The organism is Nonomuraea sp. NPDC050227, assembly GCF_044459705.1.
Taxonomy (GTDB): Bacteria; Actinomycetota; Actinomycetes; order Streptosporangiales; family Streptosporangiaceae; genus Nonomuraea.
In genome coordinates, this window is the sequence record NZ_JBITJF010000002.1 from 646,409 (window position 1) to 701,946 (window position 55,538).

The following is a 55,538-nucleotide window of genomic DNA, read 5'->3' on the forward strand; positions in this document are numbered from 1 at the left end:
GCCGCCCGCCTCGGTCATCTCGAAGATCGCCAGGCCCACGACGGCGCCGACGAGCGCCGACGCGAGCAGCCGCACCCACCGCACCTGCATGATCGCGACGACACGTGCCTTCATCCGGGGGGTTCCATTCCTCGGCCGACTGCGACGATCAGACTTTACGTGTGATCCCCCTCCGGCTGTAGGGGGTCGGCCGTGGTTTCAGCAGACCTTCTCGAAGGGGGTGCCGGACGGCAGGTAGCGGCCCCACTCCTGCTCGGTGAGCGAGCGACCGGCCGCCGCGCAGAGCGCGGGGAACGGATCCGCCGGGACGTCCACCTTCCATTGCAGGATCGTTCCCTTGTCGTAGGAGCCGGCCAGGGTCCGGCCGTCCGGACTGAAGGCCAGCGACGAGACAGCGCCTTCGCCGCTCTTGAACGGGTTCCCGATCGGCTTCGTCGTGGCCACGTCCCAGAGCTGGACGCCCGCGGCGGCGTCGGTGGCCAGGGTTCTGCCGTCCGGGCTGAACTCGACGGTGGAGATGGTGCCCGTGCGGTCCTTGAAGGCGCCCTTGGAGCGGCGGCCTGCCGTGTCCCAGATCCTGACCGTTCCCTGCTCGCCCACGGTGGCCAGGAGCTTGCCGTCCGGGCTCAACGCCAGCCAGGTGACGCTGGAGCCCCCGATCGGGGCGCCGATCGGCCGCCGGGTGGCGGTGTCCCAGAGCCTGGCCGTGCCGCCTCCCACGGTGGCCATGATCCTGCCGTCCCGGCTGAAGACGATCCGGTGGAGGACGTCGCTGTGGGCCTTGATCGGAGCGGTGACCGGACGGCGGGCGGCGGGGTCCCATAACTGGAGGATTCCCTCACCGGAGGCGATGGCCAGGGTCCTGCCGTCCGGACTGAACGACAGCACGGAGATGGTGCCGGCCGCGGCCTTGACGGGGGTGCCGATTCGCTGCCGGGTGGCCAGGTCCCACAGGTGGAGACCGCCGTCGTCGTCACCGACGGCCAGCGTCCTGTCGTCCGGGCTGATCGCCACCGGCCATGTGTACGGGTACCTGCCGCGGATCGGCGGGCCGAGTCGCCTGCCGGTCAGCCGGTCCCAGACGCGGATGGTTCCGTCAGCTCCGCTGCTGACCAGGATGTCGCCGTTGTTGCTGTACGCCAGCTGCGAGACCTCGTCCTCGTGGCCGATGAGCGGGTCGGTGACCGGCCGCCGGGCGGCGGCGCGCCAGAGCCGGGTGGTCCCGTCCCCGCTGACGGTGGCCAGGGTTCCGCTGTCCGGGCTGAGCGCCACGCCGTAGACGTAGCCGCTGTGGCCGGTGAACGCGTCGCCGGCCGGGCGCCGGGTCGCCAGGTTCCACAGCCGGGCGGTCCCGTCCCAGCTGCCGGAGGCCAGGGTCCGGCCGTCCTTGCTGAACGCGAGTCCGGTGACGACGTCGGTGTGACCTGTGAGAGGCCGTCCGACGGGTTTCCCGGTGGCGGGGTCCCACAGCCGGATGTCTCGGTCGTAGCCGCCGGTGGCCAGCGTCCGGCCGTCCGGGCTGAACGCGACGGCTCGGATGTCGTCGGTGTGGCCCTTGAGAGGCTCTCCGACGGGTCGTCCCGTGGCGGCGTTCCACAAGCGGGCGATCCTGTCACGGCCGGCGGTGGCCAGGATTGTGCCGTCCGGGCTGAAGGCCACCCCGCTGACCTCGCCGGTGTGGCCTTTGAGAGGTCGTCCGACGGGTTTCCCGGTGGCGGGGTCCCACAGCCGGGCGGTGTGATCCTGGCCCGCGCTGGCCAGGATCCGGCCGTCCGGGCTGAAGGCCAGGGCCCACACGACGGACCGATGACCCGTGAGCGGGACCGCTGTCCTGGTGGAGAGGTCCCACAGCCTGATCGTCCCGTCGGAGCCGGCGACGGCGAGGGTCCGGCCGTCCGGACTGAAGGCCAGGGCGAGGCCGCCGTCCTTGATCGGATCCCCGGCGGGCCGGCCGGTCGCCGGATCCCACAGGCGGGTGATGCCGTCCGTGCCGCCGGTGGCCAGGGTCCGGCCGTCCGGGCTGAAGGCCACCGCGCCGCCGTGGTAGGAACCGCTGTCCAGGATGGCGCGCACCGGGGAGGCCAGGGCGGCCACCATGCCGTAGCGGGCCTCGGGGGTCCTGGCGAAGTGCCAGGCGGTGGCCGACAACAGGCCGGAGACGACCGGATCACTCTCGCCGACCTGGATGCCGCGATCACTGGCCAGGTACGACAGGGCCTGGTCGCGCTCGGCGTCGGCTCTGACGCGTTGGGCCTCGGCGACGTCGGCCGCGTGGACGGCCACGGCGGCCGCGACGACCGCCGCCGTGGTGAGGACGGACAGCCCGGTCCACGAGAGCCGCCGGAAGCGCCGGACCAGCCGGTGCTGCCGGACGTCGTCGCCGACGAGCTCGTCCTTGGCCCGGCCGTGCAGGGTGGCGGCGAGCGTCGCGACGGCGTCGAGGAAGGCCGGGTTGCTGAGCGAGAGGTCGCTCTGGCTGCGGATCGAGCGCAGGTCCGCCCACAGGGGGACCTCGGTGAACGACGTGAGCAGCGACTCGGGCAGCGCCGTGGTCAAGGTCTGGTCGAAGTGCCCGGCCGCGTGGTCCCAGACGAGGTCGCCGCCGGTGAGCATGAGGAAGACGGGCCGTCCCGGTTCGAGCGAGCGCCAGTGCTCGATCTCCCGCCGCACCCACACCGAACGCGCCGACTCGGGGGAGGCCAGCAGGACGAAACAGCGCGAGGCGTCGAGCGCGGCCTCGATCGTCGTCCACAGTCCCGGGGACGCCGACAGGCTGCGCGTGTCGCAGAAGACCCGCAATGCCCGCAGTTTGTACCAGGGACGGGCGAACTGGTGCAGCCCATCACGCAGAGCGGGGCCGAGCAGCCCGTCGGCGGCCCGGCTGTAGGAGATGAAGGAGTCGTACGGAATCGGCGTCGAAGTCCCGCGGATGCCAGGCACGTTCACGATGATAGAGACGCGCGGCTTGAGTACCCCGTTACTCACGCGCCTTGTTTCACGCCTTCGCATACTGAGCGGGATACACAGTCTGGAGGGGACGCGGAATGAGGAGCATTCGTGCGTTAGCCGCATCGTTACTGGTGCTGGCCTGGTTGGCGTATCTCGGTCCGAGCCCGGCCCAGGCGGCGACCGTGGAGGTCACCGTCAGCCTGTACCGGGTGGTCGAGCTGTCGTGCGACGAGGGCGCGGGCGAGTCCTGCGGCAACGACTACTACCCCAAATTCAAGATCGGGAATGAGGACCTGTACGACGGCGAGGACGATTACTGCTGTGCCCACGGCCCCGACTTCCGGACCAACTGGGTCCACAAGGCCACGGTCGACACCAGCCAGAATCCCGTCGACATCCACCTGGAACTGTGGGACCAGGACGACCTGAGCCAGAACAACGTCATTCACTGGGCCAAGAACGGCGATTACCTGGATCTCAAGTTCGACCTGAACACGTGCGTCTTCACCGGCGGCGGCCTGACCGCCGAGCAGGGCGCCGGCGCCCTGACCCTGTCGGGGGAGAGCGAGACCACCGGCCCTGACTCGGCCCGCGGCTTCTTCACCATCACCACACCCGCCTGCATCACGCTGGCCAGGACCACGGGCGGCGCCGCCGACAGCGACGGCGACGGCATCATGAACGCCTGGGAGACGCCGGGCGTGGGCTACGACGTCAACAACGACAACCACGTCGACCTGGCCCTGGGCGACCCGCCGTACAACGCGCTGCCCTACCGCAAGGACCTGTTCGTCGAAGCGGACTACATGAAGGACAACGAGCCCGACTGGCTCGGGCTCGGCGACGTCGTGGACGCCTTCGCCGCAGCACCGGTCGACCCCTATCACCCCGACCCGACCCATCCGGCGGCGACCAAATACCTGGGCGTCACGCTCCACGTGCTGAAGGACGAGGAACTGCCGAAGACGTCCAACATCCGGTTCGAGAGGTCCGATCCCAAACTCGTGGACTTCAACGAGCTGAAGAACGGCGAACCGGCCGGCCCCTGCACAGGACACTTCGGCACCCGCGCCGACCGCAACGACGGGAACTGCGCGAACATCCTGACGGCCAAACGCGACGTGTACCGCTACATGATCTTCGCCGAGAGCTACCTCGAAGATCCCGACTCCTCGGGCAATTCCGAGTGGTACGCCGCCGGCCCCCAGGGCGGCAACGACTTCGTCGTGACGCTCGGCACATGGAGCACCCAGGCGATCAACGACGTCGGCGGACTGAGGGTCGCCCAGGCCTCGACCTTCATGCACGAGCTCGGGCACACGCTCAGCCTGGGCCACGGCGGCGACGAGGACGTCAACTGCAAACCCAACTACCTGAGCGTGATGAACTACGCGCTCCAGTTCCCCGACATCAACTTCACCCGGCCCATGGACTACAGCAGCACGGCCACCGGCACCGCGCTCGGCACCACCGAGCCCACCCGGCTCGTGGAGCAGCACCTCAACGAGAACCTCGGCGTGCGCGGAACGCCGCACCCCGACCGCTACACCGTGTACGGGATCAAGGGCAAACCCCACGTCGAGCCCGCCAACAGCGGCCCGATCGACTGGAACGGGGAAAAGGGCAACACAGAGGGCGACATCCCCGCCGACATCAACTACATCGAGTCCATCGGCGTCCCGGGCAAGGGATGCAACATCACCGATGACACCCAGACGCTGCACGGCTACGACGACTGGGCCCACCTGCAGTACAACCCCAGGCTCAACGCCGCCGGCTTCAACGACGGGGTGCCGCGGAGCACGCCCGACGAGATGACGGAGGAGATGGTCCTGGCCCTGTCGCAGCAGGCCGACCTGAAGGTCACCAAGTCCGCCGACCAGGCCGAAGCCGACGGCGGGGACACAGTGACCTACACCGTCGACGTCACCGACCTCGGGCCGGGCAAGGCCACCGCCGTCTCGCTCACCGACACGCTGCCCGACGGCACCACCCGGCAACGCCCGGTGCCCGACCTGAACAAGGGCGACGTGCACACCGTCACGCCGAAGTTCACCTACCAGGTGCCGTGCGACACGACCGACGGCACGGTGCTCACCAACACCGTCACGGTGACCGGGAAGGACACGAACGGCGTGCCCGACCCGTACACCAGCGACAACACCGCCCGCGCCACGACCACGGTGCGCGCCCCGGTGCTGACGGTGAACGAGACGGCGACCGCCACGGTCAACGCCGGTGAGGCGATCACGTACACCATCGCCTACGCGAACACCGGCGGTGGCGGGGCCTCCGACGCCGTCATCACCGGCACGCTGCCCGCCGGCGTCTACTACAGCAAGGCGCTCGACCTGGGCGCCGGGCCGAAGCCGGACTCGGTGACGCTCAACGCCGACGGCACCAGGACGCTGGTCTGGAACGTGGGCGCCCTGCCCGCCAGGTCCGGCGAACGGGACATCGTCTTCACCGCGCGGCCGACACTGCTGGCGACGGCGGGCACGGCGTACGCGAGCGAGGTGTCCGTGACCTACAGGAACACCGGCGGGGCGTGCACCTTCGACCCGGTCTCGGACTCGGCCACGACCACGGTCACGGCCGTTCCGCCCACCAGGGATCCGCTGTCCAAGGGCTACTGGAAGAACCATTCAGGACAGTGGACGGCCGAGTACCTGGCCCGCATCCAGGCCACCGACCAGCGCTACGACAGCGACCAGAGCGGCGCCCTGTCGGCGGCCGAGATCGACTCCGCCTTCCACGACACCAACGGGCCCAAGACCGTGCTCCGCGAGCACGCCCTGGGCACGTACTTCAACCTGGCGACCAGGCGCGTCAACGCCGCGACGGCGATCGACTCGGCGACGACCAGGCGGCTGGGCCTGGGCACCGTACGCGCCGCGATGATCTACGCCCAGGAGACGATGGCGCTGCCGATCGACTCCGGCACCTCGGCTCGCTACAGCGACATCATCGGGGTGCTCGACGACGTCAACGCCAACAAGATCGAGGTGTACTGACCCGACCCTGACGGCCACCACGCACGTCGCGTGGTGGCCGTCCTCCACGAGGGGCGGGTCGCCGTGTGGGACCGAGCCGCGGCCTTCGCCGCCGACCCCAGCATCGACGTCCTGTTGCCAGACTCAGGTGGCCACCGAGACGACGTGCCCCGCCGAGGCCGGGTCGGCGGCCAGTTTCAGCATGCACTCGGCCAGGTCGGCGCGGGTGGTGGAGCGGCCGCCGCGCAGGTTGAGGTCCAGGGCCGTGCGGTAGCGGCCGGTGGGCCCGCCGTCGAGCAGGCGGGAGGGGCGCACGATCGTCCAGTCCAGGCCCGAGGCGCGCAGCAGGCGCTCGGACTCGGCCAGGTCCGTGTAGGAGTTCCTGAGCAGCGGCCGCAGGACGAGGGGCTTGAGCACGTACCGGGTGAACGGGCCGTCGCCGGCGTCGGCGACCATGCCCGCGGCGCTCACCAGCAGCACCCGCCGGGCCGAGACCCGCGCCATCGCCTGGAGGATCGAGCGCATGGCGGTCGTGTGCACGGTCGTCGGGCCGCGCCCGCGCGGGCCGAGCGCGATCAGGACGGCGTCCCCGCCCTTGATCGCGGGGGCGACGGCCCGGGGGTCGGCCAGGTCGGCGGTCACGGTCTCGACGCGGTCGCGCAGCCCGGCCGGCAACCGGGCGGCGTCGCGGACGACGGCGGTGACCTCGTGCCCCAGGTCGAGCGCCTGCCGGACGAGCTCCAGCCCCGTGCGGCCGGTCGCGCCGAAGATGACGAGCCTCATGTCGTGCCCCTTCACGAGAGGGTGGGTAAACACTTACTCACCCTACTCGTCGCCCGGGGCGGCGCTCAGGCCAGGTTGAGCTGCCAGGAGACGCCGAACCGGTCGTTGACCCAGCCGAACCTGGTGCTGAAGCCGTACGAGCCGATCGGCATCAGCGGCTGGCCGCCCTCCGCCAGCGCCGCGTAGAGCCGGTCGATCTCCTCCTCGGTGTCGCACGCGACCCAGATCGACATCGAGGGGGTGAAGCCGAACGCGTGCCGCTCGCTGCTGTCGATGCACATGTACTCCTGGCCGGCCAGGGTGAACGTGGCGTGCATGACGGTTCCCTCGGGCCCGGGCCCCTCCGGGCCGTAGTGGGAGACGGCCACCACCTTGGAGTCCTCGAACAGCGAGACGTAGAAGTTCATCGCCTCCTCGGCGTCGCGGTTCTGGAACATCAGGAACGTGGTGGTCTTCTGGCTCATGACTGGTCCTCCGTCGGTAGGTAGAAAGCGGTGGTGGCGGCGACCGCAGCGGCGGCGGCCTCGGGCGGCGCCCCGGCCTCCTCGAAGGCCGCGCCCCACGCCCGGCTGCTGGCCGTGATGTAGCGGCGGCCGTCGGCGGTCAGCTCGAAGCCGGCCTTGTCGGGCATCGGCAGCCCGGACAGATGCAGCCGGAGGCCCAGGAGCCCGAGGTCCCAGCCCACGCCGACCGCCCCGGGCCCGAACCGGCCCCACATCTCCGGCGGCACCTCGGCGGTGTGGCGCAGCTCGAACCGGGTGCCCCCGCCCTCGGCCGACAGGCGCACCTCGACCTCGGAGAAGCCGGGGTCGGGCCCGAACAACCAGCTCACCCTGAGGTAGGAGGGCGGCTCGCAGGCCAGGATCTCCCCGCCCGCGTTGCCCTCCAGCTGGTACGTGCCCCCCAGCCGCAGGTCGCCGGAGACCGGCATGAACCAGCGGGCTATGCGCTCACCGTCGGTGCAGGCGTCCCAGACGTCCGCCACCTCCGCGTCGTAGTGCCGGGTCAGGGTCACGGACTTGCGCTCGCCGTCCGTGAGCTCGCGCCTGATCCGGGATATCTCGTCAAGGCTGTCCATCGTGCTTCTTTCTTCTGCCCCGCGCCAGCTCGGTGGCCAGCGCGTCGAGGCGCTGCTCCCAGAAGCCGCGGAAACGGTCGAGCCAGAGGTCGACCTCCCGCAGCGGCGCGGGCTCCACGGCGTAGAGCCGTCGCGTGCCCTCGGCCCGCACGCTGGCGAACCCGTTGTCGCGCAGCACCTTCAGGTGCTGGGAGACCGCCGGCTGTGAGACGCCGAACTCTCGCTGGATGACTGCGGTGACCTCGCCGGAGCTCTGCTCGCCGCCGGCCAGCAGCTCCAGGATCCGGCGGCGGACCGGATCCCCGAGGACGTCGAACGCGTGCACGACCTCAGTGTTTCAGGTGCGACTTATATAAGTCAAACCTGGGATAGGTGGTGGCGGATGAAGTCCAGCTCCAGCAGCAGCAGGTTCTCGGCCACGTCCTCCTGGGGGGCCATGTGCGTCACGCCGCTCAGCGGCAGCACCGTGTGCGGACGGCCGGCGGCCAGCAGCGCCGCCGACAGGCGCAGCGTGTGGGCGGCGAAGACGTTGTCGTCGGCCAGGCCGTGCACCAGCATCAGCGGACGGCTCAGGCCGGGCGCGTCGGCCAGCAGCGAGCAGCGGTCGTAGGCCTCGGGATGCTCGTCGGGATGGCCCAGGTAGCGTTCCTGCCAATGGGTGTCGTACAGGCGGGGATCGGTCACCGGGGCGCCCGCGACGGCCACGTGGAAGACGTCGGGATGACGCAGCACAGCCGCCGCCGACAGGTAACCGCCGTAGGACCAGCCGCGGATCGCCACCCGGCCCAGGTCCAGGTCGGGATGGCGGGCGGCGGCGGCCTGTAGCGCGTCGGCCTGGTCCTCCAGCGCGGCGCTCAGCTTGTCGAACCGGACCGCGCGCTCCCAGGCCGGCCCCCGGCCCGGCGTGCCCCGGCCGTCGGTCACCAGCACGGCGAAGCCCTGCTCGGCGAACCACTGCTCGATCGCGAAGCCGTCCAGGCCGCGCAGCACCCGCGCCGCCGTCGGCCCGGCGTACGGAGACAACAACACCGGCAACCGCCCCGACCCCGGCACGTGCCCGGACGGGAACAGGATCGCCGTACGCAGGTCGCGCTTGCCCAGCGACACCAGCTCCACCCGCGGCCGCAGCACCGGGACCGCGCCGTGGGAGGCGATCGTCCGGCCGCCCACGCTCACCCGCACCCCGTGCTCCTCCAGGGAGCGGCGCACCACGACCGTCGCCCCGCCCGCGCGCGTGCCGGTGTGCACGCCGGGCTCGGCGGTCACCCTGACCAGGCCCTCGGCCCTGGACCAGGTCCACAGGTGCCGTTCGGTGGGCTCCTCGCAGCAGTGGAGGAGCACGGTGTCGCCGTCGACGGACAGCACCGCCAGCACCTGCAGGCCGGGCGGGGTCACCACGTCCTGGCCGACCATCAGGCGGCGGGTGTCGTCGCGGTCGACCGTCCAGACCAGCTCGCCCGCGGCCGTGCGCGACGGCACGCCGGGCACCAGCTCCAGCCAGGCGTCGTCGGTGTCCTCGCGCACCGGCGTGGTCGCCCCGGTGGCCGGATCGACCTCCAGGACGCGGGTGGTGCGCTGGTCGCGGCTCTGCACCAGCACCAGCAGGCCCTGGCCGGTCCACGACACCGCCGCCACGTACTCGAAGGCCGCGCGGTCCCACACCACCCGGGTGCGCCGGCCCTCCAGCGTGACCAGCCACAACGACACGTCGGCGTTGGCCGTGCCGGCCGGCGGGTAGGCCATCGTCCGCGGCGGCCGGCCGGGCTCGGCCGGCTCGGCCAGGCACCACTTCTGCACCGCGGCGTTGTCCACCCGGGCGGCCAGCAGGCGGGTGCCGTCGGGCGCCCACCAGTAGCCGCGGTGACGGCCCATCGACTCGCCCGCCACGTGCTCGGGCAGCCCCCACGTCACGTCGGTGCCGTCGGGCACCAGCAGCGGCCGCTCCCCCACGTGCAGCGCGCCGCCGGAGACGAACGCGACGTGCTCGCCGGTGGGGTCCAGCCGCGGGTCGGAGCCGGTCAGGCCGAGCGCGGTCACCTCGCCGGTCAGCAGGTCGACGGTGTGCAGCGCGCCGTCGGCCGCGTAGACGGCCTTGGTGACGGCCGCGTCGGTGGCATAGGCGACGATGCCGGAGGCGTGTTCACGGGTGCGCTCCCGGCGGGCGCGCTCGGCCTCCGACAGCCGCGCGCCGGGCACGGGCGCGCCCGGCGCGGCCAGCAGGCGCTCCTCCCCCGTGGCCACGGTGAACGACCACAGCCGGTGCACCGGATCCTCGCCCGAGGACGACCGCAGGAAGATCACCCGCGCGCCGTCCGGGGAGATCGTGAAGTTCCGCGGGACGCCGTAGGTGAAGCGAGCCGTGCGGGCGTGCTGGCGGGGAAGCGTCAGGGGAGGCATGGCGCGATCATAGGCACGGCCCGTCGAGGCGGCGCAAGGCAGGCCACGGTGGCGGCGCGGGCACGCTCCCGCGCCGCCGCGCGAGGTCAGCGGTCCTCGAACCGCACGTCGTCGAACAGCGCCTCGTCGCCGGTCGGAGCGGTGCCCGCGCTGCTGAAGGCGTAGCCGTCCATCGAGGTGACGGCGGCCGTGCGGGGCAGCGTGGCGATCTGCCGGTCACCGGCGTACAGGGTGGCGGAGGAGGTGGTGGCCTCCAGGCGGATCCTGGTCCAGTCCTCGCCGACCGTCCCGGCGGGGGCCAGGGTCGTCCACTTCTTGGTGGCGGCGTCGTAGCGGCTGACCGCGCCGGCCCTGCTGATGCTCAGGTGGTAGGCCGACGTCGTCCCGCTGGTGACCGTGAACAGGAAGGAGTTGGTCACGCTGACCGGCTTGTAGCGGAACTCCAGGGTCTTGCGCGCGCTCGCGGTCGTGGTGCGGGCGGCCTTGGCCATGAGGGTGGTGGACTTGTCGGACAGGGTCAGCGCCCGGTCGGCGCCCACCTCGTACGGCGACACCCACGCCGCCGACAGGCTCTGGTAGCCGCGCGGGCGCAGCCAGATCGGGTCGTTGTCGAAGGTGTCGGTCGTGGAGTAGAGCTCGACCTCGTTGAGCATCGCGCAGCTCGGGCCGATCTCGGCGTCGCAGTCCGGCGTGGCCTCGACGACGACCTTGACGTGCCGGCCGGTGGCGTTCACCGGCTGGTGGCGCAGCGCGTAGTCGGTGCGCCCGGTGACCGTGGCCACCGGGCGGCCCCAGTCGGCGCCGTCCTTGGAGACGTAGACACTGGCCGAGGCCGGGTGTCCCGGGCGCAGGCTGAGGCCGATCCGGTTGAAGGTCTGCTCGCGGTCCAGGTGCAGGACGTACTCGCCGGGGCCCTGGGAGACGGCGCTGGACCAGTACGCGGTGCTGCCGTCGAAGGCGCCGTCGGGGCGCACCCGCGGCCGCCGGGCGTCGGCCCAGGTCATGTTCGTCTCGACGGTCAGCTCGCCGGCGCGCTGCTTGGCGGCCAGGTCGATCCGGCCCGCGCCGGGGGCCAGGATGTCCAGGTGGCGGCGCTTGACGGCGTACCAGCCGCCGTTCTCGAACCTGCCGCTCGCCGGGCAGGCGGTCTCGTTCAGCGTGCCGTCGGCCTTGACGCCGGGCAGCTTGCAGTTGTCGAAGAGCTGGACCAGCCGGTTGGCGCCGACGGCGGCCAGCGCCGTGTAGCCGGACGAGCCGTGCGTGTCGTAGACGCCGTCGCGGTTGTGGTAGGTCACGCGCTGCTGCCTCCAGGAGTCGCCGCGGCCGTCGGGGGAGATCGCCAGCCAGTCGTCCGGACGGCCCGCGCTGAGCACCAGCACGCCGTTGGGCATGAGCAGCAGGCGCGGGGCCACGCCGCGCACCGTGCAGCTCTGGCCGGACAGCTGTAGGTCGCGCACCGCCGACCAGGTGCGCCCCTCGTCGGTCGAACGGCTCCAGGCCAGCGTGGAGTAGGTGCCGCCGTCCTTGCGCATGACCGCCAGCAGGCTGCCGTCGGCGGTCTGCTCGACGGCCGTCTCGCTGTACGTCGCCTCGCCGGCCGGGCGGGCGATGACGCCGCGGCGGGCGAAGGTGCGGCCGCCGTCGGCGCTGGCGTACAGCTCGGCCTGGTTCTTCCCGCCGGTGGCGGTGTAGCGGGCGTAGACGGTCACCAGGACGGTCCCGTCGGCCAGCTGGATCGGCACGCCGTGCGCCACGCCACCGCCGACCAGCTCGTCCGGGCTGGTGAAGGTGGCCTTGGCGGTGTCCCAGGTCTGGCCGAGGTCGGTGGAGGTGTGCACGTCCAGCTCGTTGGTGTGGGCGTCGACCTTCGACAGGTAGTAGGCGGTGCCGAACAGGCGGCCGTCGTGCAACTGCACCGGCGCCTCGCGCAGCGGCGTGCTGCGCGCCGGGCCGAAGGTCAGGCCGCCGTCGGCTCCTTGGCCGCCGGGCGCGGGCTGGGGTAGACCCAGTCCACGAAGGCGTCGCTGCCCGATCCGGCCAGGTAGCCCTCACGCGGCCCCGACTCCTGGGCGGTGAGGGCGGGCGTGTCGGGAATCGAGCAGTACGCGGCCGCGTGCGCCGTCCCCTGCAGGACGACGGGAAGGGGGGCCAGCAGGCAGGCGGCGAGCAGCGCTCTGGTGGGCAGCACGGGGGAAGGACTCCTTGCGCAACGAACGATCGACGTCCGTTTTGTCGTTTATTTACGCAAGAAGGCTATATTTGACCAAAAGTGGAGGTATAAGTTGTAACTGCCTTATGTCCGCTTTGTGATGAAGTGCGGGTCAGTCGTCGAGCCCGCGGGCCGACAGCGCCTCGCCCAGCGCGTCCGCGTGCCGCAGAGCGCCCACCACCAGCGGCACCGCGAAGGCCCGCATGCTGCGCTCGACCCCCCGCGCCCGCTGCGCCTCCCTGATCCGCACCCCCAGCGAGGCCACCACCGGCACGCTGCGCACGGTGAGCGAGAGCAGCAACGACAGCCGGAACGGGTCCAGCCCCACGAACCTGACCGGCGACAGGACGCGCTCCAGCGCCGCCAGCATGTCCGCCGTCCGCGTGGTCAGCGTCACCAGCCCCGCCAGCGCCACGGCCAGCACCACCCGCAACGTCGAGGACACCGCCGCGTCCAGGTCCGCGAACACCAGTTGCAGCCCGAACAGCATGACCGCGAACCAGCGCACCGGCCGCACCTGCGCCCACGCCGCCCGCCCCCCGACCCGCGCCGACGCGTACAGCGCCGCCGTCACGACCGCCGCCCCCGCCAGCGCCACCGGCGGACGCACCAGCACCAGCGCCGTGCACGACACCGCCAGCCCCGCCAGCTTGACCCCGGGCGGCAGCCGGTGCAGCCACGAGCCGCCCGGCACGTACGCCCCGGTGAGCCCGTTCACGCCATCAGCTCGGTGTAGTGGCCGATCGCCTCGGCCGGCGTGCCGTCGGCGACCACCCGGCCCTCGTCCAGCACCAGCACCCGGTCGAACCCGGCCAGCAGCGGCAGGTCGTGCGTCACCGCCACCACCTGCTGCGGCATCTCCCGCAACAACGCGGCCACCTGCCGCGAATGGCGCAGGTCGAGCAGCGTCGTGGGCTCGTCCATGACCAGGATGTCGGGTTCGAGCACCATGACCGCGCACAGGGCCAGCAGCTGCTTCTGGCCGCCGGACAGGTGGTGGGCGGGATGGTCGGCGTGCCCGTCCAGGCCGTGCCGGGCCAGCACGTCGTGCACCCGGCGCTCGACCTCCTCGCGCGGCAGGCCCTTGCGGCGCAGGGAGAAGGCGACGTCCTCGGCCACGGTCGGCATGACGATCTGCGCGTCGGGGTCGGTGAACAGGAACCCCACCCGCCGCCTGATCCGCGCGGCCTGCCGGCGGGTGTCCAGGCCGAGCACGGTGACCTCGCCCGAGGTGGGCACCGCCAGGCCGTTGATCAGCCGGGCCAGCGTGCTCTTGCCCGAGCCGTTCGCGCCGACCACGCCCACCCGGCGCTCGGTCAGGCTCGCGGTGACGCCGCGCAGCACGTCGCGGGTGCCCAGCCGGACGTGCACGTCGGCGAACTCGATCACGCGACCACCTCGAACAGCGCGGCCACGCCCAGCCCGCCGCCCACCGCCGCGGCCGCCAGCCCCAGCGTGCCCGCCGGCGCCCCGGCCCGTACCAGCCTGGAGAAGAGCCTGGTCACCACCACCGCGCCGGTCGCACCCCACGGATGGCCGAGCGCCAGCGCGCCGCCGCCGGCGCACACCCGGTCGCGGTCGGCGTCCAGCGGGTCGAGGCCGAGCGCGTCGGTGACGGCCAGCACCTGCGCCGCGAACGCCTCCACGATCTCCACCGCGGCCACCCGTCCCATGTCCACCCCCGCACGTGCCAGCACCCGGCGGACCGCGGGCACCGGCCCCCATCCGGGCAGCGCCGGATCGCACCCGACGACGGACCCGGCCAACAGCCGCAACCCCGGCAGGCCGGCCCGATCGGGCGCCAGCGCCACGGCGGCCGCGCCGTCGCTGACCGGGGAGGAATTACCGGCGGTCACTGTACCGCCCGGCACGAACGCCGCGGGCAACCGGGCCAGCGACGCCGCCCGCAGCGCCCTGGGACGCTGATCCTCCGACCGGCCCCCGACCGGCACGATCTCCTGGTCGAAGGCGCCCGCCGCGCGGGCGGCCAGCGCCTTGGCGTGGCTGAGGCGGGCGTAGTCGTCCTGGCGGGCGCGGCTGATGCCGTACGCGCCGGCCAGGGCCTCGGCGGCCGGGCCCATGTCGGGGTCGGGATGGCCCTCGGGGGCGAACGGCGCCCGGTCGTAGGGACGGTCCGCGCCCCGCGGCGTGCGCAGCGGCGCGGTCGAGGCGCTCTCGGCTCCCCCGGCGATCACCAGCTCCATCTCCCCCGCGGCCACCGCCTGCCCGGCCACCAGGATCGCGGCCAGCCCGCTGCCGCACTGCCGGTCGACGGTCAGGCCGGGCACGCCGTGGCCGAGCCCGGCGGCCAGCGCCGAGACCCGGGCCACGTTCCCGCCGGGGCCCATGCAGTTGCCGAGCACCACGTCGTCCACCGGCCGGCCGGCCTCGGCGGCCACCGCCTCGATCACGGGGGCGGCCAGCCGGTCGACGGTCACGTCCTTGAAGGCGTGCCCGGCCGTGCCGATCGGCGTACGGCGGGCCGCCACGACGACGGGGCGTCCGCCCACCTCAGACCAGCCTCCGGAGCTCGGGGTCGCCGCCGGCCAGCCGGTCGGCCACCAGGCCGCGCGCCGGCTTGCCCGACCCGGTGCGCGGCAGGGCGGGGACGGCGTACCAGCGGCGGGGCCGCTGCGCCACGTCCAGCCCGCTGCGCGCGACGGCCTCCAGCAGCGCGCGCGGCGGCGGCGAGGCGCCCTCGACCACCGCGGTCACCACCGAGCCGAGCGACGGGTGCGGCGACCCGATCACCACGATGTCCCCCACCCCCGGCACGTTCCGCAGCACTACCTCGACGTCCTCGGGCACGACGGTCGCGCCGCCGGTCTGGATCGCGCCGTCGCCGCGCCCGCGCACCCGCAGCACCTGCCCGGCCCGGTACGGCTCGGCCAGGTCGCCGACCGTCATCCAGCCCGCGCCGTCGCGGCGCAGCGGACCTCTCGCGCCGCCCAGATAGCCGTCCGCCAGCCACGGCGAGCGCGCCCACACCTCGCCCAGCGTGCGCCCCGGCTCGGCCCTGACCTCGATCTCGACCTCAGGAAAGGCCCGCAGCCCGCTCCCGTCGGGGTCGAAGGCCACGAACGACAGCTCGGTCGCGCCGTAGTAGGACATCACCCGCACCCCCGCCCGCTCGGCCAGGTCCCGGGCCTGCCCGCTCAGCGCCGCGCCGCCGACGACGGCCGTACGCAGGCGGGGCGCCTGCTCCAGCACCTCGGACAGCCGGTGGGGCACCAGATGGATCGCGGTCGCCGCGCGCAGCGACGCCGCCGTGGGCCGCCCGCCCGGCACGACGGCGGTCGCGCCGACGGCCAGCGTGTGCACGGCGGCGAAGGCGTACAGGGAGGAGACCAGCGGGCCGGGCACCAGGACGACGTCGGCCGGGCCGATCCCGGTCAGCTCGGTCAGGTGCGGAAAGGAACGCGTCCAGGACGCGCGGGTACGCGCCACCGCGCGCGGCCGGCCCGTGCTGCCGGAGGTGAAGCACGCCCACGCCCGGTCGCCGGGACGGGGCTCGGGCACGAGGGGCGCGCCCGGCGCGGACGGCAGCGGCTCCTCGACCCGCAGATCGGCGCCCGCTGCCTCGGCCACCCGCGCCCACCGCTCCGCGCTCCACGCCGGATCGCCCACCAGCGGCGTCACCCCCGCCAGATCGGCCGCCAGCACCGCGACCAGCAGCTCGACCGGGTCATGAAGGGCGATGGCGGCCAGCTCGCCGCGCCCGCGAAGATGCCGCGCGCCGCCCTGGACGCGTCCGGCCAGCTCGCCGTAGGTCAGCGAGCCGCCCGGGCCGCGCAGTGCGACCCGGGACGGGCCGTCGGCGGCGTGCCGCAGGACGTGCTCGGCGACCGGCATCAGCGCACCCGTTCGCGGTGGACGGCCGGCACGGCGTCGGGATAGGCACGCTGCGTGCCCCTGGCCACCAGCGCGGCCACCACCGCCTTGAGCGCGTCGCCCGGCAGGAACACCGCGCTGAGGGCCAGCGCCTTGGTCAGCGGCAGCCCGGTGACCAGCGCCTGCACCGGCACGCCGACCAGGTAGACCACCCCGATCCCGCCCACCGCGCACGCCACCAGCAGCCGCAGGACGCTCGGCGTCCGGCCCGCCCGCTCCACCAGCAGCCCGGTGACCGCGGCCCCCGGGACCCAGCCGAGCAGGAACCCGGCGGAGGCGGCGGTGAACACGCCGAGCCCGCCGCGCCCGCCCGCCAGCAGCGGCAGCCCGGCCGCGACCAGCACCAGCAGCACGACCACCGCCAGCGCCCCCCGCCGGCTGCCGAGGATGGCCCCGGCCAGCATGACGCCGAGCGTCTGGAGAGTGATCGGCACCGCGTTGCCGAGAACGTTGACCGCCCCCGGCGCGCCCAGCACCGCGATCAGCGCGGCGAACACCGCGATCCTGGCCAGGTCACCGGTGGGGAACCGCCGCCGTCTTCCTGCGTTCGTCATGAGGACGATCCCACACCAGAACGGGTCGATCCCGCATGCAGGGTTCCCACAACACCGGCGGCTACGCCTTGTCAGAGGCGCTCATGCAGTGCGCCGTCCGGAACGCGTTGGTGATCTTCGTGTGCCAGGAGTCCAGCTCGCGGGCCGACAGGGTGGCGTTCGGGAAGGTCACCGTGACCCGCCGGGACACCCCGGAGATCGTCGCCGCCATGGAGACGTGGATGCGGTCGGGGATCACCGTCGTGCCGTCGGGGTAGTGCACCTGGACGCGGTAGTCGGCCACCGCGCCGCCCTTGGCCTCCAGGCAGGCGCGGGCGCCGTTCTCGACGCGGAGCATCAGGCCCTGGTTGATCTGCCTGCCGCGCATGGGGACCAGGTTGTAGCGCAGGCTGGCGCCGGAGAAGGAGGAGGCGATGAGATGGCCGCCCTGCCAGTCGCCGCTGCCGCCCCAGTTGCCGACGGTGGCCTCGCACCCGCTGCGCGCGGCCGCCTTCCTGGCCAGTCGGGGGGCCAGGGCCTGGGCGGGCCGTCCGGCGCCGTCGGTGGTGTAGGTGCGGGAGCCGTCCTTGTAGGTGTGGTTCTTGGCCAGGTGCCGGATGCAGGCGGCGGCGTCGGTGCTGATCGTGGGGCTGGTGCTGGGACCGGCCGCCTGGGCGGGGGCCGTCAGGGTGGCGGCCGCCAGCGCGGCGGCGCACAGGACAGGGGGGAGCCGGGTCATGGGCATGAGAAGGCATTCCTCTCGCGGGGGACGCACGACGGGCCCGCGTCGGCGGGCTGCTTCGCCCTGTCGGCGAGCGCGTCGGCTTTGTCGCGATAGTGATGCCCCGGCGACGTTGTAGCGGAACGTTGCCAGAACGCTACTGTTCGTAGTGATTACAGGTAGGTCGCCCTGTTCAGGGTTCGACGACGGCCCAGCCGTGCGGGGGCAGGGTCAGCAGCGAGCCGTCCAGGACGCCGTCCCCGGCGGCCAGGCTTCCGGTGAACGGCAGCGTGACCTGCGACGGCTCGTCGGCGGTGCTCAGCGCCACGGCCAGCGCGTGATCGCCGGAGCGGCTCTCGTAGGCGTAGAGCTGATTGGACAGGACCAGGTCGGTGGTGTGGGCGCGGGACAGCCACCGGTGGCGGCGGCGCACCGCGACGAGCCGCTTGTGCAGGTCGAGGACCGGCAGGCCGGTCGGCGGCATCTCCAGCGGGGAGGCGGGGAAGGCCGGGCGCACGGCGTCGTCGCCGCCCTCGCGCTCCTCCTTGACGCCGCGCAGGGCGTACTCGTCGCCGGCGTACAGCGAGGGCGTGCCGGCGACCGTCATCAGCACGGCCAGGGCGTGCGGCAGGTGGCGCTCGTCGGCCAGGCGGCTGGCCAGGCGGGTGACGTCGTGGTTGCCGACGAACGTCATCGGCGCGAAGGACTCCGCGAACGCGGTGTGGCGCTTGAGCGCCCAGGCCAGCTCGAAGGCGTTGCGGTCGTTGAGCGAGCTCCAGATCGCCTTCCACAGCTCGTACTGGGTGACCGCGTCCACGCCGGTCTCGGCCACGAACGCGGCGTAGTCGCCGTGGATGACCTCCCCCACCACGTACGCCTCGGGCCGCCCGCGGCGCACCTGAGGCAGCACCCGCGCCCAGAACTCCGGCGGCACGGCGTAGGCGGCGTCCAGCCGCCAGCCGTCGGCGCCGCGGTCGAGCCAGTGGGCCATCACCGCCGCGACGTGCTCGGCGACGGCCGGCTCCGCGTGGTCGAGCGCGACCAGCGACTGGTGCCCCTCGAAGTCGTCGTGCGCGGGCGCGCCGCCGCCGGCCGGCCAGCGCAGCCGGAACCAGCGCGCGGCCGCCGAGCCCGGCCCCTCGCGCAGGGCCTGCTGGAAGCGCGGGAAACCCCGGCCCACGTGGTTGAAGACGCCGTCGAGGAGCACCCGCAGCCCGCGCTCGCGCGCGGCCGACACCAGCGCGTCGAAGTCGCCGTCGTCGCCCAGGCGCGGATCGACGCGGAAGTGGTCGAGGGTGTCGTAGCCGTGCGTCTCGGCGGCGAAGATCGGGCCGAGCTGCAGCCCGTCGGCGCCCAGCGCGGCGGCGTGGTCGAGCCACGGCGTCAGGCCCGCGAGCCGGTGGGTGACCCGCGGCACGGCGGCCGGCTCGGCGCCCAGGAAGCCCAGCGGGTAGACGTGCCAGAAGATCGCCTGCTCTGCCCAGGACGGCACGTCAACCCCCCGATGAAGATCCGAAGCTCATTCTAGGCGGGCCCCCGCCGGGAGCCGCCCGCCGGGGCCCCGACCGGGTCACGCGCCGGTCGGGAGGCGCTTGTAGAAGAAGCTGCAGTCGAGCAGGGTGCCGTCGGGTGCGCCGGCGTAGCCGGGCACGACGCCGTAGCGGGTCCAGCCGCCGGTGCGGTAGACGTGCTCGGCGGCGCTGCCGGTCTCGGTGTCGAGCACCAGCAGGCCGGCCCCGGCCGCGACGGCGCCGTCCTCGGCGGCGGCCAGCAGGAGGCGGGACAGGCCGCGCCCGCGCGCCCGGCGGTGCACCAGGAGCTTGACCAGCTCGGCCCGGTGCCGCGAGTTGGGCTTGCGGGCAAGGACCAGGCTGACCGTGCCGGCCAGGAAGCCGTCGGCGTCGCGGCAGGCCCACACCGCCATGGCGCCCTCGGCCACCGCCGCCGCCTGCCCCCGCCACCAGGCCGCGGCCTCCTCCGGGCCGAACGGCTTGAGGAAGCCGACCGAGGCGCCGCCGTCGACGGCGTCGGCCAGCAGCACGGCCAGCTCCTCGACGCTGCCGGCGAACTCCTGCGCGGACATGCGGGTGACGGTGTGCACGAGCGGGCTCCTTCGGGTGCTCACGGCAGGACGACGACCAGGGCGTAACGGACCGGCGAGGGCCCCGGGCAGCGGAAGCGCGACCGCCCCCACAGGCGGAACCGCAGGCAGTCGCCCGCCTCCAGCCGATGGACGCGGCCGTCGGCGGTGATCTCCACGACGCCCTCCAGCACCCAGACGTGCTGTTCGAGCCCGGGGACCGGCGGCTCGTCGTAGGCGATGTCCGCGCCCGGCCGCAGCCGCCCTTCGACGACCTCGCCGCGCAGCCCGGGGTGCGGCGGCGAGACGGAACGTCGCTCGAAGCCCGAGCTCTCGTCCCGCCACACCGCCTGGGACGCCGCCCGCACCACCTGCGCGGGCTCCGGCTCCACCTCGGCCAGCAGGCGCGACATCGTGCGCCCGTAGACCGCGCAGAGCTTGTTGAGCAGGGCGGCGGTGGGGCTGATCTCGCCGCGCTCCAGCCGGGACAACGTCGAACGGCTGATCCCGGCGCGCCCGGCCAAGTCGTCGAGCGACCAGCCGCGCTCGACCCGCAGCTCGGCGAGCCGCCCGGCCAGCCGCTCGTCCAGATCCTGTCCCATATCCGGGACGATATCCCAGATATGGGATCAGCGGCGACCCTTCCGGCGGATCCTGATGTCCCGCATGTCGGTCACCGCCACCTGCAGCACCCGGTACGGCACCCCGTACGCCTCCAGCGCCGCGACCGCCCGCCCGGTGGCCTCGTGCTCACCGTCGTCCGGCCCGGCGGGCACCTGGCAGCGGAAGGTGAACGCCGACACGGTGCCGTCGTGGGTGAACGTGCCCGCCTCGGTGAAGGCCGTGTCGTGCGCCGCCAGCACCGCGGCCCGCCCCTCCTCGTCGATCCCGTCGAACTTCCCGCGGATGGTCACCCGGAACAACGCTCAGCCCTCCCGTACGGCATAGGTCAGCAAGGGCTCGCCGAGCAGGCCCTCGGTCACGTCCAGCAGCTCCAGCACGGCCTCGGCGATGGCGTCGGGCCCCTGCCCGGCGGCCACCCGCCTGCCGACCTCGGCGTACACCAGCGAGTGCAGGCAGCCGATCTGCCAGGCGACGGCCCGCGGCAGCAGATCGCCCGGCTCGGCCCCCGTCTCCTCGGCCAGCGCATCGGCGAGCGCGTCGGTCATCTGCCGGCCCAGCTCCTCCAGGCGCGCCCGCAGCGTGGGAGCGGCCAGCATCATCTCCAGCACCTGGCCGAACCCGGCCGTCAGCCCCAGGCTGCGCTCGCGCCCGCGCACCTCCTCGCGCAGGCGGCCCAGCACCGCCCGCACCGCCGACACGCCCGGCGCGCGCTCGCGCACGATGTCGGCGAGCCGCTGCGGCGAGGCCTCCTCGGGCGGCAGCACGAGATCTTCCTTGGCGGTGAAGTAGTTGTAGAGCGTGTTCACCGACACCTCCGCCGCCGCGGCGATCTCGGCGATCGTGACCTGGTCGAAGCCGCGGTCGACGAACAGCCCGATCGCCACGTCGGAGAGGTGCCGGCGGGTCTTGCGCTTCTTGCGCTCGCGAAGCCCTTCGGTCATGACAGGACTCTACTGCAAAAATGAAGTGGATTGCAGTTTTGGAGTCGTCATCGGGATTCGACGTCGGCGGCGAACCGGTCCCACGCCGCCTGGCGGGTGATGCCCAGGGCCTGGCCGATCCTGGCCCACGTCACGTTGCGGGCGCGCAGGATGGCCACCCAGGCGCGCAGGTCGCGTTCGGCCTGCTCAAGGGTGAGCGCCTGGCGGGGCAGGGAGGCCAGCACGTCGTCGTCGGACATGCCGGTCACGTACTTGTCGTCCGGGGCGGGGCCCCAGTGGACGCGCGACCCGCCGTCGCCGGCCGGCGCGGGCTCGCCCTCCGCCTTGCGGAGCTCGGCCTGGACGATCTGCTGGCTCAGGTCGACGCAGGCGTCGCAGATGTAGACGCCGGGCCCGGCGACGACCTTCCTGGCCTTCTCGTGCGGCGTGCCGCAGAACGAACACCTCGTCGCCAGTTGCTCGACGGGCGTCATCTCCCGGCTGGTATCGCTGTGTGTCATCATGCTGTCAGCCTTCCCTTGACGCGCCGCCGCGTCAAGGGAAGGCTGACGGAAATCGGGATCGCCGTCGAGGCCGCCGGCGAACGCGCGGCGGGCGTGCGGCACGAGCGCCCGCACCGCCGGGCCGCCGCCCTCGCGCCACACCAGCGCGAGCAGCGCGGGCGTCCGCACGTCGTCGATGAGCAGCGCCGTGAGCCGGTCGCGGTGGAGCGCGGCCATCGACTCGCTGAGAATCGCCACCCCGAGGCCGCGGACGGCCAGGCCGGCGATGGCGTCGGCGGCGCCGGCCTGCAGCGCGATCGGCGGCCGCAGCCCCTGGGCCGCGCACGCCTCGTCGAACACCGCCCGCAGCCCCGTGCCGCGCGGCATGCACACGATCGCCTGCTCGCCGAGGTCGCGCAGGGCGATCCGGCGCCTCCCGGCCAGCGGATGCTCCGGCGGGACGGCCGCGACCAGCCGCTCGCTGACGATCGTCAGCGCCTCCAGTCCCTCGGGGACGCCGTTCGCGACGCCGATGAGCGCCAGGTCGAGCGCGCCGCCACGGACCCCCTCGACCAGCTTGTCGGAGTTGTCCTCCAGCAGGGACAGCTCCACGCCCGGATGCGCCCGGCGGAAGGCGGCCAGCGCGTCGAACAGGGGCGTGACCGTGCAGCCGAGCACCATGCCGACCGTCAGCGTGCCGCGGATGAGGTCGGTCACCTCGCCCACCGCCTGGCCCACCGCGCCGGCGGCGGCCAGCGCGGCGCGGGCGTGTTCGAGCGCCGCCTTGCCCGCGACGGTGAGCGTGGCCACCCGGGCCGACCGGTCGAACAACTCGGCGCCGAGCTCCCGTTCGAGCTGCCGGATCTGGGCGCTGACGCCCGACTGGCTGATGTGCACCCGCTCGGCCGCGCGGGTGAAACTGCGCTCCTCGGCCACCGCGACGAAATACTCCAGCTGCCTCAGTTCCATAACCTCAGATTGTAGTAGCCATCACAACTATCTGTTGGACTTCTGAAGCGAAAGTCCGCAGGCTGGCACCATGACCGCATACGAGAAGGCCATGCAGCCCGAGGACATCACCCGCCTGTTCGTCGAGCGTTCCAACGCCGGCGACGCGGCCGGCGTCGCCGCGCTCTACGAGGAGGACGCCGTGCTGGCCTACCCGCCCGGCAGCCGCACCGTCGGACGGGCCGCCATCCAGGAGCTGTGGGAGAAGGTGCTGGCCGGCCGTCCGCGCTTCGAGCCGGAGCAGCCGCTGCCGACGCTGGTCAGCGGCGACGTCGCCCTCACCTCGACCCCGCCCAAGGACGGCACGGGCGCCCGCGCCCAGGTCGTGCGGCGCCAGCCCGACGGGAGCTGGCTGCGCGTCCTCGACCAGCCCGAGTTCGTCCAGCCCGGCGAGCGCGCCTAGGCCGGGACGGCGCCGCTGACGGTGGTGCCCTCGCCGGGCACGCCGCGCACCGACAGGCGCCCGCCCAGCTCGGCGAACGCCGCGCGCATCCGGCCGACGCCGCCGCCCGGAGCCGCGGAGGCGAAGCCGCGGCCGTTGTCGCTGATCGTCAGGCGCAGGCCCTGGGGCCCGACGGTCACGGCGAGCGAGGCGGTGCTCGCGCCGCTGTGGGCCTCGACGTTGGCCAGCGCCTCTTCCGTGACCGCCAGCACTGCCCGGCGCCACGCCGCCGCCACGGGACCGGCGGGCAGCGCCCAGATCTCCACGGTGATCCCCGTGCGCTCGGACCACCGGCCGCACAGGCTCTCCAGCTCGCCGGCCAGAGCCGGCCTGGCCCTGTCCATGATGCCCGTCATCGCATCTCCTCCGGACGCCCTTCCCCTTGAACGGGTGGGACTGCCCTGAGCATGGCGATCGGGGCGTTGAGCCTGAGTTGAGCCGTCGTTGAGCCCTCACCCGGGCACGATCGTCGAAGCGTAGCACCACGGCGTCGGCGACGAGGGGACGCTGGTCACCCGGAAGGCGTGCGGCCGGGCGCGAAGGGGTCCAGGCCGGTCAGGGCGGTGCTGGCGGCCCACAGCCGGGCCGCGAGCACGGGGTCGGCCATGTGCCCGCGCACCGGTTCGCGGGCCGGCAGGCCGCGCATCCCCAGCACCCTGGGCCCCCACAGCTCACCCCCGCGTACGGACGGATCCAGCACGGCCCGCACCGCCGGCCACGCCGCGGCCTCCTTGCCCTGCAGCAACAGCCCGGCGGGCAGGCCGCGCAGCCGCTCGCCGGCGGTGCGCGGCCGGATCGGCCGCGAGGGCGTCAGGGAGTCCAGCGCGCCGCCGGGATGGGTGACCACGCTCGCCGTGGTGGCGCCCGCGGCGCGCAGGCGGCGGTCCAGCTCGAAGCCGAAGAGCATCTGCGCCAGCTTCGAGCGCGCGTACACCCGCTTGGGCCGGACGTCGCCGCGGCTCTGCAGGTCGTCCAGGTCCAGGGTCTCGGACCTGGCGGTGAGGCTGCCGGTGGTCACGACGCGGGCGGCGGGGGCGGCGGCCAGCAGCGGCGCCAGGTGCGCGACCAGCGCGAAGTGGCCGAGATGGTTGGTGGCGAACATCAGCTCGTGGCCGTCCTTCGTCTCGCGCCGCGGCGGGTCGTCGAGCAGCACGCCGGCGTTGCACACGACGGCGTCCAGGCTCGGCAGTCCGAGCGCCGCGACGACAGCACCGACCGAGGCGAGGTCGGCCAGGTCGAGCGGCACCTGCCGCACGCGCGCGCCTGGGACCCGGCCGCGGATGGACAGCGCGGCGGTCTCCGCCCTGGCGGGGTCGCGGCTGCCCAGGATCACGGTGGCGCCGGTGCCGGCGAGCTGCTCGGCCACGAAGTAGCCGATGCCGGCGTTGCCGCCGGTGACCAGGAAGTGCATGCCCTGTGCGGACGGCAGGCGCCGGACGTCCCAGGGCGCGGAGGAGGAGGACACGGGAGCGCTCATTTCTGTAGTCGCTATGAATTCAGAATCATTCTAGTTTTTGCTACGATGAGAGCATGACGACAGGACGCCGCGAACGCAAGAAGGCGCAGACCCGCAAGGCCCTGGCCGAGGCCGCGGTGCGGCTGTTCGCCGAGCACGGCTACGACAGCGTCACCGTCGCCCGGGTCGCCGACGAGGCCGACGTCTCCATCGCCACCCTGTTCGCGCACGTGCCCGACGGCAAAGACGCGCTGATCTTCGACGACGGCGACGAGCGGCACGTCTGGCTGGCCGCCGCCGTCCGCGAGCGGCCCCCCGGGCAGAGCGTGCTGGCGGCCCTGCGGAACTGCCTGGCCGAGCGGGGGCCGTTCGCCGGCGACCTGCCGCCCGAGCAGCGGCGCAAACGCGACCTGATCGTGGGCACGCCCGCCCTGCGGGAGTACTCGCGCCGGCTCTGGATCGCCGCCGAGGGCTCACTGGCCGAGGCGATCGCGGCCGAGACCGGGCGCGACCCCGCCGACATGACCGTGCGCGCGCTGGCCCGGTACGTGCTGGAGATCCCCGAGCTGGCCGGCGCCGAGCCCGACCCGCGCGCCGCCCTCGACGCCGTCTTCGACCTGCTGGAGTCCGGCTGGCCCGAGCGCGCCTGACGGCGTCGGGGCGTTGACGCGGCGGACCCGGCTCTGGTCCGCTGTACGTCACTGATCATCGACTTCGGGGAGCGAGCCCGTGTGGTTTCCCAGGCGCCTGGCCGCTGTGATCGTCTCGTCGGTCCTGACCGTCTCGGCCGGGCCCGGCGCGGCCCGAGCCGCCACGCCCGTCACCGTCTGGCACTGGAACGCGGCCGGCAACACGCTGAACCACGGCTCGACCGGCAACGGCATGGTCCGGGCCGCCGTGGGCTCGATCGTGGCGCGGGGCGCGACCCTCGTCTCGTTCAACGAGCTGTGCGCGAGCCAGTACCAGGCGCTGGTCACCGGCCTGCGGGAGGCCGGCTGGCCCGCTGACGACGGCAACTTCGCCCGGTTCGTCGCCACCTACCCCGCCCAGACCGGCGGGCCGTGCGGCGGCGGCGAGTACGGCAACGCCCTGTTCAGCAAGCAGCCCCTCGGAGCCGCCGAGCGCATCACCCTGCCCGACGACGGCAAGACCGAGAAGCGGAAGATGCTCTGCGCCCCCCTGCAGTCCCGCCCCGGCCTGCGGTTCTGCGTCACGCACACCACCTACGTGGACGCCTACCGCGCCGCCCAGCTCGACGCCGTGCTGACCAGGCTGGAGGCCTACCACGCGGCCGGTGACACAGTGGTCGTCGCGGGCGACTTCAACCTGCCGCCCGACGCCGCCCGTCTGAACGGCTACTACTCCCCCACCGTGAACACCCCCAACAACCGCGGCAACACCGGCCGCTACCACGAGCTCGACGACGCCGACGCGGGCAACTGCCCCGGCTACGGCGAGCTGACCGTCAGCACGCCGGACGGCAAGGGCCCCTGCGGCTCGGGCACGAAGCTCGACATGATCTTCGCCAGGGCGGACCGGATCAGCGGCGCCTACGCGGCCGACTCGCTCGCCCCGGCGACCACGTGCACCGGCAACCCGGGCGGCCTGTGCTCCGACCACCGCGTGCTGGTCGGGACCGCCACCCTGTCGTGAGCACGGCCGTGGCCCGCCCCGGGGAGCACGGGGCGGGCCACGGCCCCGTGCCTGCTGACAGGGGCCTGTCAAACAGCGGCCATCCACCTTGTCGGGCAGGTCGCGCGGGCGCACAGTCAAGGCACATCACCGCCCAGGAGGATGGATGAACGGAAGACCTGCCCCCCACCGTCACGCCACGACCGCGGTAAGACGTCTCTTATCCGCTGGTCTGGCCGTGTTCGTCGCCGCCTTCCTCGTCGCGACCCCCGCCGGGGCCCTGGCGCTGCCGACGGCCAAGGAGCTCGTGTCGAACCTCGACCTCGACTGCTTCAAGACCACGACGTACCAGCCGCCGGCCGTCGCGCTGACGCTGAAGCACATCAACCCGGTGCTCGCCAACCAGCCGCCCGTGCAGGTCACGCTCGGTCCGCGTGAGCAGCTCTGCGTGCCGGTGGCCAAGAACAACGTCATCCCGCCGTCTCCCGCGCTCGACTTCGTCAGGTACGTCGACCTGTCCTGCTACCGGGTGACCGGCCCGCAGATCAACCTGCCTCTGTCGCTGCGCCACCTCAACCCCGTCCTGCAGGGTCTGCCGGGCCTCAGCGTCACGCTGAGCTCGCCCCAGCAGCTGTGCGTGCCGGTCAGCAAGAACGGCGTCGTCCCGCCGCCGGACGTCCTGAACGTCGTCTCGCACATCGACCTGCTGTGCTACGCGCACACGCCGAACCCGTCGATGAACAAGGCGCTGAACCTCACCCAGCTCAACCCCGTCCTGGTCAACCAGATCCCGCCCAGGACCGTGCAGGTGGCCGCCGCCCGTCAGCTCTGCGTCCCGGTGCAGAAAGGCGGCGACCAGATCCCGGCGGACGTGTTCGCCCTCGTCCGCTGGGTCGACCTGGAGAAGTTCGACGCCGTCAGCCCGGCGACCCCCATCGTGGGGCTGACGCTGAAGCACCTGAACCCGGTGCTGGCGAACCTGCCCGCCGAGGAGCTGCGGCTCACCGGCGGCTCGCAGCTCGCCGTGCCCGTCTCCAAGAACGGCGCGGTGCCGCCCGCCTGACGCACCCGGCCGGGCCGCGACCACCGGCCCGGCCGCCTTCCGCCCGATCCCGCAGGACAAAGGATTCCCCAGCTTCGGGTCGTCCGAGAGTGGCGTCCGACTGCAAGCGGTATGACCTGTTTCCGATAGGTCGTGGAGCATTCGGGGGAACGGTGGGGATGTCCTGGCGGGCGGTGGCGACGGTGCTCGCCGCCGTGGCGCTGACCGGCGGTTGCGGCGGCGGCAGCGGACCGGACGGTTCGGAAGCGGGCGAGGCCGGGCCCAGCGCGCCCAAGCAGGCCCGGCCCGTCATCACGCCGGACACCCCGATCGTCCCCGACGACGCCGACGAAGCCGGCGACCTCCCCGACCCCACCATGCAGGTGGGTATGGACTGCCAGAAGGTCTTCCAGAAACAGGACTTCGCCGGACCGGCGGCGCAGAAGATCAACCAGGTGGCCGCCGACCCCCGCAGCTCCGACAGCGAGAAGGCGGTGGCCAACGCCTGCGGCGCGGTGATCAACGCGAACACCGGGAACTGGGACAAGTCGGTCGAGCAGGCCGATGTCGCGAACAACCTCCGGGCGAAGATTCCGGAACAGCTGCGCCGCCCGATGTTCGCCATGCTCGACCAGGCGGAACTGGAGAGCGCCGCCGCGCGGGGCGAACGCGACAGGGTCCGGCGGGTCATCGCCCGCATCGAGCGGGAGGGCGGCCAGGTCCCGGCCGGCTACCTCAAGAACGCGTGCGCGGTGGTGTCCGGCACCGAAACGCTCCCGGAGTGCGCGACGATCACCGCCTCGCCCGGCCCCCCGCAGCCCTCGTCCGGCACCTCGTCCGAGCCTTCGTCCGGACCCTCGCAACCGTCGGAACCCGCCGGGCCTTCGCCGGGCGAGCCGTCCTCCGAAGCGCCCGGCACCGAGCCACCCGGCGAGCCGCCGGACACCGGCGGCCAGACCGGGGCGCCCGGCGACAATCCCGAGCCGCCGCCGGAGGAGACCGGCCCGGCGCCGGGCCCGTCGTGACCGCCCCACCGCCCGCCGCCGAACCCCCGGACGACGACGGCGGCACCGGACAGGAGGTGTCCCGCCTGTGGCGGATCCTCGCCCACGTCGTGACGCCGACCACCTTCATCGCCGCCATCATGGTGTACTTCGGGGCGGTCCGTACCAACACCATGTACGCCCGCCTCGGCGTGGACCAGAGCATGCTGGGCCTGTCCCTGCAGGACTACGCGCTGCGCAGCGTCACGCTGGCGGCAGAGCCGCTGATCCTCGTCCTGGTGGTGGCCCTGGTCGCGCCGCCCGCGCACGCGTGGCTGACCCGCTCCGCCGAGCGGCATCCTCCCTTCGCCAAGTGGGCGGTCAGGGTCATGGCCGTCGTCGGAGTCGCCGGCGCCGCGGTGGGCATCGGCAGCCTGGCCGGATGGAGACTGCTGCCGCCCTACGCGAGCCTGGGCGAATGGAGATCGCTGCCGCCCTACGCGGGAGTGGCCGGATGGCGGCCGCTGCCGGCCTACGCCATGCCCCTCTGCCTGGGGCTGGGCGTCTTCCTGCTGGTCTACGGCTCCTCCCTGCGGCAGCGGCTCGACCCGCGCCACAGGCCCTCCGCCACCGACCGGCTCGTCCGGCGCACGCTGTGCACGGCGCTGCTGCTGTTCCTGCTGCTGTGGGGGATCACCCTCTTCGCGCAGTCACGCGGTGAGCGGGAGGCCGACCGGACGCTGGCCGACATGCGCAGGCTGCCGAGCACGGTGGTCTACGCGGCCCGGCGCCTGAACCTGCAGGGGCCGGGCATCACCGAGACCGCCCTGCCCGACCCCGGCGCGATGTACCGCTTCCGCTACGCCGGCCTGCGCCTGCTGATCAACTCCAACCAGCGGTACTTCCTCCTGCCCGCCTGCTGGATGTCCGACCTGTCGGCGCGGGCGATCGCCCTGCCCGCCGACGACTCGCTGCGCCTGGAGTTCGGCGTGTTCCGGATGCCCCCCGACTGCCCGCCCTGACCGCCCGCCCCGGCCGACCGCTGGTCGCGGTCACACGCCGATATGCACGTACGGCGCCCAGAACATCGGGCTGCCGAAACGGGCGGTGCCGCGCAACCGGGTGACGGCCCGGTGCAGCGCCACCGCGGGGTCGGCGGCGCCCGCGGCGAGAACGGCGTACACGTCCGCGGCCACCTCGGCGGCCGAGGCGTCGTACATCGACCACAGGGTGCCGATCACGTTGCGGTAGCCCGCGAGCTGGAACGCCGCGGCCAGGTGGATGCGCGGGCGTACCTCTGCGCCGAACTTCCCTCTCTGCGGCGGGACGCCGCCGCCGGCGGCTGGACGGCGGCCCTGGCCGACGCGCTGACCGTGCTCGACGAGGGCGGCACGGCCCGCGACGTGCTGACGCTGCTCGACCCCGCCACGGCCGATGACGCCGACGAGCCGCGCGGAGATCCGCATCCGCAGCCGTATCTGCTGTTCGGCGCCGCCGGGCCCGAGCTGCGCGGCGTGTACGTCTGCCCCGACGGCTGGTGCCCCCGCCGGTCGGGTCGCGACGCCGCGAACCGGCCCCCCGTCTGCGCCCTGCGCCGGCGGCCCATGCGTTTCACGGAGTCGTGACCGCCGTGCTCGACGGGTTGCTCACCGAGGTCGGCAAGAAGGCCACCGAACGCTGGCTGTCCCCGGCCTGGCCGCTCGGTCTCTGCTTCGCGGCGGCGGCCTGGTGCACGGTCACCCTCGGCCATGCCCACGCCCTCGATCTGGGCCTGCTCGTCCGGCGCACCCGCGCCGGCCTGACCCTGATCGGCCTCGACCCGGTGGCGCTGGTGACGGTGGGGGTCATCGCGGTGCTGGCCGCCGCCGTGGCGGCGGGCCTGGCCCGGCTGGCGGTGGGCGCGGTCGAGCGGTTGTGGCTGCTGGAACGGCGCGGACGCAGGCTCACCTGGCCGGGGCGGCGGCTCGCGCTGCTGGAGGAGCGGGTGCGGGCCGAGTACCACGGACTGCGGGTCTCCCTGGTGTGGCCCCGGTTGTGGTCGCTGCTGGAGGATCACCAGCGCGTACCCGTACGCGACGCCCGCGCGGCGCTCGACACCGCCGCGCTCACCATGAGCTGGGGCCTGCTGTACGCGCTCCTCGGCTGCGCCTGGTGGCCCGGCGCCGTGGTCGCGGCGGGCCTGGTGACCGGCGGCTGGACGGCCGGCCGGCGCCATGCCCACGCGTACGCGACCCTGGTGGAGAGCCTGGTGGACGTCCGCCAGCGCGACCTGGCCACGGCGCTGGGCGTGGAGCTGCAGCACGGCGTGATCACGGCGGAGGAGGCCGGCCAGATCAACGCCCGGCTGCACAAGGGCGGCCCCGACCTCCCGGCGCGCCGCCGCCCGGAGTGAGGGCCCGACTCCGGGCGGCCGGGTGCGGCCCGTGCAGTTACGGCAGGGGAGGCGACGAGCTCGGCGAACTCCTCCGGCGTGGACGCTGCACACGCCCAGGCTCTAGGTGTACTGACCACAGAGGTTAGGTACGCGGCTGGCGGGCGGGTAGCCGCCGAGTGCGGTGTGTGCTCGGTGGTGATTGTAGGTGTGCAGCCAGGATCGGAATGCTTGCCGGCGTTCGGTTTCGCTGGTGTAGGGCTGGGCGTAGGCCCACTCGTCGGCCAGGGTGCGGTGGAAGCGCTCGACTTTGCCGTTGGTCTGGGGCCGGTAGGGGCGGGTGCGTTTGTGGGTGATGCCCAGGCCGGTGAGGGTGTCGCGCCACAGGTGGGACTTGTAGCAGGCGCCGTTGTCGGTCAGGACGCGGCGGACGGTGATGCCCAGGCTGGTGAAGTGGGCGTGGGCGCGGTGCCAGAAGGCGGCGGAACCACCGCAAGGCCACCACCACCGCCCGCTACCGGCACGGCAAGCCCAAGATCGGCTACAGCTACCTGCACACCGCCCTGGACGACCACTCCCGCCTGGCCTAACGCTCGCCGCCTGTGCGGAGCGTCGCGCGGGACTCAACTCGTGGGACGGTGGGACTGACGGGCAGCCGGACATGCCGACCCTCGTACGAGCAAGCCCTCGGACAGGCGGCGCCAACCGAGCCATCCGATCAGGAAGTGCGTCGCTTGGATCGCCCACCAGCCGAGAACAAGTGGACGACAGGCAGCTGAGCTGCGTGTTCCTGCTGAGGCCGGAACCGGGTGACAGCCCTGGGCCCGAGGAGATGAACTGGCTCTGCCCCACCAGTACCGCGATCACGTTTGTGTGGCGTGGCGAATCGGGGTTCCGGACAATCCACCAGCCACCAAGACTGGGCCCCTGCCTGCTCGACGGGCAGGCGTTTCACGGCCTTTGGGCTTGCTCGGACAACTAACGAGGAGATCTCATGCTGAGAAGATTCATCCCGGCTGCTGTCGCTGCCATCTCTCTCGCAGGGCTGGCGTTCGTGTCACCCGCGAGCGCGGCAAGCCTTCCCGATCGCCTGTATGGCTGCGGGCGGGGAGATTTCTGCGTGTATTCGACAGAGGTCATCTCGGAAGCAACGAAGATCGGCATCGGCCGGGGCGAGGACTGGTCGGCCATCGGGGTGCTCTTCAGCCCCTACAAGAACGTCCGGTCCTTCTTCAACTACGGCTGGCCCGCCACCGAGGACCACGTCGTGGTCTCGTTCGTCAATTCGGCCGGCCAGAGCGGGTCGATGTGCGTTCACCGCGCTGAGGACGGTGACGTCGGGGTGGGACATGAGACCTACCCTCTGCCCGTGACCGTCACCAAGATCGACTGGGTCAACAGCGCCCAGGGTCCGTGCTGGGGGTAGTCCCCATCCGCCGGGAATCCGGCGCGGAACCGGCCTGTGCGGCCGGCGCTCCCCCGGCCGCCGCGGTGCGCGCGGCGGTCCGGGCGGCGTCCGAGCTGTCGTACGCGGGGCTGCCGGCGCCGGTGCTGTCCGCTACGAAGCCGCCATCCCCGCCGCTGCCCTCAACGACTGGCTCGTCATTCTTTGACCGTGGGATACGTGGTGGTCACGCCGCTGTCGGCGTCGTAGGAGTCGGACAGTTCGATCGTCGATGGTTTCAGGTTGTGGACCGCGTGTCTGCACTCGATCTCGAAGGCGATCTCGGTAGGGGTGCTGCCGACTTCCTTGAGGTAGAGCTCCAGTCGCTGGTTCAACTGATCTGTCTCGTCTATGTCGTACAAGGTGACGAGGCCGCCTGCGACGAGGGCGTCGAGCGAGTCCGTGACCGGCGTGAATCCGCGGAGCATTTCGCACTCGATCATCGCCAGGTCCGTGGAGGGCTGCGACGAGTTGAGAAGGCGGGCAGTGATGTGCAGGGTCACTCTCTCCCCCTTCTCCGCTGTGTCGTCCGGTCCGGGCAGATGCCACGGCTCGCCGTCCTGGGTGAGACACTTGGCCTGGACGCTGAATCCCTGAACTGTCTGAGTCATTGACGCCTCGTCACTTCCTGTGGTTGCTGACATTCCCGCGTTCAGTTCTCGGCGTCATGGGCGATCGACAGTCTCGGATCGACCAGGCGCTCGTTGCGCGGATGGTGAACGTGGAAGGCCGGCATCGGCACTGCGGGCCCCTGGCCGAACACGCCGGCCATGTAGTCCACCAGGTCTTTGCATTTGTCGGGATCGAACACCTCGTGGTCGTTCTCCTCGACGGTGCCCCCGATGACGACATGGTCATGGCGCGGGAACATGTACCCCTTCTGCCCGTACAGGTATTCCAGGTTCACCTGCGGCCGCAACATCGCGAGCTGTCCTCGGTACGAGATCATGTCGTTGTCGTTCCACAATTCCTTCGCGCCGAGCCCGGTGCAGTTGATGATGACTTTCTGCGTCAGGGACGTGAGCACGTCCGTGCTGTTGATGAATCTCCGGCTCACGAACATGACGCCGCGCGCCCTCAGGTCGCGTTCCAGTCTGGGAATGAGGATCGGCGGTTCGACGAGCAACGTCCGGTACCTGTATCCGGAGGTGTTGTGTCCTTGGAACGGCAGGCGCGGGAGATATTCGCGCGGCGGCAGCAGTCCCGGCACGAGTTCATGCACCACGTCGATGCCCGAGGTGGGGCGGACGCTGTAGTTGTCGACCTCGGACACGCCGAAGCCCTTGCCGATGCTGGCCTTGAACATCGTGTAGGCGGTCGCGAGAATGTACTGGAACTCCTGCACCTTGGCGAAGTCCTTGGAATACTCCAGGATCGACGCGGCCCATTGGCCGCCGGCCTTGTACGACGTGGTCTCGACCGGCTTGCGGTCGGAATAGATCGTGACGTTCAGCCCGAGGTCGAGCAGCAGGGTCGCGGCGGTCATTCCCATGACCCCTGCGCCGATCACCGCGATCTCCCTTTCGACGATATGGGTCTCGGCCTGACGTTTGAGGACCATGTCTCGTACCGCGGCGGCGCAGCCCCAGCTCAGCGTGATGCCTCCACCGCCGTGGCCGTAGTTGTGGATGACGAACCTGTCGCCAAGCTCCTCTCCTTCGAGCCGATACGAGTGCGTGCGGTAGGGCCTCAGACCCGCGAGGCACGCGCCCGGCTGATGGGGATCGAAGGTGAAGTCCGGAGTGGGCAGGTTGGCAGGTGTGCTCACTCCACGCTCGTCCAGCAGCATGTCGGGCTCCGTTGATCAGATGCTTGGCCATCGGTACGCATACCCGTGCAGGCGTCCGGCCCTTACCCGGACTCCAACGCTTGACCGGCCTCTGGACGACTGTTTCCAAGGCGGCGGCGACGTCCGGCCGTGCCGCACGTCGACGCCTTGACCTGCGGAAACACCCGCCCTGAGTAAGGTCAAGGCACGGCTCCCGCGCGTTCGCCCGGCCGGCTGCGCGGGTAGGCGTCCCAAACGGCCGGACGATCCGCGCCCATCCTTTCGACTGATCTGCCGTACGGCGGGCATGCCCAGGAGTGTCATCGTGCCCTTCACCGTTGCCGACTACATCCTCAAGCGGCTGAGCCAGCAACAGGTCGACACCCTGTTCGGTGTGCCCGCCGCCTATGGTGCCCCGCTGTTCGACGCGGTGGGCGCGCACCACATCACGCCGGTGGTGACCGCCACCGACCTCGAAGCGGGATACGCGGCCGACGGTTACGCGCGAACGAAGGGCCTGGGCGCCGCCGCGGTGGCCAACGGCGTCGGCATGCTCAGCATGATCAACGCCATCGCCGGCGCGTTCGTCGAGCGCAGCCCGGTCGTCGTCGTGAACGGCGGCCCGAGCGCCGCGAACCTGTCCAACCTGAAGAACCTGGACGTCCTGTTCTCGCACTCGACCGGCCAGCCCGACGGAGACCTCAACGCCTACCGGCTGGTCACCGCGAGCGCAGCCCGCGCCGGGCAGGCCGCCGACGTGCCCGCCCTGGTCGACAGCGCGATCTCGACGGCGATCAGGAAGAAACGGCCGGTCTACATCGAGATCGATCGGACCATCTGGACGGCGGCCTGTACGCCCCCGGCCGGGGCGCTGCCCGTCACCAATCCGGCGGCGGGCACGGAGCAGCAGCTCGCCACCACGATCGTGGGGCTCGTGCGCGCCGCCACGAAGCCCGTGCTCCTGCTGGGCGTCGAGGTCCAGCGTTACGGACTGGCCGACGAGGTCGCCGCCCTGATCGCCAAGCTCGGTGTCCGCTGGTCGACCCAAGTGCTGGCCAAATCGGTGCTGTCCGAACAGGACGACGGCTGGGTCGGGGTCTTCGCCCCGCCGAGCTGCCAGCCCCCCGAGGTCCGGGACGCGGACCTGATCGTGATGCTCGGCTGCGTCTTCCCCGGCAGCTACGCCGCGTTCATCCGGGACAACACCGACCACCTCGTCACCGCCTACGACGGCAAGGTGAAGATCAAGAACGGGAGCAAGCAGAACGCGGACATCACCGCCCTGGTGACCGCACTCGTGGCCGAGGCGGCGAAGGAGGCGCCGGTTCCCATCTCCGCGGCCGTCGACCCGGCCCCGCCCGTCGCCACCGGCCCGCTGACCTACGCCCAGGTGTTCGACCGCGTCGGTGCCGCCCTGGACGCCTCATGGCTGGCGATGCCTGACACCTTCCTCGGCGGCGCCTCGGCGGCGAGCCTGCCGGTCAAAGGCCGCGACGGGTTCCTGAGCAGCGCCGTTTGGGCCTCCATCGGCCATTCCGTGGCCGCTGCCGTCGGTGCGTCCTTCGGGTCGGGCAGGCGTCCTCTGGTCATCTGCGGCGACGGCGGCTTCCACATGACCGCCCAGGCACTGTCCACGTTCGTACGTTATGACCGCGACCCCGTCGTCGTGGTCATCGACAACGGCATCTACGGCCTGGAGCAGTACCTCATCGACTCGGACTACTTCACCAACCCCGGCGTGACGCCGAAGCCCTACGTCCTGCTCAACCAATGGGACTTCGTCAAGTTCGCCAACGCTCTGGGCGTGCGGTCCACGTACTCCGTGGACACCGCGGCAGAGCTCGACCAGGCGCTCGCCACCGTGAAGGCGTCGGCCGGCGCCCCGGCGCTGATCGTCGCGAAGGTCGACTCGCGCGGCCTGCCCGCAGTGCTGCCCTGAACCTCTGGCTCATGAAGCTACAGAAAGGAGCTGACAAGTTCGGCGAACTCCTCCGGCGTCACCATCCGCACGCCCAGGCTCTCGGCCTTGGCCCGCTTGGAACCGGCCTTCTCCCCGGCCACCAGCAGCGACGTCTTGGCCGAGACGCTGGAGGACGCCTTGCCGCCGGCCCGCTCGATCAGCTCGTTCATCTGGTTGCGGCTCAACGCCTCCAGCGTGCCGCTCATGGCGCCGGTCACCACGACCGACATCCCGGCCAGCGGCAGCCCGGCCCCGCCGCCGGTCTCCGGTGCGCCGGGCTCGGCGGGGGGCGTCCAGCCCGGCTCGGCCATGTTCACGCCCGCCTGGACCAGCTTGTCGATCAGCGGCCCGACCTCGATCAGCTCGGCCACCACGACCGGCGCCTTCTCCGGGCCGATGCCCTCGACCGCCTGGATCGCCTCGGCGTCGGCGGCCCGGATGGCCCCCATCGAACCGAAGTGGCGGGCGATCCGGCGGCTCATCGACCGGCCGGTGCCGCGGACGCCGAGCGCCGCGAACACCCGGCTCAGCGGCCGGCCCTTGGCCTGCTCGAAGGCGGCCAGCAGGTTGTCGGTGCTGGTCTCGCCCATGCGCTCCAGACTGAGCAGCTGCTCGCGGGTCAGGAAGAACAGGTCGGCGAAGTCGGCGATCAGACCGGCGTCAAGCAGCTGCTTGATGCGGTTCTCGGCCAGGCCCTCGATGTCGAGCTGGTCGCGTCCGGCGGCGTAGACGATGGAGGCGATCGCCCGGCAGGCCCGCCCGCGTACGCACCGCCACCGTTCCTGCGAGCTGTCGATGGCGTCGCCGCAGGACGGGCAGACCTGCGGGATCGGGATCGGCCGCTCCTCGCCGGTGCGCAGGTGCACCACCGGCGACTCCACGCGCGGGATCACGTCGCCCGCCTTGTAGACCACCACGCTGTCGCCCAGCATCAGGCCGCGCCGGGTGATGTCGGCGACGTTGTGCAGGGTGGCGTAGGTGACGACGCTGCCGTCGAGCTCGACCGGCTCCAGCACGGCGCGCGGGGCGATGATCCCGGTGCGGCCGGTGTTCCACTCCACCCCGACCAGCTTGGTGATCTTCTCGGTGGCGGGCAGCTTGTAGGCGGTCGCCCAGCGCGGCGCGCGCGAGCTGAACCCGGCCTCGGCCTGGTCGGAGGCCAGGTCACACTTGATCACGATGCCGTCGATGCCGAACGGCAGCCCGGCGCGGGCCGCGGCGATCTCGCCGACGCGCTCCTGCACCCGCTCCAGCGTGTCGGTGACGATCCCGGCGACCGCGGTGGCGGCCGTGGTCTGCACGCCCTGACCGGCCACCCACTCCATGACCTGGCTGTGCGGCAGCTCGCGCAGGCGCGTCGCCAGCTCGGAGTCGTCGCCGGGCGCGGGCAGCGCGCCGTAGCCGAAGAACGTCAGCTCGCACACGTACGGCCGGTCCTGGGCGCGCAGCGTGCCGGCGGCGGCGCTGCGCGGGTTGGCGAACGTGGTGCCGTCGTGCGCCGAGCGCTTGGCGCACGCCTCCTCGAACTGCGACGTCGTCATCATGACCTCGCCGCGCAGCTCCACCGTGACCGGCTCGGCCAGCCGCTCGGGCAGGCCGACGATGGTGCCGATGGCGTGCGAGACGTCCTCGCCCGCGGTGCCGTCGCCCCGGGTGACGAGCTGGGCCAGCCGGCCGCCGCGGTAGCGGGCCGAGATGGCCAGGCCGTCGAGCTTGGGCTCGACGCTCCACGCGGTGACCGGACGGCCGAGCCTGCGCTCGACCGAGGCGGCCCAGTCGGCGAGCTGCTCGGCGCCGAACACGTTGTCCAGGCTGAGCATCGGCACGGTGTGCGGCACGTCCCCCACGACCGCGCCGCCCGCGACCTTGCCCGTCGGCGAGGTCGGCAGCACCTGCTCGGGATGGGCCTCCTCGTACGCCTGGATGCCGCGCACCAGCCGGTCGTAGGCGTCGTCGTCGAGGGTGGAGGTGCCGTCGGCGTAGTAGGCGGCGGCGGAGTCCACGGCGAGCTGCACGGCCTCGGCGTAGGCCGTGTCATCAGCGAGGACGGTGAAAGGGGGCGTCTCGGTCATGCCATAACAATGCCGTCCGCAACCGACAATTCCGAACCAAGGGCCCCGGCCGGGACCGGGTGACCGCGCCCGGTGTTCAGCGGGCGAGGGTGATCTCGGCCAGTTCGCGGAAGTCGCGGCGGCGGCCGTCGAGGTCCGCCGCGGCGAACGCGGTCTCGCCGAGGCGCTCGCGCGCCTGTCCGGCGATGCGGGCGGCGTCCGGCAGCGAGCGGTCCGGCGTGCCGCGCACCGCCTCGCTGGCCGCGATCAGCCGGACGGCCTGCTCGTCCTGGCCCTCGCGCAGCGCGACGTCGGCGATCCCGACCAGCGCCTCGGCGATGGTCGGCGGGAACATGTTCTCCACGGCCGCGTCGAACGCCCTGCGCCGGTAGGCGCGCGCCTGCTCGACGTCGTCGGCGAGGTAGCCGTACAGGTCCATGATCGTGGAACGGACCGAGCCGACCATCTCATCGGTGGACAGCACCGCCTGGACGGTGGCCAGGTGCTCGCGCACCTGGTCCGCCTCGCCGCGCCAGCGCGCCAGCTTCGCCTGACCGAGCGCCAGTTCGGCGAGGGAGTCCGGCCAGACGATCCCGTCGGCGTGCCGCTGGGCCTCGGCCATGGCGGCGGCGCTGGCCCGCTCGTCGCCGAGCAGCCAGTGCAGCTGGGCCAGCCGGGCCCACACGCCCACGACGTCCTCGGTCGCGCCCACCTCGGTCTGCGCCACGGCGCCCTCTTCGTAGTACTCGCAGGCACGGGCGAACTCGCCGCGCATGGCGAGCCGATCGGCCAGGAAGGTCAGCGCCAGGGAGGTGCCCATGCGGTCGCCCAGCGCGCGGAACTCGGCGAGCGCGGTCTCGGCGTCGAGATCGACGTCGGTCTCGTCGCCGCCGAGCGTGAGCCGGAACCGGCCGCCGGCCAGCCTGCCCTGCGCCCGCACCCAGGGGTCGGCGTCGGCGATCAGCGGCTCGAACGCGGGCAGGAACGCCGCCGGGCCCTGCAGCGTGCGCTCCAGCAGCGCGGCGAACCCGAGCAGCGGCTTGCGGGACCCGCTGCGCACGGCCAGCCGGTGGGCCTCCTGGATCCACTCCCGCGCCTGGAACTGGTCGCCGCCCACGCCGGACGTCACGAACATGGTCACCATGAGGTAGGCCATCGCCCGCACCTCGTCGGGCACCTCGCCCTCCAGCCCGGACGCGGCGATGCTCAGCTCGGCGCCCTCGGCCCGGTGGCCGCTGAGGAACCAGTAGTAGCCGGCCGCCCCGACCAGCCGCATCGCCTCGTACGCCCACCCCTCGGCGATCGCCCCGCGCAGGGCCGTGATGATGTTGTCGTGCTCGGCGTCGAGCACGGCCAGCCACTCCAGCTGCTCGGCCCGGCGCAGGTGCGGGTCGGCGGTCTCGGCCAGCTCGGTGAAGTGGGCCAGGTGCGCCCGCCGCGCCGCCTCGGACTCCCCGGCCTCGGCCAGCCGCTGGGCCGCGTACTCCCTGATGGTGTTGAGCATCCGGTAGCGCGGGGCGCCATCGTCGTCGGCCAGCAGCAGCGACTTCTCGGTCAGCGCGGTCAGCACGTCGAAGACCAGCTCACCGGCGGACGCCTCGTCGCCGCACACGCGTTCGGCCGCCTCCAGGCTCGCCCCGCCGGAGAACACCGACAACCGGCGCAGCACGCCGCGCTCGGCCTCGCTCAGCAGGTCCCAGCTCCAGTCGACGACCGCGCGCAGCGTCCGGTGCCGGGCGAGCGCCGTACGACTGCCGCTGGTCAGCAGGCGGAACCGGTCGTCGAGACGGCGGGCGAGCTGGTCGACCGACATCGTGCGCAGCCGGGCCGCGGCCAGCTCGATCGCCAGCGGGTTGCCGTCGAGCGCCCGGCAGATCCGCGCCATGGCCGCGAGGGTGGGGGCGTCGGAGCCGATGTCCTTGCGCACCAGGTCCGCGCGGTCGCGCAGCAGCCGCACCGCGGGCGAGGACCCGCTCTCGGCCGGCGAGGCGCCCTCGGCGGGCAGCGTGAGCGGCTCGACCTGCCACAACACCTCGCCGGTGATGCCGAGCGGCTCGCGGCTCGTGGCCAGGACGCGCAGGCCGCGGCACTCGCCCAGAAGCCGGTCCGCGAACGACGCGGCGGCCTCGATGACGTGCTCGCAGTTGTCCAGGATGAGCAGGATCGAGCGGTCGCGGATGGCGGTGATGAGCCGGTCCATCGGGTCGCCGCCGCGCCCGCCGCCGAGCATGCCCTGGTCGCGCAGGCCGATCGTGGTCAGGGCGGCCTGCGCGAGCTCGCCGCCGGCCCGGACCGGGGCCAGCTCGACGAGCCAGGCGCCGTCGGGCAGCTCGGGGAGCATCGTACGGGCGGTCTCGGTGGCCAGCCGCGTCTTGCCGGAGCCGCCCGCCCCCGTCAGGGTGACCAGGCGGTACCTGGTGGCCAGGTCGGCGACCGCGGAGACGTCGTCGTGCCGGCCGACGAAGCTCGTCAGCTCGGCGCGCAGGTTCGTCCTGCGGTTGTCCGTCCGCTCCCCCACCTCGCCGCGCAGCAGCGCGGTGTGCAGCTCCGACAGCTCGGCCGACGGGTCGGCGCCCAGCTCGTCGGCCAGCCGCTCGCGGGTGCGCTGGTAGAGGGTCAGCGCCTCGTTCCCGCGGCCCGCCTCGGCCAGCGCCCGCATCAGCGCCGCCACGAACCCCTCGCGCAGCGGGTACGCGGCCACCAGCCCGGTCAGCTCGGTGACCAGCTCCGCGCCCCGGCCGAGCCGCAGGTCGGCGTCGATGCGGTCGCCGAGCGCGGCGACGTGGAGGTCGTCGAGCCGGGTGACCACGGCGTCGAAGGCGTCGCTGTCCTGCATCGCGATGTCGGCCATGGGGGCGCCGCGCCACAGCTCCAGGGCACTGCGCAGCAGGTCGGCGCGGGCGGCGGGCGCGGCGGCGCGAGCCTGGACGATCAGCTGCTCGAAGCGGCACACGTCCACCGCCTCGCGCGGCACGGCCAGCCGGTAGCCGCCGGAATCGGCCTCGATCACGCCGTCGGGCAGCACCCTGCGCAGCCTGGACACCAGCGCCTGCAGGGCGTTGACCTCGTCGGCGGGCGGCCGCTCCCCCCAGATCCAGTCGATCAGCCGCGCGCGCGTGACGATCCGGCCGGGCTCCAGGGCGAGGGCGGCGAGCAGCGCGCGCAGCCGGACACCAGGGACCTCGACCACGGCCCCTTGGGCGTTCCGGACCTCGAAGGGCCCCAGCAATCCGACTCGCACACCGCAATTGTGCCGGAACCCGGACAACGCCCGGCCCATCCCCGCCCGTCCGCCCCCTGGAACCGGTCCCCCGAGGTCAGCCGTCGGCCTTGCGGCTGAGGTGTTCCCAGGCGCGGTACTCCGCGGTGCGGGCCTCGTCCATCTGCTGGACGAGGTCGTACGAGCGGCTGCCGACGATCAGCCGGCGCGGCGGCTCGGGCAGGTCCACGAGCTCCATGACGACGGGCGCGGCGTTGCTCGGCGGCGGGCCGGCGTCCTCGCCCCACATGGCGGCCAGCTCGGCCCGCAGCCCGTCGTAGACCGGGTCGGGCTCGGTGGCCGTGGTGCCCAGCGTGAACAGGCCGGTGTCGTAGCCGCCCATCTGCAGGTTGGTGACCTTGACGCCGAACGGCGCGAGCTCCATGGCCAGCGCCTGGGTGACCGAGTCGAGGGCCGACTTGCCCGCCGCGTACAGGCCGACCGAGGCCATGCCGCCGCCCGCGCCCATCGAGGTGACCTGGAGGATGTGCCCCGACCCCTGGGCCCGCAGGTACGGCGTCACCGCCTGGGTGACCCAGATCGCGCCGAACAGGTTCACGTCGAAGTGCGCCCTGATCTGCTCCTCCGTGGCCTCCTCCAGCATGCCGAAGAGCATGCCGCCGGCGTTGTTGACCACGACGTCGAGCCTGCCGAACGCGGCCGCAGCCTGGTCCACGCCCTCCCGCACCGCGGCGCGGTCGGAGACGTCGAGCGGCAGCCGGACGAGCGCGCCCGGATGCCGGGCCTCCAGCTCGGCCAGCGGGCCGACGTCGCGGGCGGCGGCCACGACGCGGTCGCCCCGGTCCAGGGCCGCTTCGGTGAACGCCCTGCCCAGCCCCCGGGACGCACCCGTGACGAACCATACGCGCATGCGCTCTCGCCTCCTTCTCTGTTCAAGACGAGACGGTCCGTCTCGCTGCATGTCCATCAGTGTGCCAGCAAGGACCGGTGACTTGTCAAGACGGACCGTATCGTCTCGTTTATGGGCTATGATGGGCGGCGTGAAGCAGCCCGATCCCGCGCGCCGCAGCGAGCGCTCCCGGCAGGCGATCCTCCAGGCCGCCAGGGAACTGGTGTCCGAGGTGGGTTACGCCAAGGTCTCCGTCGAGGCGATCGCCGCGCGGGCCGGCGTCGGCAAGCAGACGATCTACCGGTGGTGGCGGTCCAAGGGCGCCGTGGTCTTCGACTCCTTCCTCGCGCTGAGCGAGGGCGGCCCCGGCGACCAGGCCGTGACGCTGCCCGACACGGGCGACATCGAGGCCGACCTGAAGACCGTCATGCGGGCGACCGTGGCGGAGTTCGCCGACCCCGGCTTCGAGGCGCCGATCCGGGCGCTCAACCTGGAGATCGTCGCCGACCCCGAGCTGGCCGCCCAGTACCGCGAGAAGCTGGCCGGCCCGGTCGACGAGGCCAAGAAGGCCCGCCTGCGCAGCGCCCAGCAGGCCGGCCAGCTCGCCCCCGACGCCGACCTCGACCTCGCGCTCGAACTGCTCTACGCCCCCCTCTACCAGCGCTGGCTCCTGCGCTCCGGCCCGCTCACCCCGCAGTACGCCGACGCGCTGGTCGACCTGGCGCTCAAGGCCCTGCGCCCCTGAGCCGCGGCCGGGTCCCCGAGTCTCGCAGGACCCGCAGCAGGTCGGCCAGCGCCTGGAGCACGGCGTCGGGCCGTTCCTCGTGCAGCCAGCCGTGCCCGGCGTCGTCCAGCACCCGGTGCTCGCCGCGCGGGAAGGAGGCGGCCAGCTCGGCGTGCAGGGCGAGCTTGCCGGCGTTGATCTCCCGCAGCACGTCCTCCGGCCAGAGCTGGGACTGGGTGGCGTCCGCCCCCATGGCCGACAGCACGATCACCGGCACGTCGGGCACCGGCGGCGCGGCCCTGAACTCCGCCGAGACCTCGTCGTAGAGGTTGCGGCCCTCCAGCCAGCCGGTGCGCCAGGCGGTCAGGTGGTGGTCGACCAGGGCCTCGCGCACGCCGTCCGGCCAGGCGGCCAGCAGCCGCTCGACGGCCGGGCGGGCGGCGTCGAGCTGCTCCGGCGTCGGCTCCGGGAGCGCCTGCTCGCGCATCTGGTCGAGCATCTCGCGCGCCTGCCGGGGCGCGCGGGCGGCCATGTCCTCGTGGAAGGGGTCGAGCAGCAGCAGCGCCGCGACGTCGCCGGGGAAGCGGCGGGCGTAGTGGCGCGCGTACGCGCCGCCCAGGGAGTGACCGGCCAGCACGTACGGGCCGCGCACCCCCGCCGCCGCCAGCGCCGCGCGCAGTTCGTCGGTCACCTCGGCCGCGGTGCGGGGCAGCTCGACCGGCTCGCTCCAGCCGGTGCCCGCACGGTCGTAGAGCACGCTGGTCGTCACCTCGGCGGCGCGGTCGTGCACGTTGAGGTAGTCCAGGCCGACGGCTCCGGCGCCGGGCAGGAACACCACGGGCGGGCCGCCGGCGCCCGAGCGGTGCAGCATGATCCGGCGGCCGCCGACGTCGTGCAGGCGGCCCAGCGGAGGGGCGTCCAGGGCGTGGTGGGTCATGATCCGTCCTTTCTCAGGTTTGAGAAAGGTAGCAGGTGTGAGATCGTACGTCCATGGACACGGTGGACCTGCTTCTGCACCCCGTACGGCTGCGCATCGTGCACGCCATGGCGGGCGGCCGCACGCTCACCACCTCCGCCCTGTGCGACCTGCTGCCCGACGTCTCCAAGGCCACCGTCTACCGGCACGTCGGCCTGCTGGCCGAGGGCGGCCTGCTCGACGTGGAGGGCGAGCAGCGCGTGCGCGGGGCCGTCGAGCGCCGCTACCGGCTACGCCCGGCGCGGGCGGCCATCGACGCCGACACCGCCGCCGCGGCCTCGCGGGACGACCACCGCCGCGCGTTCGCCGTGGCCATGGCGGCCCTGCTGGCCGAGTTCGGCGCCTACCTCGACCGCGACCAGGCCGATCCGGCCGCCGACCTGGTCGGCTACCGGCAGCACGCCATCTGGCTCACCCCGGACGAACGCGCCGCGCTGATCGCCGACCTGCGCGCCGCGCTGCTGCCCAGGATCGCCAACCCGCCCACGCCCGAGCGCACCCGCCACCTGATCAGCCCGATCCTGTTCCCGGCCGAGGAGCCGTCCGCCTGAGCCCGCTCTCCCGGACGAGTTCAGCGGTAGCCGGTCAGGCCGTCCGCCAGTTCTTCCTCGTCACCGTCTCTGTGCGCGGACAGGGCCTGCTGCAGGGCGAAGGACGCGCGGATGACGGCGATGCGGGCGGCCGTCGCGCCGTCCGACCAGCCTCCCAGCCTCAGCACCCGATCCAGGAAAGGCGTGCCGTAACCGGCCCCGACGGCCGCCAGGTCCTCGGCGGGATCGCCGATCGTCACCTCATCCCAGTCGATCACCCCGCTGAGCACCGGCAGCCCGTCGTCGTGCTCCCACAGGACGTTCTCCGCGCCGAGGTCACCGTGCACCACGGCCTCGGTGAGGTCGGGAAGGCCGTCGAGCGCCGCGAGCTCCCGCTCGGCCCGCTGACGCCCGCGCCCGGACATGAGCCCGAACAGCTCGGCGCGGACGCCCGCCGTGAACTCCCGCCATCGATCCCGCGGCGCCGGCAGCGCCGCCCGCACGTCGTCCGCCGCGCCGATCCTGGCCAGTTCGCGCAGCAGCGTGACGTACTGTGCCGCCGCGGCCTCGGCCACCCGGGGATCTTCGAGTTCTCCGGCCTCCAGCGGGGCTCCGGGAACGCGGCTGAGGACCAGGAACGGCGGCTCGTCCGGGCCGGGAGCGCCGGCCTCCGGCAACGGCCGGGGCGTGCGGAAGCCGAGATCGAACCCGGCGAGCAGGCGCAGGACGGCGGCCCGCTGCGGCAGCCGGGCGGCCGCGGCCCCGGTGCGCGGCAGGCACACGACCCGATCCGCGCCGATCACCACCTGGTGGAACTGCCCTTGGCGAACGGTGAGCCGCTCCGGTTCGACGCCCGGCAGCAGCCGGCTCAGCAGGGCACGATCCATCTGCGGGACCTGCATGTGGTGCGAACCGTCCTTTCCGCGGCACGGGCGCGATACCCGCCGACCCGGTCACAGTACTAGCGGGGCGGCGGAAGGGCCGTGAAGCGTTCGTGGGCGGCCTGGTCGCCCAGCCGGTCGAGGGCGGCCAGCCAGCACGCCCCGGCCGTGGCGTCGCGGGCGGTCGTCACCCGCCGCCCGGCCAGCCGGGCCAGGACGGCGGCGCGCACCGGGCCGTCCGCGGTCAGCACCCCGCCCGCCAGCACCAGCGGTCCGTCGCCGGACAGCCGGTCCGCCGTCGCGGTCAGCCGCCGGGCGGCCTCGGCGACGATGCCCGCCGCGCACTCGTCCCCCTCGGCGGCCGCCCGCGACACCAGCGGCGCGGCGGCGGCCACGAGCATCCGGTCGGCCTGGGCCAGCCGGACGATCCGGTCCGCCCGCCGCCGGGGCTCGCCCGTCGCCCCGAAGTGCGCGCCCACCAGATCCACCAGCGGCCCGTACGGCAGGCCCGCGCCCACAGCGCGGCCCACGCGGCCCTGGGGCCGGTCCCGGACGTGATCCGAGGGATCGCCGGGCCGGTCCAGGGCGCGGACGGTCGCGCGCACCCCCGCCCGGCCGATCCAGAACCCGCCGCCCTCGTCGCCCAGCAGCCAGCCGAGCCCGTCGGCCACCGCGGTCACCGTCCGGCCGGAGAAGCGAGCCGCCGCGGCGCCCGTCCCGGCCAGCAGCAGCGTGCCGGACGGCGCGGCGGTCCCGGCCGCGTAGGCGATCTCCACGTCGCCGACCATGCGCGGCGGCGCGGCGATGCCGCACTCGGCCCAGGTCCGGCCCAGCGTCGCGGCGAAGGCGTCGTCGCCGCCCGCCACGCCGGCCACCGAGGCGGCCACCAGCGAGGGGTCCAGGCCGTCGAGCGCGCGGCGCAGGGCCTGCCCGATCGCCAGGCGGGCCGCCGCCGGCCCGTGCGCGGCCGGGTTGCCGGGACCGGCGGTGCCGTGCCCCAGCCTGGTGCCGTCCGCCGCGTGCACGGCGGCGCGGGTGGTGGTGCCGCCGGCGTCCACCCCGGCGAAGAGCGTCACCGGACCAGCCGCGCCGCGCCGGGCGCCAGCGTGAGGGTGGCGCCGCACTCCTGGTAGGAGCCGGTCGCCGGGTCGAACGCCTGCGTGATCCCGTCGAGCGTGACCGACGCCGGCCGGTCGAAGCGGGCGTTGCAGACCAGCCGCCGCTCGCCGTAGTGGCCGACCAGGACGTCGCCGGCGTGCTCGGCCGACGTCCACCCGGTCAGCTCGGCCGCCACCGGGCGCAGCCAGCGGGTGTTGAGGTCCCGCACGACGCCGTAGCGCTCGGTCGGCACGCCGTCACCGCCGATGAGCGCCGGCTGGAAGCCCTCGCCGCGCGCCGGGTCGGGCGTCCAGTAGGTGAAGTACTGGATGCCGGTGTACCCGTAGGCCAGGGCGGTGTTGACCTGCCAGGCCAGCTCGGCGGCCGACGGCTCGCGGTGGCCGTCGTAGGCCAGCGTCTGGACGTACATCCAGGCCGGCAGCCCGGCCCTGCGGGCGTGCTCGCGCACGGTGGCCAGGTCGGCGAGGTAGCCCTCGTCGAACCCGCCGGTCAGGAACGGGTACCGGTCGAACGACAGCACGTCCGGCCGGACGACCCGGGCGAACTCCCCCACGTACGCGTCGTAGGGGCCGGTGGCGTGGCTCGGCAGCAGGTTGGCGTAGGCGAACGCGCCGGCCGCCCGCGCGGCGGCGACCCCGGCCGCCAGCCGCGGGAACTGCCCGGCCACCGGCTCGTCCATGAGGCTGAGGCCGCGGAAGGAGCGGAACGGGCGGTAGTCCTCGACGACCTGGGCGATCAGCGGCGCCGGGTCCACGTCCAGGTCGCGCATGAGCACGTCCACCCGCGGGTCGGAGGCGACCAGCATGCCGAGCCCGGCCTCCTCGGCGCGGGCCAGGGCGTGCCGCAGGATGACCCGGTCGTTCAGGTAGTTGCCGGTGATGACCAGGTCGATCCCGGCCTCGGCGATCTCGCGGTAGCGGGCGGCCGTCGTCTCGTGGGGCGGGGGCGGCCAGAAGGCGGCGATCGTCAGGGTCACAGCGCGCCCGTCCTGATGCGGCCGGCGTAGCGGGCCACCAGGGCGTCGTTGTGCGCGTCGGAGCCGGGGATGTTGGCCGACAGGTAGACCGGCGGGACCGTGCCGTCCGCCTGGAGCTCGCCGATCGCCTCGGCCACCATGAGCTGCACGATCAGCGCCGAGGTGATCGAGGAGATGCCGCAGACCGGGCCGTGCTCGGTCGGCAGGACGGCGTCGCCGTACGGGGCCAGGTTGTCGATCACGATGTCGGCCAGCTCGAACAGCCGCTCCCCCGACGGATGCCGCGAGGTGATGGCGGTCGAGTGGGCCAGCGAGGTGATCGCGACGAGCGGCAGGCCGCGCTCCTTGACCAGCCGGGCCATCTCCACGGTCGAGCCGTTGCCGCCGGAGTTGGAGGCGATCACGAACGCGTCGGAGTCCTCCACCGTGTGCAGGGCCAGCACCTGGTGGGCGGTGCGCGGGTCGCGCTCGGCCAGCGGGTCGAACGCGCCGGGATCGGCCGAGCCCAGCACCACCGGGTCGCGCAGGGTGAGCCGGTTGGTCGGGATGAGCCCGCCCGCGCGCCCCGCGACCTCCAGCGCCACCGCCTCCGAGTGTCCCGTGCCGTAGGCGTGCAGGACGCCTCCGGCGCGCACGGTCGCCGCGACCAGCGCGCCCGCGCGCCTGATGGCGGGCAGCTGCTCGGCCATCAGCCGGTCCAGCCGCGAGCGTGTCTCGTCGGCGAAGGCCATCACAAGATCCATCAAACTGTCCTCAACGGTTCATGCCGGCGGTGAGCCCGGCGACGATCTGGCGGGTGGCCAGGATGAAGAGCACGACCAGGGGGATCGTCGTCATCACCAGGCCGGCGAAGAGCGTGCCCCAGTCGTTCTGGAACTGGCCGAAGAAGTGGGTGAGACCGACCGGCAGGGTCAGCTTGCTCTCGTCCCGCATCAGGACCAGGGGGTAGAAGAAGTCATTCCAGATCGGCACGAACTGGAAGACCACCACGGTCGCCAGCGCGGGCCGTACCAGCGGCAGCATCACGTGCCAGAAGGTGGCGAACGGGCCCGCGCCGTCCAGGGCGGCGGCCTCGTCGAGCTCGTGCGGGAGCTGGCGGAAGAACGCGGTCAGCACGAACACGTTGAACGGCACCGACCCCGCCGCGTAGACCAGCACCAGCCCGGCCAGCGAGTCCACCAGGCCCATGCTCTCCAGCAGGTAGAACAGCGGCAGCACGCCGAGGTGGGCGGGCAGCGTCATGCCGGAGACGAAGTAGGCGGCGAACAGCCCGCGCCCCCGGAACTCCCGGCGCCCCAGCGGGTACGCCGCCAGCAACGACACCACCGCGCCCAGCAGCACCGAGCAGACCACGACGATCGCCGAGTTCACCACGTACGTGGAGAAGGAGGCGTCGGTCCAGGCCTTGGCGTAGTTGCCGAGCCCGCTGGGCCAGCCGAGCGGCTGGTCGAAGATCTCGCTGGTCGGCCGGAGCGAGCTGAGCAGCATGACCAGCAGCGGCGACATGGACAGGACGGCGTAGCCCCACAGCAGGACCCGGATCGCCACGGCCTTCACGACTTCCTCCTCAGGATCCGTTCCAGCAGCAGCGTCGAGCCGAAGATGAAGGTGAACATGAAGACCGCCAGCGCCGAGGACGTGCCCAGCGCGTTGACGTCGCCCGAGGCGAAGGCGGTCCGGTAGAACAGCAGGCCGAGCACGTCCGTCGCGCCCGCGGGGGCGCCGTTGGAGCCGCCTAGGGCGTAGACCAGGGCGAAGGTGCCCATGCTGCCGATGAAGCTGAGGATGGTGACGGTGGCCATGGCCGGCTTGAGCAGCGGCAGCGTGACGCGCCAGAACACCTGCCAGGAGCCGGCGCCGTCGGTCCTGGCGGCCTCGGCGTACTCCTGCGGAATGCCGCCGAGCGCGGCGCTGAACAGCAGCATCGGGAAGCCCACCCACTGCCAGCTGGTGATCAGGATGACGGTCGGCAGCGCGGTGGCCGGGTCGCCCAGCCACGGCATCGCCAGGCCCATCGGCTTGAGCAGCGCGTTGACCGGGCCGAAGGCCGGGCTGAGCAGCAGGGTCCACAGGTAGCCGATGACCAGCGGGTTGACCAGGTACGGCAGCGCGAACATGGTCTGCAGGGCCCGCTTGCCGCGCCGTACGCGGAACAGCGCCAGCGCGAAGGCCAGGCCCAGCGTGTTCTGCACCAGCATGGTGCCGGCGAAGAGCAGGAAGTTGTGCCCGAGCGCCGGCAGCAGCTGGTCCAGGAAGGCGCCCGACAGCAGGTTCGCGTAGTTGTCCAGCCCGGCCGGCTGGTCGCGCAGGGTGCCCTTCCAGGAGAAGAAGCTGTAGGTCAGCCCGGTGAACAGCGGATAGACCACGAACGCCGAGTACAGGAGGAAGGCGGGGATCAGGAACAGGTACGACGATCCCCGCCGTGCGGCTAGAGCCATGTGGCCACGCTCTTGTCGAGCTGCTCGGCGGCCTCCTCGGCGCTGATGCGGCCCAGCAGCATCTCCTGCAACGCCTTGGAGAACACGGTGGCCGAGGTCGGGTTGCCGTAGGCGAACTCGTTCATGAAGTAGGTGCCGCCGCGCCTGGCGAAGGTGGCGGAGACCTCGTTGAGCAGCGGATCCTTGGGGGTGACGCCGGGCACGGCGGAGAAGATGCGCAAGGTGTCGGTGTAGAGCTGGCCGTAGTCCTTGGAGGCCAGCCACGCGGCGAACTTCAGCGCCTCGGCCTTGTGCCTGGTCTTGACGTTGACGCCGTACGAGCCGTCGGTGAAGCCGGGCATGACGCCCTCCCCCTCGGGCGTGGGCGGGGTGAAGACGCCCAGGTCGACGCCCTTGGCGTGCTCGCCGAAGAAGTTCAGCTCCCACAGGCCGCCGGGGAACATGGCCGCCTTGCCGGAGGAGAACAGGATCTGCGCGTCGGTGTAGGAGACACCGGCCACGTCGTCGGGGAAGTACGGCTTGAGCTTGTTGAGCTGGTCGATGCCCTCGACGAAGCGCGGGTCGGCGAACTTCTTGCGCTTGGCCTTGACGTCGGCGATGAACGCGTCGCCGCCCCAGTGGGCGGTGCCGAAGATGCCGGCCACGATCGGCAACATCCAGTCGTCCTTGCCGCCGAAGGCGAACGGCACGATGCCCTTGGCCTTGAGCTTGTCGGCCGCGGAGATCATGTCGGCGTACGTCTTCGGCGGGGTGAGGCCGTTGTCGGCGAAGATCTTCTTGTTGTAGATCACCTGGAGGGTCTGGACGGCGAACGGCACGCCGTAGACCTTGCCGTCCTTGTCGCCCTTGGCGTAGCGCAGCACCTTCTCGTCGTAGGCGGCCAGGCCGGGCACGTCCTTGGTGTCGAGCGGGAGCAGCCGTCCGGCCTCGACCAGCGGCTGGAGGTTGGCGCCGGCGCGCAGCCAGGCCAGGTCGGGTCCGCTGTCGCCGGCCAGGCCGGTGGACAGGATGGTGTCGTACTCGGTGGCCGTGGTGAACGAGCGGGCGTCGACGTCGATGCCGGGGTGGAGCTTCTCGTACTCGGCGAACATCTTGTCGTAGTTCGCCTCGGGGCCCCAGCCCCAGACCGAGAGGGTGATCTTGCCGGAATCGGCACTCGTCGTGGCGGAAGGGGCACAGGCGGTGACCGCCATCGCCAAGGCGACAGCGGCGGCGGCGAGACGCATGGGGACTCCTAGCGTGGGGGCAGGCGGTGCTTGCTGACCGCGTCGGTGGCCGCGGTGAGCAACTGGTTGCTGGTCTCGTGGGTGCGCTGGACGACGCCGATGTAGAGGCAGTCCAGGACGAGCATCTGGGTGTGGCGGGCGGCCACGCCGCCGGCGCGGAAGGGGGTGTCCTGCGCGGCGGTGGTCAGCACGATGTCGGCCACCTCGGCCAGCGGGCTGCGCGGGAAGTTGGTGACCGCGACGGTGGTGGCGCCGCGTCGCTTGGCGATGGCCAGCGGCTCGACCACTTCGGCCGTGGTGCCCGAGTGGGAGATCCCGAGCGCCACGTCGTCGCGGTCGCGGGCGTTGGCGCTGCAGACGGCACTGTGCACGTCGGTCCACAACGCTCCGGGGCGGCCGATGGCGTGCAGGCGCAGGTGCAGGTCCATCGCCACGCCCGCGCTGCCGGCGACCGCGAAGAAGTCGATGAACCGGGCCCGCACCAGGGCCTCGACCGCCCGGTCCACGGCCTGAAGGTCGAGCTGGGCCGCCGTCTCCTCCATGGCGCGCATGTCGCTGGCCAGCAGGCTGCGCAGCACCAGGCTCGCGGGGTCGTCCGGGGAGAAGGCGATCAGGCCCTGCTCGCGCGGGGCGGCGTCGTTGCGGCCCAGTTCGGCGGCGAGCGCCAGCCTGAGCTCGGGGTAGCCGGCCAGGCCGAGCTGCCGGCAGAAGCGGGTGACGGTGGTGAGCGAGGTGCCGCACCGCTCCGCCAGCTCGCCGATGGTCGAGGCGGCCACGGTGGCGGGCTCGGCGAGGATCGTCTCGGCGATGCGCCGGTGGGTGGCCGTGAGGGTGGGCTCGATCCCTCGGATTCTGGCCAGGATCGGTGACATGGGAGGAACCCTCCCGCTTCCCGCAAGGTATGTCAATAGTTCACATTCGACGTCCAATGTTAGAAAATTTCCCTCTTGTGTGACTCGATGGGACTATGTCACTTTCGTGGCCATGCGCAACCTCCTCATGGCGCTGGTGCTCGGCAGCACCAGCCTGCTGCCCGCCCGCGCCGACGCCGTGGACATCCAGTTACTGGCCTTCAACGACTTCCACTCCGGCTTCCCGACCAGTTTCGCCACGACGCCGTCCGGGCCGGTCGAGGCGGGCGGGGCCGAGTACCTGGCCGCCCACATGGACCGGCTCCAGCGCGACAACCCCGACGGCACGCTGCGGCTCTCGGCCGGCGACAACTACTCCTCCAGCACCATGAACGCCACCGCCCTGCACGACGAGCCGGGCATCCAGGCGCTCAACCTGATGCGCCTGGACGCCTCCAGCGTCGGCAACCACGAGTTCGACGAGGGCATCGCCGAGTTCCGCCGGATGGAGAACGGCGGCTGCCACCCGATCGACGGCTGCGCGCTGCCCGGCTTCAAGGGCGCCGCGTTCCCCTACCTGGGCGCCAACATCGTCGACACCACCACCGGCAAGCCCGCGCTGACGCCCTACATCGTCAAGGAGGTCAAGGGCGTCAAGGTCGGCATCATCGGCGTCGACTACAAGAACGCGCTCAACGAGGCCCCCGGCCCCACCAAGCCGCTGGAGGGCCGCGACGAGGCCGAGGCGGTCAACGCCTACACGGCCGAGCTCAAGGCCAAGGGCGTGCGCACGATCGTCGTCCTGATCCACCAGGGCGGCGGGCAGACCGGCGGCGGCCTGCCCAACGAGTGCAACAACCTGGCCGGGCCGATCAAGGACATCGTGCAGCGGTTCGACCCCGAGGTCGACGCCGTGATCTCCGGGCACACGCACAACCCGTACAACTGCGTGGTCAACGGCATTCCGGTCACGCAGACCTCCGCCCACACGCGCGAGCTCACCAAGGTCGTCCTGACCGTCGACCGGGCGACCGGCAACCCGACCTCCGCCAAGGCCGAGAACATCACCGTCACCCACGACATCAAGCCCGACGCCCGGATCGCCGCTCTGCGCCGCCGCACCGACGAGCAGGCGCAGAAGCTGCTCGACCGGCCGGTCGGCCTGCTCGCCCGCGACCTGACCGCCCAGCGCAACGCCGCCGGCGAGTCCACCGTCGGCCACGCCCTGGCCGACGCCCGCCTGTTCGCCACCTCCGCCGCCGAGAACGGCGGCGCCCAGATCGCCGTCCAGCCGCCCTACGGCGGCGGCATCGGCGGCGACCTGATCGTCAACCCCACCGGCAACGAGATGTCGAACCTGGTGACGCACGGCAAGGCGCTGCGCGTGCAGCCGTTCGGCAACATGCTCGTCACCATGACGCTCACCGGCGCCCAGCTCGAACGGCTGCTGGAGCAGCAGTGGTGCGGCCAGAGCACCGCGCGCGTGCTCGGCGTCTCGCAGGGACTCGCCTACACCTACGACAACGCCAAGCCCGCCTGCGACCGCGTCGACCCGGCGAGCATCAAGCTCAACGGCGCCGTCGTCGACCCCGCCGCGAAGTACCGCCTGACCGCCAACTCCTTCGTCGCGACCGGCGGCGACGGCTTCTCGGTGCTGACCGAGGGCACCGAGCGGGTGGAGAAGGTCCGCGACATCGAGGCGTTCGAGTCCTACATCCGGGCCAGGAGCCCGCTGCCCGCCCCGGCCCTGAACCGGGTCACCCGGGTGAACTAGCCGTCCTGACCCTGCCCGCCGTGCTCCCGGCGGACCACGGCCTGCCTATCGGCAAGGCGGGCTGAACCCGGGCTGAACCCGCCGCGAATCTCACGGGCCGACCGATGACATCTGCATCTGTTCGCCGCCGTCCTCCGGGTGCAGGCTGAGTCCCTCGACATCCCCCGAGGAAGGCGGCGACGAACCCCTCATGACCCTGCCGCTCACCCTGGTCCGGCCCCGGCGGCCGGGCCGCGCCGCCGTCCGGCCGGGCGGCCTACCCTGGTCAGCCGGGGAACGTCGACGGGTGGTGGGCAGGGTGGCGGACAGGGCGGAGTTCTGGCGGTCCGGCCGCGTCGTCCGGCTGGCGCCGGTCGTCGCCGTCGTGTGCAGCGCCCTGCTGCCGCTGCTGCAGGTGACGCTGTCGTTCGGCTACGAGGGCAACGACAGCCGCACCGGGCTGTGGAGCCTGGCCGCGACCGCGGCCTACCTCCCCCTGCATCTGCGCCACGTCTGGTACGCCGCCCACGCCCGCCGTCCGCCGGCCGGTCGCTGGACGTTCGCGGTCATGGCCGTCGTCGTGCTCGGCGTGACGCCCCTGGCCGGGAACATGTGGCCGCGGGCGTACGCGGGGCTCGTGGTGTCGGCCGTGCTGGTGCTGCCGGCGCCGTGGTCGTACCTGGCCTGCGTCGTTCTGGTGGCGGCGGCCGCGCCGGTGGCGCTGCTGCTGGGCCTGCCGTGGCAGGTGGCGTCGTGGCCGGCGTTCTCGGTGTTGTGCGGCGGCGGGGCGTTGCTGCTGCTCGTCTGGCTCGCCGCGGCGCTGACCCGGCTGCAGGCGGCCAGGGAGGCGCTGGCGCAGCAGGCGGTCGCGCAGGAGCGGCGGCGCATCGACGACGACCTGCGCCGCACGCTAGGCGGCGCGCTGGAGTCGATCGCCGCCCGCGGCGAACGCGCGGCGGCGGCCCTGACCACTGGAAACACCCCTGGCCCCGCCCCCGGGCTGGCGGCGGAGCTCGCCCAGCTCGCCGACGACTCGCGCCGCACGCTGGCCGAGGCCAGACGGCGGGTGCGCGGCTACCGGCAGCCGTCGCTGCGGGCCGAGCTGGAGACGGCCGCCACGCTGCTGTCGGCGGCGGGCGTGCCGACCCGCCTGGAACTGCCCAGGCAGGGCGTCCCCGAGACGATCCCGCCCGGCCCGCGGGCGGCCCTGCGCGCCACCGTCACCCGCCTGCTGCGCGCCGACGGCGTGCGCGCCTGCACGATCGCCGCCACCCTCGCGGGCGGCCGGGTGCTGCTGGAGGTCCGCGCCGACGACGTGACCGAGACGATCGAGGTGGCGGCATGACCGCGCAGATCCCGCCGGCCTGGGTGCTGCGGCATCCGCGCCGGCCGTTCGTCGCGCTGCACGTCCCGCTGGCCGCGCAGGTGCCGGTCTACATCGGCATGGGCATGGAAGGGCCGCCCGGGGACCCCGTCCTGGCGGGACTGGGCGTCCTGGCGGCCCTCGCGCTCCAGCTCCGCCACAGCCTGGCCGCCTCCCGCGGCGCGCGTCCGGCGGGCTGGCCCTGGACCCTGGCGGCGCTCCTGCTGCTGGCGAACCTGCCCCTGTGGTGGCTCGCCACGCAGTGGGAGGGCATGACCATCTTCGCCCTGGCCTCGATCGTCATGCTGCTGCGCGGCCCGGCGCGGGCGGTGGCCGCCGTCGCGCAGGTGCTGCACCCCGCCGCGCTGGAGGTGGCGCAGATGTTGCACGACGGCGACACGGTCCCGCACGCCCTCCTGCTGGCCGTCTACCCCCTGCTCGGCCTGATCGTGTTCGGCGGGGCGCTGGTCGCCGGGGCCCGCCTGGTGCTGCTGCTGGAGGAGCTGGAGGCCACCCGGGCCGAGCTGGCCGCGGCCGCGGTCGGCGAGGAACGCGTCCGGGTCTCGCGCGACCTGCACGACCTGCTCGGCCAGAGCCTGTCGGCCATCTCCCTCAAGGGCGACCTGGCCCTGCGGCTGCTCGTCAAGGACGCCGGCGCGGCCCGTGCCGAGATCGAGAGCCTGACGGGAGTCGCCCGCGACGCCCTCAGGGACGTGCGCGCGATCACCCGCGACGAGCTGGCCGTGTCGCTGCG

The 55,538-nt window shown here is 72.9% G+C and carries 54 protein-coding genes and 1 pseudogene (2 of these 55 running past the window's edge); 16 read left to right on the forward strand and 39 right to left on the reverse strand.

Annotated features, from left to right (window positions below):
• A protein-coding gene (locus tag ACIBK9_RS10260; RefSeq protein WP_397156824.1) for a hypothetical protein crosses the window boundary here: on the reverse strand, positions 1–114 show its start. The gene continues 600 nt to the left of window position 1, outside the view; the window shows 114 of its 714 coding nt (coding positions 1–114); its start codon is at positions 112–114; its stop codon lies beyond the left edge, outside the window.
• 84 nt (positions 115–198) lie between these two features.
• Positions 199–2,940 carry a toll/interleukin-1 receptor domain-containing protein gene (locus ACIBK9_RS10265; RefSeq protein ID WP_397156825.1) on the reverse strand — a complete coding sequence of 914 codons (2,742 nt, stop codon included), beginning with the start codon at positions 2,938–2,940 and terminating at the stop codon, positions 199–201.
• 152 nt (positions 2,941–3,092) lie between these two features.
• Here ACIBK9_RS10265 and ACIBK9_RS10270 point away from each other — a divergent pair, with 152 nt between their 5' ends.
• Complete coding sequence (locus tag ACIBK9_RS10270; RefSeq protein ID WP_397156827.1) at positions 3,093–5,963, forward strand: hypothetical protein; 2,871 nt, start codon at positions 3,093–3,095, stop codon at positions 5,961–5,963.
• 123 nt (positions 5,964–6,086) lie between these two features.
• Here the strand turns inward: ACIBK9_RS10270 and ACIBK9_RS10275 are convergent, their stop codons facing one another.
• From ACIBK9_RS10275 to ACIBK9_RS10365, 19 genes are all read right to left on the reverse strand, one after another.
• Positions 6,087–6,725 (reverse strand): NAD(P)-dependent oxidoreductase, encoded by a 639-nt coding sequence (locus ACIBK9_RS10275; protein WP_397156829.1) that lies wholly within the window; start codon positions 6,723–6,725, stop codon positions 6,087–6,089.
• Between the two features lie 65 nt (positions 6,726–6,790).
• Positions 6,791–7,189, reverse strand: a complete 399-nt coding sequence (locus ACIBK9_RS10280; protein ID WP_358004655.1) for a VOC family protein — start codon at positions 7,187–7,189, stop codon at positions 6,791–6,793.
• Entirely contained in the window at positions 7,186–7,803 is a 618-nt protein-coding gene (locus ACIBK9_RS10285; RefSeq protein ID WP_397156831.1) for an SRPBCC family protein, read from the reverse strand. The genes ACIBK9_RS10280 and ACIBK9_RS10285 overlap by 4 nt, the downstream gene beginning before the upstream one ends.
• The gene (locus ACIBK9_RS10290) at positions 7,790–8,128 is read right to left on the reverse strand and encodes a metalloregulator ArsR/SmtB family transcription factor (protein WP_352356418.1); all 339 of its coding nucleotides are present in this window, start codon (positions 8,126–8,128) and stop codon (positions 7,790–7,792) included. Before ACIBK9_RS10290 ends, ACIBK9_RS10285 begins: the two co-directional genes overlap by 14 nt.
• 32 nt (positions 8,129–8,160) lie before the next feature.
• Complete coding sequence (locus ACIBK9_RS10295) at positions 8,161–10,200, reverse strand: prolyl oligopeptidase family serine peptidase (protein ID WP_397156834.1); 2,040 nt, start codon at positions 10,198–10,200, stop codon at positions 8,161–8,163.
• A gap of 86 nt (positions 10,201–10,286) precedes the next feature.
• Complete coding sequence (locus ACIBK9_RS10300) at positions 10,287–12,116, reverse strand: exo-alpha-sialidase (protein WP_397156836.1); 1,830 nt, start codon at positions 12,114–12,116, stop codon at positions 10,287–10,289.
• A 41-nt stretch (positions 12,117–12,157) separates the two neighbouring features.
• On the reverse strand, positions 12,158–12,388 hold the full coding sequence (locus ACIBK9_RS10305; RefSeq protein WP_397156838.1) for a hypothetical protein: 231 nt from the start codon (positions 12,386–12,388) through the stop codon (positions 12,158–12,160).
• A gap of 133 nt (positions 12,389–12,521) precedes the next feature.
• Positions 12,522–13,127 carry an energy-coupling factor transporter transmembrane component T family protein gene (locus ACIBK9_RS10310; RefSeq protein WP_397156840.1) on the reverse strand — a complete coding sequence of 202 codons (606 nt, stop codon included), beginning with the start codon at positions 13,125–13,127 and terminating at the stop codon, positions 12,522–12,524.
• Positions 13,124–13,798, reverse strand: coding sequence for an energy-coupling factor ABC transporter ATP-binding protein (locus ACIBK9_RS10315; RefSeq protein ID WP_387675053.1), 675 nt, complete (start codon positions 13,796–13,798; stop codon positions 13,124–13,126). The genes ACIBK9_RS10310 and ACIBK9_RS10315 overlap by 4 nt, the downstream gene beginning before the upstream one ends.
• Entirely contained in the window at positions 13,795–14,919 is a 1,125-nt protein-coding gene (locus ACIBK9_RS10320; RefSeq protein ID WP_397156842.1) for a thiolase family protein, read from the reverse strand. The genes ACIBK9_RS10315 and ACIBK9_RS10320 overlap by 4 nt, the downstream gene beginning before the upstream one ends.
• A gap of 1 nt (position 14,920) precedes the next feature.
• Complete coding sequence (locus ACIBK9_RS10325) at positions 14,921–16,261, reverse strand: class I adenylate-forming enzyme family protein (RefSeq protein ID WP_397156844.1); 1,341 nt, start codon at positions 16,259–16,261, stop codon at positions 14,921–14,923.
• Complete coding sequence (locus ACIBK9_RS10330; RefSeq protein ID WP_352330044.1) at positions 16,261–16,854, reverse strand: biotin transporter BioY; 594 nt, start codon at positions 16,852–16,854, stop codon at positions 16,261–16,263. Before ACIBK9_RS10330 ends, ACIBK9_RS10325 begins: the two co-directional genes overlap by 1 nt.
• 61 nt (positions 16,855–16,915) lie before the next feature.
• Entirely contained in the window at positions 16,916–17,572 is a 657-nt protein-coding gene (locus ACIBK9_RS10335) for a DNA/RNA non-specific endonuclease (protein ID WP_397156846.1), read from the reverse strand.
• 175 nt (positions 17,573–17,747) lie between these two features.
• Positions 17,748–19,046, reverse strand: coding sequence for an alpha-amylase family protein (locus ACIBK9_RS10340; protein ID WP_397156848.1), 1,299 nt, complete (start codon positions 19,044–19,046; stop codon positions 17,748–17,750).
• A gap of 78 nt (positions 19,047–19,124) precedes the next feature.
• Positions 19,125–19,655: a GNAT family N-acetyltransferase gene (locus ACIBK9_RS10345; protein WP_397156850.1), complete on the reverse strand. Its 531-nt coding sequence runs from the start codon at positions 19,653–19,655 to the stop codon at positions 19,125–19,127.
• A 20-nt stretch (positions 19,656–19,675) separates the two neighbouring features.
• Entirely contained in the window at positions 19,676–20,236 is a 561-nt protein-coding gene (locus ACIBK9_RS10350) for a helix-turn-helix domain-containing protein (protein ID WP_397156852.1), read from the reverse strand.
• Between the two features lie 27 nt (positions 20,237–20,263).
• A complete protein-coding gene (locus tag ACIBK9_RS10355) occupies positions 20,264–20,548 on the reverse strand; it encodes a DUF6204 family protein (RefSeq protein ID WP_358286809.1) in 285 nt (94 codons plus the stop codon).
• Positions 20,549–20,560: 12 nt separating this feature from the next.
• Positions 20,561–21,199: a TetR/AcrR family transcriptional regulator gene (locus ACIBK9_RS10360; RefSeq protein WP_397156854.1), complete on the reverse strand. Its 639-nt coding sequence runs from the start codon at positions 21,197–21,199 to the stop codon at positions 20,561–20,563.
• Between the two features lie 47 nt (positions 21,200–21,246).
• Positions 21,247–22,650 carry a LysR substrate-binding domain-containing protein gene (locus ACIBK9_RS10365; RefSeq protein WP_397156856.1) on the reverse strand — a complete coding sequence of 468 codons (1,404 nt, stop codon included), beginning with the start codon at positions 22,648–22,650 and terminating at the stop codon, positions 21,247–21,249.
• Between the two features lie 70 nt (positions 22,651–22,720).
• On the opposite strand from ACIBK9_RS10365, the gene ACIBK9_RS10370 reads away from it, so the two are divergent.
• Positions 22,721–23,092, forward strand: coding sequence for a YybH family protein (locus ACIBK9_RS10370; RefSeq protein WP_397156858.1), 372 nt, complete (start codon positions 22,721–22,723; stop codon positions 23,090–23,092).
• On the opposite strand, the gene ACIBK9_RS10375 is transcribed toward ACIBK9_RS10370, so the two are convergent.
• Positions 23,089–23,487, reverse strand: a complete 399-nt coding sequence (locus ACIBK9_RS10375; protein ID WP_397156860.1) for a sensor histidine kinase — start codon at positions 23,485–23,487, stop codon at positions 23,089–23,091. The genes ACIBK9_RS10370 and ACIBK9_RS10375 overlap by 4 nt on opposite strands.
• Before the next feature lie 155 nt (positions 23,488–23,642).
• A complete protein-coding gene (locus ACIBK9_RS10380; RefSeq protein WP_397156862.1) occupies positions 23,643–24,608 on the reverse strand; it encodes an SDR family NAD(P)-dependent oxidoreductase in 966 nt (321 codons plus the stop codon).
• A 53-nt stretch (positions 24,609–24,661) separates the two neighbouring features.
• Here ACIBK9_RS10380 and ACIBK9_RS10385 point away from each other — a divergent pair, with 53 nt between their 5' ends.
• The 5 genes from ACIBK9_RS10385 to ACIBK9_RS10405 all read left to right on the forward strand — a co-directional run bounded on the left by ACIBK9_RS10385 (position 24,662) and on the right by ACIBK9_RS10405 (position 29,266).
• A complete protein-coding gene (locus tag ACIBK9_RS10385; RefSeq protein ID WP_397156864.1) occupies positions 24,662–25,237 on the forward strand; it encodes a TetR/AcrR family transcriptional regulator in 576 nt (191 codons plus the stop codon).
• 79 nt (positions 25,238–25,316) lie between these two features.
• The gene (locus ACIBK9_RS10390; protein ID WP_397156866.1) at positions 25,317–26,240 is read left to right on the forward strand and encodes an endonuclease/exonuclease/phosphatase family protein; all 924 of its coding nucleotides are present in this window, start codon (positions 25,317–25,319) and stop codon (positions 26,238–26,240) included.
• Positions 26,241–26,385: 145 nt separating this feature from the next.
• Positions 26,386–27,282, forward strand: a complete 897-nt coding sequence (locus ACIBK9_RS10395) for a hypothetical protein (RefSeq protein ID WP_397156868.1) — start codon at positions 26,386–26,388, stop codon at positions 27,280–27,282.
• Positions 27,283–27,440: 158 nt separating this feature from the next.
• On the forward strand, positions 27,441–28,286 hold the full coding sequence (locus ACIBK9_RS10400; RefSeq protein ID WP_397156870.1) for a hypothetical protein: 846 nt from the start codon (positions 27,441–27,443) through the stop codon (positions 28,284–28,286).
• Positions 28,283–29,266 (forward strand): hypothetical protein, encoded by a 984-nt coding sequence (locus tag ACIBK9_RS10405; RefSeq protein ID WP_397156872.1) that lies wholly within the window; start codon positions 28,283–28,285, stop codon positions 29,264–29,266. Before ACIBK9_RS10400 ends, ACIBK9_RS10405 begins: the two co-directional genes overlap by 4 nt.
• Positions 29,267–29,296: 30 nt before the next feature.
• On the opposite strand, the gene ACIBK9_RS10410 is transcribed toward ACIBK9_RS10405, so the two are convergent.
• On the reverse strand, positions 29,297–29,485 hold the full coding sequence (locus tag ACIBK9_RS10410; RefSeq protein WP_397156874.1) for a CHAT domain-containing protein: 189 nt from the start codon (positions 29,483–29,485) through the stop codon (positions 29,297–29,299).
• 36 nt (positions 29,486–29,521) lie between these two features.
• Here ACIBK9_RS10410 and ACIBK9_RS10415 point away from each other — a divergent pair, with 36 nt between their 5' ends.
• Both ACIBK9_RS10415 and ACIBK9_RS10420 read left to right on the forward strand, forming a co-directional pair.
• Positions 29,522–29,869 carry a hypothetical protein gene (locus tag ACIBK9_RS10415; RefSeq protein ID WP_397156876.1) on the forward strand — a complete coding sequence of 116 codons (348 nt, stop codon included), beginning with the start codon at positions 29,522–29,524 and terminating at the stop codon, positions 29,867–29,869.
• Positions 29,866–30,636, forward strand: a complete 771-nt coding sequence (locus ACIBK9_RS10420; RefSeq protein WP_397156878.1) for a hypothetical protein — start codon at positions 29,866–29,868, stop codon at positions 30,634–30,636. The genes ACIBK9_RS10415 and ACIBK9_RS10420 overlap by 4 nt, the downstream gene beginning before the upstream one ends.
• 102 nt (positions 30,637–30,738) lie before the next feature.
• Here ACIBK9_RS10420 and ACIBK9_RS10425 read toward each other — a convergent pair.
• A pseudogene (locus tag ACIBK9_RS10425) lies at positions 30,739–31,101 on the reverse strand (integrase core domain-containing protein); the annotation flags it as partial.
• A gap of 508 nt (positions 31,102–31,609) precedes the next feature.
• Between ACIBK9_RS10425 and ACIBK9_RS10430 the strand changes: the two are divergent.
• Positions 31,610–32,041, forward strand: coding sequence for a hypothetical protein (locus ACIBK9_RS10430; RefSeq protein ID WP_397156880.1), 432 nt, complete (start codon positions 31,610–31,612; stop codon positions 32,039–32,041).
• A gap of 176 nt (positions 32,042–32,217) precedes the next feature.
• Here the strand turns inward: ACIBK9_RS10430 and ACIBK9_RS10435 are convergent, their stop codons facing one another.
• Positions 32,218–32,670, reverse strand: a complete 453-nt coding sequence (locus tag ACIBK9_RS10435) for a hypothetical protein (RefSeq protein ID WP_397156882.1) — start codon at positions 32,668–32,670, stop codon at positions 32,218–32,220.
• A 41-nt stretch (positions 32,671–32,711) separates the two neighbouring features.
• Positions 32,712–33,848: an FAD-dependent oxidoreductase gene (locus tag ACIBK9_RS10440; protein WP_397156884.1), complete on the reverse strand. Its 1,137-nt coding sequence runs from the start codon at positions 33,846–33,848 to the stop codon at positions 32,712–32,714.
• Between the two features lie 304 nt (positions 33,849–34,152).
• Here ACIBK9_RS10440 and ACIBK9_RS10445 point away from each other — a divergent pair, with 304 nt between their 5' ends.
• On the forward strand, positions 34,153–35,766 hold the full coding sequence (locus ACIBK9_RS10445; protein ID WP_397156886.1) for a thiamine pyrophosphate-dependent enzyme: 1,614 nt from the start codon (positions 34,153–34,155) through the stop codon (positions 35,764–35,766).
• A gap of 17 nt (positions 35,767–35,783) precedes the next feature.
• On the opposite strand, the gene ligA is transcribed toward ACIBK9_RS10445, so the two are convergent.
• The 3 genes from ligA to ACIBK9_RS10460 form a co-directional block, all read right to left on the reverse strand.
• Positions 35,784–37,859 (reverse strand): NAD-dependent DNA ligase LigA, encoded by a 2,076-nt coding sequence (gene ligA / locus ACIBK9_RS10450; RefSeq protein ID WP_397156888.1) that lies wholly within the window; start codon positions 37,857–37,859, stop codon positions 35,784–35,786.
• A gap of 76 nt (positions 37,860–37,935) precedes the next feature.
• On the reverse strand, positions 37,936–41,079 hold the full coding sequence (locus tag ACIBK9_RS10455) for a BTAD domain-containing putative transcriptional regulator (RefSeq protein ID WP_397156890.1): 3,144 nt from the start codon (positions 41,077–41,079) through the stop codon (positions 37,936–37,938).
• Positions 41,080–41,155: 76 nt separating this feature from the next.
• The gene (locus tag ACIBK9_RS10460; protein ID WP_397156892.1) at positions 41,156–41,968 is read right to left on the reverse strand and encodes an SDR family NAD(P)-dependent oxidoreductase; all 813 of its coding nucleotides are present in this window, start codon (positions 41,966–41,968) and stop codon (positions 41,156–41,158) included.
• A gap of 121 nt (positions 41,969–42,089) precedes the next feature.
• On the opposite strand from ACIBK9_RS10460, the gene ACIBK9_RS10465 reads away from it, so the two are divergent.
• The gene (locus ACIBK9_RS10465; RefSeq protein ID WP_397157570.1) at positions 42,090–42,692 is read left to right on the forward strand and encodes a TetR/AcrR family transcriptional regulator; all 603 of its coding nucleotides are present in this window, start codon (positions 42,090–42,092) and stop codon (positions 42,690–42,692) included.
• On the opposite strand, the gene ACIBK9_RS10470 is transcribed toward ACIBK9_RS10465, so the two are convergent.
• Positions 42,673–43,608, reverse strand: a complete 936-nt coding sequence (locus ACIBK9_RS10470) for an alpha/beta fold hydrolase (protein ID WP_397156894.1) — start codon at positions 43,606–43,608, stop codon at positions 42,673–42,675. The genes ACIBK9_RS10465 and ACIBK9_RS10470 overlap by 20 nt on opposite strands.
• Before the next feature lie 53 nt (positions 43,609–43,661).
• On the opposite strand from ACIBK9_RS10470, the gene ACIBK9_RS10475 reads away from it, so the two are divergent.
• Positions 43,662–44,198 carry a helix-turn-helix domain-containing protein gene (locus ACIBK9_RS10475; protein WP_397156896.1) on the forward strand — a complete coding sequence of 179 codons (537 nt, stop codon included), beginning with the start codon at positions 43,662–43,664 and terminating at the stop codon, positions 44,196–44,198.
• A gap of 20 nt (positions 44,199–44,218) precedes the next feature.
• On the opposite strand, the gene vph is transcribed toward ACIBK9_RS10475, so the two are convergent.
• From vph to ACIBK9_RS10515, 8 genes are read right to left on the reverse strand one after another with little or no spacing between them, the layout of a single operon-like run.
• Positions 44,219–45,079: a viomycin phosphotransferase gene (gene vph / locus ACIBK9_RS10480; RefSeq protein WP_397156898.1), complete on the reverse strand. Its 861-nt coding sequence runs from the start codon at positions 45,077–45,079 to the stop codon at positions 44,219–44,221.
• Positions 45,080–45,138: 59 nt separating this feature from the next.
• Positions 45,139–46,134 (reverse strand): N-acetylglucosamine kinase, encoded by a 996-nt coding sequence (locus ACIBK9_RS10485; RefSeq protein WP_397156900.1) that lies wholly within the window; start codon positions 46,132–46,134, stop codon positions 45,139–45,141.
• The gene (locus ACIBK9_RS10490; protein WP_397156902.1) at positions 46,131–47,153 is read right to left on the reverse strand and encodes a hypothetical protein; all 1,023 of its coding nucleotides are present in this window, start codon (positions 47,151–47,153) and stop codon (positions 46,131–46,133) included. The genes ACIBK9_RS10485 and ACIBK9_RS10490 overlap by 4 nt, the downstream gene beginning before the upstream one ends.
• The gene (locus ACIBK9_RS10495; protein ID WP_387674965.1) at positions 47,150–47,896 is read right to left on the reverse strand and encodes a sugar isomerase domain-containing protein; all 747 of its coding nucleotides are present in this window, start codon (positions 47,894–47,896) and stop codon (positions 47,150–47,152) included. The genes ACIBK9_RS10490 and ACIBK9_RS10495 overlap by 4 nt, the downstream gene beginning before the upstream one ends.
• Positions 47,897–47,906: 10 nt before the next feature.
• Positions 47,907–48,710 carry a carbohydrate ABC transporter permease gene (locus tag ACIBK9_RS10500; protein ID WP_358286873.1) on the reverse strand — a complete coding sequence of 268 codons (804 nt, stop codon included), beginning with the start codon at positions 48,708–48,710 and terminating at the stop codon, positions 47,907–47,909.
• Positions 48,707–49,591 (reverse strand): carbohydrate ABC transporter permease, encoded by an 885-nt coding sequence (locus ACIBK9_RS10505; RefSeq protein ID WP_397156905.1) that lies wholly within the window; start codon positions 49,589–49,591, stop codon positions 48,707–48,709. The genes ACIBK9_RS10500 and ACIBK9_RS10505 overlap by 4 nt, the downstream gene beginning before the upstream one ends.
• Positions 49,582–50,817, reverse strand: a complete 1,236-nt coding sequence (locus ACIBK9_RS10510) for an extracellular solute-binding protein (protein WP_397156907.1) — start codon at positions 50,815–50,817, stop codon at positions 49,582–49,584. Before ACIBK9_RS10510 ends, ACIBK9_RS10505 begins: the two co-directional genes overlap by 10 nt.
• A gap of 8 nt (positions 50,818–50,825) precedes the next feature.
• Positions 50,826–51,689 (reverse strand): MurR/RpiR family transcriptional regulator, encoded by an 864-nt coding sequence (locus ACIBK9_RS10515; protein ID WP_387674956.1) that lies wholly within the window; start codon positions 51,687–51,689, stop codon positions 50,826–50,828.
• Positions 51,690–51,801: 112 nt separating this feature from the next.
• Between ACIBK9_RS10515 and ACIBK9_RS10520 the strand changes: the two genes are divergently transcribed.
• The 3 genes from ACIBK9_RS10520 to ACIBK9_RS10530 form a co-directional block, all read left to right on the forward strand.
• The gene (locus tag ACIBK9_RS10520; RefSeq protein ID WP_397156909.1) at positions 51,802–53,442 is read left to right on the forward strand and encodes a bifunctional metallophosphatase/5'-nucleotidase; all 1,641 of its coding nucleotides are present in this window, start codon (positions 51,802–51,804) and stop codon (positions 53,440–53,442) included.
• Positions 53,443–53,632: 190 nt separating this feature from the next.
• Positions 53,633–54,766, forward strand: coding sequence for a hypothetical protein (locus ACIBK9_RS10525; RefSeq protein WP_397156911.1), 1,134 nt, complete (start codon positions 53,633–53,635; stop codon positions 54,764–54,766).
• Positions 54,763–55,538 carry the 5' portion of a sensor histidine kinase gene (locus tag ACIBK9_RS10530; protein ID WP_397156913.1) on the forward strand. It continues 361 nt past the right edge of the window, so 776 of the gene's 1,137 nt are visible here — the first part of the coding sequence; it begins with the start codon at positions 54,763–54,765; its stop codon lies beyond the right edge, outside the window. The genes ACIBK9_RS10525 and ACIBK9_RS10530 overlap by 4 nt, the downstream gene beginning before the upstream one ends.

What these genes read in the sequence shown, in the direction of transcription:
- ACIBK9_RS10275 (WP_397156829.1), bottom strand. Translation starts at nt 6,725, where the DNA reads ATGAGGCTCGTCATCTTCGGCGCGACCGGCCGCACGGGGCTGGAGCTC.
- ACIBK9_RS10280 (WP_358004655.1), bottom strand. Translation starts at nt 7,189, where the DNA reads ATGAGCCAGAAGACCACCACGTTCCTGATGTTCCAGAACCGCGACGCC.
- ACIBK9_RS10285 (WP_397156831.1), bottom strand. Translation starts at nt 7,803, where the DNA reads ATGGACAGCCTTGACGAGATATCCCGGATCAGGCGCGAGCTCACGGAC.
- ACIBK9_RS10295 (WP_397156834.1), bottom strand. Translation starts at nt 10,200, where the DNA reads ATGCCTCCCCTGACGCTTCCCCGCCAGCACGCCCGCACGGCTCGCTTC.
- ACIBK9_RS10325 (WP_397156844.1), bottom strand. Translation starts at nt 16,261, where the DNA reads ATGCCGGTCGCCGAGCACGTCCTGCGGCACGCCGCCGACGGCCCGTCC.
- ACIBK9_RS10330 (WP_352330044.1), bottom strand. Translation starts at nt 16,854, where the DNA reads ATGACGAACGCAGGAAGACGGCGGCGGTTCCCCACCGGTGACCTGGCC.
- ACIBK9_RS10335 (WP_397156846.1), bottom strand. Translation starts at nt 17,572, where the DNA reads ATGACCCGGCTCCCCCCTGTCCTGTGCGCCGCCGCGCTGGCGGCCGCC.
- ACIBK9_RS10350 (WP_397156852.1), bottom strand. Translation starts at nt 20,236, where the DNA reads ATGGGACAGGATCTGGACGAGCGGCTGGCCGGGCGGCTCGCCGAGCTG.
- ACIBK9_RS10360 (WP_397156854.1), bottom strand. Translation starts at nt 21,199, where the DNA reads ATGACCGAAGGGCTTCGCGAGCGCAAGAAGCGCAAGACCCGCCGGCAC.
- ACIBK9_RS10365 (WP_397156856.1), bottom strand. Translation starts at nt 22,650, where the DNA reads ATGGAACTGAGGCAGCTGGAGTATTTCGTCGCGGTGGCCGAGGAGCGC.
- ACIBK9_RS10370 (WP_397156858.1), top strand. Translation starts at nt 22,721, where the DNA reads ATGACCGCATACGAGAAGGCCATGCAGCCCGAGGACATCACCCGCCTG.
- ACIBK9_RS10375 (WP_397156860.1), bottom strand. Translation starts at nt 23,487, where the DNA reads ATGACGGGCATCATGGACAGGGCCAGGCCGGCTCTGGCCGGCGAGCTG.
- ACIBK9_RS10380 (WP_397156862.1), bottom strand. Translation starts at nt 24,608, where the DNA reads ATGAGCGCTCCCGTGTCCTCCTCCTCCGCGCCCTGGGACGTCCGGCGC.
- ACIBK9_RS10385 (WP_397156864.1), top strand. Translation starts at nt 24,662, where the DNA reads ATGACGACAGGACGCCGCGAACGCAAGAAGGCGCAGACCCGCAAGGCC.
- ACIBK9_RS10395 (WP_397156868.1), top strand. Translation starts at nt 26,386, where the DNA reads ATGAACGGAAGACCTGCCCCCCACCGTCACGCCACGACCGCGGTAAGA.
- ACIBK9_RS10400 (WP_397156870.1), top strand. Translation starts at nt 27,441, where the DNA reads ATGTCCTGGCGGGCGGTGGCGACGGTGCTCGCCGCCGTGGCGCTGACC.
- ACIBK9_RS10430 (WP_397156880.1), top strand. Translation starts at nt 31,610, where the DNA reads ATGCTGAGAAGATTCATCCCGGCTGCTGTCGCTGCCATCTCTCTCGCA.
- ACIBK9_RS10435 (WP_397156882.1), bottom strand. Translation starts at nt 32,670, where the DNA reads ATGACTCAGACAGTTCAGGGATTCAGCGTCCAGGCCAAGTGTCTCACC.
- ACIBK9_RS10440 (WP_397156884.1), bottom strand. Translation starts at nt 33,848, where the DNA reads ATGCTGCTGGACGAGCGTGGAGTGAGCACACCTGCCAACCTGCCCACT.
- ligA (WP_397156888.1), bottom strand. Translation starts at nt 37,859, where the DNA reads ATGACCGAGACGCCCCCTTTCACCGTCCTCGCTGATGACACGGCCTAC.
- ACIBK9_RS10460 (WP_397156892.1), bottom strand. Translation starts at nt 41,968, where the DNA reads ATGCGCGTATGGTTCGTCACGGGTGCGTCCCGGGGGCTGGGCAGGGCG.
- ACIBK9_RS10465 (WP_397157570.1), top strand. Translation starts at nt 42,090, where the DNA reads ATGGGCGGCGTGAAGCAGCCCGATCCCGCGCGCCGCAGCGAGCGCTCC.
- ACIBK9_RS10470 (WP_397156894.1), bottom strand. Translation starts at nt 43,608, where the DNA reads ATGACCCACCACGCCCTGGACGCCCCTCCGCTGGGCCGCCTGCACGAC.
- ACIBK9_RS10475 (WP_397156896.1), top strand. Translation starts at nt 43,662, where the DNA reads ATGGACACGGTGGACCTGCTTCTGCACCCCGTACGGCTGCGCATCGTG.
- vph (WP_397156898.1), bottom strand. Translation starts at nt 45,079, where the DNA reads ATGCAGGTCCCGCAGATGGATCGTGCCCTGCTGAGCCGGCTGCTGCCG.
- ACIBK9_RS10495 (WP_387674965.1), bottom strand. Translation starts at nt 47,896, where the DNA reads ATGGATCTTGTGATGGCCTTCGCCGACGAGACACGCTCGCGGCTGGAC.
- ACIBK9_RS10505 (WP_397156905.1), bottom strand. Translation starts at nt 49,591, where the DNA reads ATGGCTCTAGCCGCACGGCGGGGATCGTCGTACCTGTTCCTGATCCCC.
- ACIBK9_RS10510 (WP_397156907.1), bottom strand. Translation starts at nt 50,817, where the DNA reads ATGCGTCTCGCCGCCGCCGCTGTCGCCTTGGCGATGGCGGTCACCGCC.
- ACIBK9_RS10515 (WP_387674956.1), bottom strand. Translation starts at nt 51,689, where the DNA reads ATGTCACCGATCCTGGCCAGAATCCGAGGGATCGAGCCCACCCTCACG.
- ACIBK9_RS10520 (WP_397156909.1), top strand. Translation starts at nt 51,802, where the DNA reads ATGCGCAACCTCCTCATGGCGCTGGTGCTCGGCAGCACCAGCCTGCTG.
- ACIBK9_RS10525 (WP_397156911.1), top strand. Translation starts at nt 53,633, where the DNA reads ATGACCCTGCCGCTCACCCTGGTCCGGCCCCGGCGGCCGGGCCGCGCC.